Source organism: Cupriavidus phytohabitans, assembly GCF_017815025.1.
In the GTDB taxonomy this organism is placed as follows: Bacteria; Pseudomonadota; Gammaproteobacteria; order Burkholderiales; family Burkholderiaceae; genus Cupriavidus.
The window spans coordinates 57,354-115,024 of the sequence record NZ_JAGIQB010000008.1 but is presented as its reverse complement, the minus strand read 5'-3'; the positions used below and the strand labels follow the sequence as shown (position 1 = coordinate 115,024).

Annotated in this window: 44 protein-coding genes and 1 tRNA gene (2 of these 45 cut by a window edge); 21 read left to right on the top strand and 24 right to left on the bottom strand. The window is 67.9% G+C overall.

Features of this window, described 5'->3' with window-relative positions:
* Positions 1–91 carry the beginning of an aldo/keto reductase gene (locus J8I34_RS07750; RefSeq protein WP_209805761.1) on the bottom strand. 926 nt of this gene lie to the left of the window's left edge, so only the first 91 of its 1,017 coding nucleotides appear in the window; the start codon lies at positions 89–91; its stop codon lies beyond the left edge, outside the window.
* A 94-nt stretch (positions 92–185) separates the two neighbouring features.
* On the opposite strand from J8I34_RS07750, the gene J8I34_RS07745 reads away from it, so the two are divergent.
* Positions 186–1,124, top strand: a complete 939-nt coding sequence (locus J8I34_RS07745; RefSeq protein ID WP_209805760.1) for a LysR family transcriptional regulator — start codon at positions 186–188, stop codon at positions 1,122–1,124.
* Here J8I34_RS07745 and pbpC read toward each other — a convergent pair.
* The 4 genes from pbpC to J8I34_RS07725 all read right to left on the bottom strand — a co-directional run bounded on the left by pbpC (position 1,101) and on the right by J8I34_RS07725 (position 10,784).
* Positions 1,101–3,374: a penicillin-binding protein 1C gene (gene pbpC / locus J8I34_RS07740; protein ID WP_209805777.1), complete on the bottom strand. Its 2,274-nt coding sequence runs from the start codon at positions 3,372–3,374 to the stop codon at positions 1,101–1,103. The genes J8I34_RS07745 and pbpC overlap by 24 nt on opposite strands.
* 5 nt (positions 3,375–3,379) lie before the next feature.
* On the bottom strand, positions 3,380–4,084 hold the full coding sequence (locus tag J8I34_RS07735) for a lysoplasmalogenase (protein WP_209773792.1): 705 nt from the start codon (positions 4,082–4,084) through the stop codon (positions 3,380–3,382).
* Positions 4,081–10,167: an alpha-2-macroglobulin family protein gene (locus J8I34_RS07730; RefSeq protein WP_209805759.1), complete on the bottom strand. Its 6,087-nt coding sequence runs from the start codon at positions 10,165–10,167 to the stop codon at positions 4,081–4,083. The genes J8I34_RS07735 and J8I34_RS07730 overlap by 4 nt, the downstream gene beginning before the upstream one ends.
* Positions 10,168–10,298: 131 nt before the next feature.
* Positions 10,299–10,784 (bottom strand): Lrp/AsnC family transcriptional regulator, encoded by a 486-nt coding sequence (locus tag J8I34_RS07725; protein WP_209805758.1) that lies wholly within the window; start codon positions 10,782–10,784, stop codon positions 10,299–10,301.
* 169 nt (positions 10,785–10,953) lie between these two features.
* Between J8I34_RS07725 and phhA the strand changes: the two genes are divergently transcribed.
* The 4 genes from phhA (at position 10,954) to J8I34_RS07705 (ending at position 14,967) form a co-directional block, all read left to right on the top strand.
* On the top strand, positions 10,954–11,889 hold the full coding sequence (gene phhA / locus J8I34_RS07720) for a phenylalanine 4-monooxygenase (RefSeq protein WP_029046490.1): 936 nt from the start codon (positions 10,954–10,956) through the stop codon (positions 11,887–11,889).
* Between the two features lie 143 nt (positions 11,890–12,032).
* Positions 12,033–12,338, top strand: a complete 306-nt coding sequence (locus tag J8I34_RS07715; RefSeq protein ID WP_063240039.1) for a 4a-hydroxytetrahydrobiopterin dehydratase — start codon at positions 12,033–12,035, stop codon at positions 12,336–12,338.
* Positions 12,339–12,499: 161 nt separating this feature from the next.
* Positions 12,500–13,204, top strand: coding sequence for a response regulator transcription factor (locus J8I34_RS07710; protein WP_209773799.1), 705 nt, complete (start codon positions 12,500–12,502; stop codon positions 13,202–13,204).
* An 83-nt stretch (positions 13,205–13,287) separates the two neighbouring features.
* Positions 13,288–14,967 carry a sensor histidine kinase gene (locus J8I34_RS07705; protein WP_209805757.1) on the top strand — a complete coding sequence of 560 codons (1,680 nt, stop codon included), beginning with the start codon at positions 13,288–13,290 and terminating at the stop codon, positions 14,965–14,967.
* A gap of 13 nt (positions 14,968–14,980) precedes the next feature.
* Here J8I34_RS07705 and J8I34_RS07700 read toward each other — a convergent pair whose 3' ends face one another.
* Complete coding sequence (locus J8I34_RS07700) at positions 14,981–15,484, bottom strand: SET domain-containing protein (RefSeq protein ID WP_209805756.1); 504 nt, start codon at positions 15,482–15,484, stop codon at positions 14,981–14,983.
* A 1,038-nt stretch (positions 15,485–16,522) separates the two neighbouring features.
* Between J8I34_RS07700 and J8I34_RS07695 the strand changes: the two genes are divergently transcribed.
* Positions 16,523–16,801 carry an HU family DNA-binding protein gene (locus J8I34_RS07695; RefSeq protein WP_012354324.1) on the top strand — a complete coding sequence of 93 codons (279 nt, stop codon included), beginning with the start codon at positions 16,523–16,525 and terminating at the stop codon, positions 16,799–16,801.
* 251 nt (positions 16,802–17,052) lie between these two features.
* Positions 17,053–18,048, top strand: a complete 996-nt coding sequence (locus tag J8I34_RS07690) for a DUF2272 domain-containing protein (protein ID WP_209805755.1) — start codon at positions 17,053–17,055, stop codon at positions 18,046–18,048.
* A gap of 63 nt (positions 18,049–18,111) precedes the next feature.
* Here J8I34_RS07690 and dinB read toward each other — a convergent pair whose 3' ends face one another.
* The 3 genes from dinB to J8I34_RS07675 all read right to left on the bottom strand — a co-directional run bounded on the left by dinB (position 18,112) and on the right by J8I34_RS07675 (position 21,409).
* Positions 18,112–19,206: a DNA polymerase IV gene (gene dinB / locus J8I34_RS07685; protein WP_029046484.1), complete on the bottom strand. Its 1,095-nt coding sequence runs from the start codon at positions 19,204–19,206 to the stop codon at positions 18,112–18,114.
* Positions 19,207–19,253: 47 nt separating this feature from the next.
* Positions 19,254–20,153, bottom strand: a complete 900-nt coding sequence (rarD, locus tag J8I34_RS07680; RefSeq protein WP_209805754.1) for an EamA family transporter RarD — start codon at positions 20,151–20,153, stop codon at positions 19,254–19,256.
* Between the two features lie 119 nt (positions 20,154–20,272).
* Positions 20,273–21,409: a TRAP transporter substrate-binding protein gene (locus tag J8I34_RS07675; RefSeq protein WP_209805753.1), complete on the bottom strand. Its 1,137-nt coding sequence runs from the start codon at positions 21,407–21,409 to the stop codon at positions 20,273–20,275.
* Between the two features lie 353 nt (positions 21,410–21,762).
* On the opposite strand from J8I34_RS07675, the gene J8I34_RS07670 reads away from it, so the two are divergent.
* On the top strand, positions 21,763–23,568 hold the full coding sequence (locus J8I34_RS07670; RefSeq protein ID WP_209773808.1) for a carbohydrate porin: 1,806 nt from the start codon (positions 21,763–21,765) through the stop codon (positions 23,566–23,568).
* On the opposite strand, the gene J8I34_RS07665 is transcribed toward J8I34_RS07670, so the two are convergent.
* The 10 genes from J8I34_RS07665 to def form a co-directional block, all read right to left on the bottom strand.
* Complete coding sequence (locus tag J8I34_RS07665) at positions 23,552–24,322, bottom strand: aquaporin (protein WP_209773810.1); 771 nt, start codon at positions 24,320–24,322, stop codon at positions 23,552–23,554. The two genes, J8I34_RS07670 and J8I34_RS07665, sit on opposite strands and share 17 nt — an antisense overlap.
* 349 nt (positions 24,323–24,671) lie before the next feature.
* Positions 24,672–25,136 carry a hypothetical protein gene (locus J8I34_RS07660; protein WP_029046479.1) on the bottom strand — a complete coding sequence of 155 codons (465 nt, stop codon included), beginning with the start codon at positions 25,134–25,136 and terminating at the stop codon, positions 24,672–24,674.
* A gap of 270 nt (positions 25,137–25,406) precedes the next feature.
* Positions 25,407–25,482: transfer RNA gene (locus tag J8I34_RS07655), tRNA-Phe, on the bottom strand.
* A gap of 60 nt (positions 25,483–25,542) precedes the next feature.
* Positions 25,543–26,253, bottom strand: a complete 711-nt coding sequence (locus J8I34_RS07650) for a response regulator (RefSeq protein ID WP_029046478.1) — start codon at positions 26,251–26,253, stop codon at positions 25,543–25,545.
* A 54-nt stretch (positions 26,254–26,307) separates the two neighbouring features.
* A complete protein-coding gene (locus tag J8I34_RS07645) occupies positions 26,308–28,743 on the bottom strand; it encodes a sensor histidine kinase (RefSeq protein WP_209773812.1) in 2,436 nt (811 codons plus the stop codon).
* Entirely contained in the window at positions 28,740–29,612 is an 873-nt protein-coding gene (locus J8I34_RS07640) for a DUF4390 domain-containing protein (RefSeq protein ID WP_209805752.1), read from the bottom strand. Before J8I34_RS07640 ends, J8I34_RS07645 begins: the two co-directional genes overlap by 4 nt.
* Positions 29,613–29,621: 9 nt before the next feature.
* On the bottom strand, positions 29,622–31,034 hold the full coding sequence (rsmB, locus tag J8I34_RS07635; RefSeq protein WP_209805751.1) for a 16S rRNA (cytosine(967)-C(5))-methyltransferase RsmB: 1,413 nt from the start codon (positions 31,032–31,034) through the stop codon (positions 29,622–29,624).
* A 180-nt stretch (positions 31,035–31,214) separates the two neighbouring features.
* Positions 31,215–32,075, bottom strand: a complete 861-nt coding sequence (gene htpX, locus J8I34_RS07630; protein ID WP_029046474.1) for a zinc metalloprotease HtpX — start codon at positions 32,073–32,075, stop codon at positions 31,215–31,217.
* 192 nt (positions 32,076–32,267) lie between these two features.
* The gene (gene fmt, locus J8I34_RS07625; RefSeq protein ID WP_209805750.1) at positions 32,268–33,281 is read right to left on the bottom strand and encodes a methionyl-tRNA formyltransferase; all 1,014 of its coding nucleotides are present in this window, start codon (positions 33,279–33,281) and stop codon (positions 32,268–32,270) included.
* A 177-nt stretch (positions 33,282–33,458) separates the two neighbouring features.
* Positions 33,459–33,965 carry a peptide deformylase gene (gene def, locus J8I34_RS07620; RefSeq protein ID WP_029046472.1) on the bottom strand — a complete coding sequence of 169 codons (507 nt, stop codon included), beginning with the start codon at positions 33,963–33,965 and terminating at the stop codon, positions 33,459–33,461.
* A 161-nt stretch (positions 33,966–34,126) separates the two neighbouring features.
* Between def and J8I34_RS07615 the strand changes: the two genes are divergently transcribed.
* The 4 genes from J8I34_RS07615 to J8I34_RS07600 all read left to right on the top strand — a co-directional run bounded on the left by J8I34_RS07615 (position 34,127) and on the right by J8I34_RS07600 (position 39,824).
* Positions 34,127–35,296: a LysM peptidoglycan-binding domain-containing protein gene (locus J8I34_RS07615; RefSeq protein WP_209773819.1), complete on the top strand. Its 1,170-nt coding sequence runs from the start codon at positions 34,127–34,129 to the stop codon at positions 35,294–35,296.
* Positions 35,297–35,314: 18 nt separating this feature from the next.
* Positions 35,315–36,469 carry a DNA-processing protein DprA gene (dprA, locus tag J8I34_RS07610; protein WP_051320416.1) on the top strand — a complete coding sequence of 385 codons (1,155 nt, stop codon included), beginning with the start codon at positions 35,315–35,317 and terminating at the stop codon, positions 36,467–36,469.
* Positions 36,470–36,563: 94 nt separating this feature from the next.
* Positions 36,564–36,968, top strand: a complete 405-nt coding sequence (locus tag J8I34_RS07605) for a thioredoxin family protein (RefSeq protein WP_209805749.1) — start codon at positions 36,564–36,566, stop codon at positions 36,966–36,968.
* A 147-nt stretch (positions 36,969–37,115) separates the two neighbouring features.
* On the top strand, positions 37,116–39,824 hold the full coding sequence (locus J8I34_RS07600) for a DNA topoisomerase III (RefSeq protein ID WP_209773824.1): 2,709 nt from the start codon (positions 37,116–37,118) through the stop codon (positions 39,822–39,824).
* Positions 39,825–39,923: 99 nt separating this feature from the next.
* On the opposite strand, the gene J8I34_RS07595 is transcribed toward J8I34_RS07600, so the two are convergent.
* Positions 39,924–40,865, bottom strand: a complete 942-nt coding sequence (locus J8I34_RS07595) for a LysR family transcriptional regulator (protein ID WP_209805748.1) — start codon at positions 40,863–40,865, stop codon at positions 39,924–39,926.
* Positions 40,866–41,066: 201 nt separating this feature from the next.
* On the opposite strand from J8I34_RS07595, the gene J8I34_RS07590 reads away from it, so the two are divergent.
* Entirely contained in the window at positions 41,067–41,318 is a 252-nt protein-coding gene (locus J8I34_RS07590; protein ID WP_245175829.1) for a hypothetical protein, read from the top strand.
* A 288-nt stretch (positions 41,319–41,606) separates the two neighbouring features.
* Here the strand turns inward: J8I34_RS07590 and J8I34_RS07585 are convergent, their stop codons facing one another.
* From J8I34_RS07585 to J8I34_RS07575, 3 genes are all read right to left on the bottom strand, one after another.
* Entirely contained in the window at positions 41,607–42,056 is a 450-nt protein-coding gene (locus J8I34_RS07585) for a hypothetical protein (RefSeq protein WP_029046465.1), read from the bottom strand.
* Between the two features lie 228 nt (positions 42,057–42,284).
* Positions 42,285–42,479 carry a YbdD/YjiX family protein gene (locus J8I34_RS07580; protein WP_029046464.1) on the bottom strand — a complete coding sequence of 65 codons (195 nt, stop codon included), beginning with the start codon at positions 42,477–42,479 and terminating at the stop codon, positions 42,285–42,287.
* A gap of 26 nt (positions 42,480–42,505) precedes the next feature.
* Positions 42,506–44,578, bottom strand: coding sequence for a carbon starvation CstA family protein (locus J8I34_RS07575; RefSeq protein WP_029046463.1), 2,073 nt, complete (start codon positions 44,576–44,578; stop codon positions 42,506–42,508).
* Positions 44,579–44,970: 392 nt separating this feature from the next.
* Here J8I34_RS07575 and J8I34_RS07570 point away from each other — a divergent pair, with 392 nt between their 5' ends.
* Both J8I34_RS07570 and J8I34_RS07565 read left to right on the top strand, forming a co-directional pair.
* Entirely contained in the window at positions 44,971–46,389 is a 1,419-nt protein-coding gene (locus J8I34_RS07570; RefSeq protein WP_209773832.1) for a cache domain-containing protein, read from the top strand.
* The gene (locus J8I34_RS07565) at positions 46,386–47,060 is read left to right on the top strand and encodes a response regulator (protein WP_156914341.1); all 675 of its coding nucleotides are present in this window, start codon (positions 46,386–46,388) and stop codon (positions 47,058–47,060) included. Before J8I34_RS07570 ends, J8I34_RS07565 begins: the two co-directional genes overlap by 4 nt.
* Before the next feature lie 123 nt (positions 47,061–47,183).
* On the opposite strand, the gene J8I34_RS07560 is transcribed toward J8I34_RS07565, so the two are convergent.
* Positions 47,184–49,040 (bottom strand): phosphoenolpyruvate carboxykinase (GTP), encoded by a 1,857-nt coding sequence (locus J8I34_RS07560; protein WP_209805747.1) that lies wholly within the window; start codon positions 49,038–49,040, stop codon positions 47,184–47,186.
* A 522-nt stretch (positions 49,041–49,562) separates the two neighbouring features.
* On the opposite strand from J8I34_RS07560, the gene J8I34_RS07555 reads away from it, so the two are divergent.
* From J8I34_RS07555 to J8I34_RS07530, 6 genes are all read left to right on the top strand, one after another.
* On the top strand, positions 49,563–50,588 hold the full coding sequence (locus tag J8I34_RS07555; protein WP_029046459.1) for a D-2-hydroxyacid dehydrogenase family protein: 1,026 nt from the start codon (positions 49,563–49,565) through the stop codon (positions 50,586–50,588).
* A gap of 208 nt (positions 50,589–50,796) precedes the next feature.
* Positions 50,797–51,981 carry an MFS transporter gene (locus tag J8I34_RS07550; RefSeq protein ID WP_209805746.1) on the top strand — a complete coding sequence of 395 codons (1,185 nt, stop codon included), beginning with the start codon at positions 50,797–50,799 and terminating at the stop codon, positions 51,979–51,981.
* A gap of 159 nt (positions 51,982–52,140) precedes the next feature.
* Positions 52,141–52,779 (top strand): MOSC domain-containing protein, encoded by a 639-nt coding sequence (locus J8I34_RS07545; RefSeq protein ID WP_209805745.1) that lies wholly within the window; start codon positions 52,141–52,143, stop codon positions 52,777–52,779.
* A 262-nt stretch (positions 52,780–53,041) separates the two neighbouring features.
* Entirely contained in the window at positions 53,042–54,292 is a 1,251-nt protein-coding gene (locus J8I34_RS07540) for an efflux RND transporter periplasmic adaptor subunit (RefSeq protein ID WP_209805744.1), read from the top strand.
* A 3-nt stretch (positions 54,293–54,295) separates the two neighbouring features.
* Entirely contained in the window at positions 54,296–57,493 is a 3,198-nt protein-coding gene (locus J8I34_RS07535) for an efflux RND transporter permease subunit (protein ID WP_209773846.1), read from the top strand.
* Positions 57,494–57,547: 54 nt separating this feature from the next.
* A protein-coding gene (locus J8I34_RS07530; RefSeq protein ID WP_209805743.1) for a ChaN family lipoprotein crosses the window boundary here: on the top strand, positions 57,548–57,671 show its beginning. Its footprint extends 713 nt past the window's final position; only the first 124 of its 837 coding nucleotides appear in the window; its start codon is at positions 57,548–57,550; its stop codon lies off the right edge, out of view.

Here is a 57,671-nt window from a genome sequence, read left to right as displayed (position 1 = left end):
TCATGCCCATGCAGCCGAGCCCAATGGCGGAGACCCTGGGGCCGTGATTGCCAAGCTGGCGGGTGGGAATCGGGGTGGTGCTTCCGGTCATGCTGACTCCTGTCTGATGGCGTCGCGCGGCGACGAACGCTGGCAAGTATGGACAGTCGACGACCTCGGAACCAGCATGCTACGCTGCATGCATCATGAAGCGTGACTTCACAATCGATGCTGATTCCCTGCCCGCGCTGGCAGCGTTCGTGCGGGTGGCCCGCCATGGCAGCTTTACGGCGGCCGCCACCGCACTGGCCGTCAGTCCATCGGCGATATCGCAGACCATTCGCCAGCTGGAAGCCCGGCTTGGCGTGCGCCTCCTGCAACGCACCACGCGCAGTGTCGGCCTGACCGAAGCCGGCGCGGCACTGCTGGCACGCATCGAGCCAGCGCTGCAGGAAATCGGCGCGGCCACCGACGACATCCGGCAACAGCGCGACACCCCGGTCGGCACCCTGCGCCTGACCACGCCCAACACCGCCGGCGCCATCGTGCTGCGGCCCCTGCTGGCGGCCTTCGTGCGCGCGTATCCGGGCATCTGCGTCGACGTGGTGACCGACGACCGCTTTGCCGACCTCGTCGCCGAAGGCTTCGACGCCGGGCTGCGCCTGGGCGAAGCCCTGCAGCGCGACATGGTGGCGATCCCGGTCACCGGCCCGCTGCGCATGGTGGTCGCCGCCGCGCCCGCCTATCTCGCGCAGCACGGCACGCCGCAGACACCGTCAGACCTGCACGCGCATGCCTGCCTGAAATACCGCTTTGGCCCGCACGGCAGCGTGTACCGCTGGGAATTCGTGGAGGACGGCCGCACTTTCACCGTGGACACGCCCGCAGCGCTGATCGCCAACGACAAGACGCTGCTGCACCAGGCAGCGCTTGACGGCGCGGGGCTGATCCATGAGTTCCCGCAACACATCCAGGCCGCGCTCGACGACGGACGGCTCGTTACCGTACTGGACAACTGGCTGGCGCCGTTCGACGGCTTCTACCTGTACTACCCGGGCCGCGCGCTGATGCCGCCCAAGCTGCGCGCGTTCGTCGATTTCCTCAAGGCGCATGGGCCTGTGTCAGCGGGATCGGCGTCCCGCTGAGGCATCTGGCGCGCGCGCACTTGCGCCGCGCACTTCGATGCCGATGCGGTCCACCACCTTGCCGGCGGCGTCCAGCAATTCCACCTGGTGGCGCCCCGGCCACGGCAGCCATGCCACCTCGGCGCCGCGGCCGAGCGGCTTGCCATCCATGCGCCAGCTCACCATACGCGCGGATTGCCCGGCGACGCCTTCGGCCTGGAACCACACGCGCTGCGACGCGGGCGGCATGTCGGGATCAAGCGCGAACACGGTGCCGTTGGCCGGATTGGCGATCGCCGGTGCGGCGCTGGCCGACGCAGCGGGCTTGCCAACGCTGACGCGCGCGATGGCCGTCCCGGCGAGAAACACCTCCTCCCGCGCGGGCTCGAGGCCATCATCGAAATTCAGGGCCACGCGCTGCACGCCCGCGGGCATCTCCGGCGCGCGGCTGCCTTGCGCGCGGTGCAGCGCTTCCATGACTTCATGCCACACCGGCGCCGCGCCGGAAACCCCGGAAACGTCGCGCATGGCCGCGCCGCTGGCGTTGCCGACCCACACACCCACGGTATAGCGCTGCGACCAGCCGATGCACCAGTTGTCGCGCATGTCCTTGCTGGTGCCGGTCTTGACCGCTGTCCAGAAGCGCGTTGTCAGCGGACTGTCCAGGCCGAAGGTGCGGGCGCGGGCGTGACGGTCGGCGAGGATATCGCCGATCACGTAGCTCGCAGCCGGCTGCATGACCGCAACGGGCGCAGCAACAGGCGCGCCTTCGCGCAGTTGCGGCGGCGCATAGCGTCCGCCGTTGGCGAGCGCACGGTAGGCATTGGTCAACGCCAGCAGCGACACGTCGGCGCTGCCCAGCGCCAGGCTGTAGCCGTAGTAGTCGCCCGCCTCGGTCAGCGGCAGGCCCAGCGCCACCAGCCGCTTGTGGAAGCGGTGCGGAGTCACCATCACCAGCGTGCGCACCGCCGGCACGTTCAGCGATGCCGCCAGCGCCGCCCGCGTGCTGACCCAGCCAGCGTAGCGGTGGTCGTAGTTCTGCGGCACATAAAGTCCGCCGCCCACCGGCAGGTTCACCGGCCGGTCGTCGAGCAGCGACGCCGCGGTCAGGCGCCGTTCCTCCAGCGCCTGCGCGTACAGGAAGGGCTTGAGCGTCGAGCCGGCCTGCCGCAGCGCGGCGGCGTGGTCGACCTGCGCGGCCGACGACAGCGCGCCGGACGATCCTACATAGGCCAGCACGTCGCCGCTGGCGTTGTCGATCACCACCACCGCGCCATCCTCGACATGGCGCCCGGCCAGCTCGCGCAGGTGCCGGTCGAGGCTTGCCACCGCCACGCGCTGCAGGCGTGCGTCGAGCGTGGATGCCATGCGCGCTGGCATGGGAGCACCCGGCGCCAGCCGCGCGCGCGCCTCACTGACCAGCCGGCGCGCGAGGTGCGGAGCTGGAAGCGAGGCAAGCGGCTGCGCCGTCGCGGGCGCCAGCGCCGTGGCGTTACGCTGCGCCACCGGCCCGGTGCGCAGCAGCGCCAGTTGCGCGTAGCCCTCCAGCCCTTCGCATTGGCGCGGCAGCCGCATTTCGCGCAGGATGCCGCAGGCCCGGCGCGCCACCTGCACGGCCGGCGCATTGGGCGCCCGCACCAGCGCCACCGCCAGCGCCGATTCGCGCGCATCGAGCCCTTCGGGGTACTTGCCGAACAGCACCTGCGACATCGCCGACAGCCCGACCAGTTCGCCGCGGAACGGCACCAGGTTCAGATACGCCTCGAGGATCTGATCCTTGCTCCAGCTGCGCTCCAGCATCGCCGCGCCCGCGGCCTGGCCGACCTTCTGCGTGAAGCTGCGCCCCTGCGCCGCCGCGCCGGGCCGGCGCAGGTCGTCATCCAGCAGTCCGGCCAGCTGCATGGTCAGCGTCGAGGCACCGCGCGTGCGCGTATTCCACAGGTTGGCCCACGCCGCCGCGGCCACACCCTGCCAGTCGACGCCGCTATGCGCATAGAAGCGCCTGTCTTCCGACAGCACGATGGCCGTGCGCAATGCCGGCGAAGTCTGCGCCAGCGTGACCCAGTCGCCGCGGCGCGCGCGGAAGTCGTCGCGTACCCGACCGACCACATCGCCGTGGCGGTCCAGCACGACCACGTCGGCGCTGCGCCAGTCGTCGCGCACCTGCGCGAAGGCCGGCAACGCGGCGGCGTGGCCGCTCCACAGCAGCGGCAGCAGCGGCAACAGCGGCAACAGCGCCAGCCGGGCCAGTCGAGCGCCGCCCCGCTTCATGAGTATCATGACCCAGACCGTCCCGACACGATGCCCGCCACCAGCAGCACCTGCGCCGCGGCATAGGTCCACCAGATGCCCAGCGCGAAGGTCTCGAACGGCACCAGGAAACGCGCGATGCCGATCATCATGTCCGATGCGGCAAAGCACAGCGCGCCCAGCGCCGCCAGCGGCGTCGGCAGCCGCGCCACCAGCGCGCTGCACGCCATCGCCGCAAGCACGCCCACGTACAGCGACACCGGCACCGCCAGCGTGCCGAGATTGGGCCAGAAGCGGCCCAGCATGGTCCCGGCCACGCCGAGCATGGCGCCGCATGCGATCAGCCGGTGCGGCCGCAGGTCGCCGGCCAGCGGCACCAGCAGCCGCAGGTACGCAAGGTGCGCGAGCAGGAAGGCACCCAGCCCGCCCACGAACGAATACGACAGCGCTGGCACCGCCAGCAGAAAGTCGCCGATGGCCGAACATACCAGCGCGGTCACCAGCCAGCGCCGTTCCGGCAGCGGCCGGTGGAACCACGCGGCACGCGCCAGCAGCAGCGCCATCGCCGTCTTCCACAACGGCTGCATGGCGATCTGCCCGGTCAATGGCGTGCCTTCGGGCAACTCCATCGCCACCTGCACCAGCAACGCGCCATAGATCACGCCCGCCAGCGCGCCCGCGAGCCACCACTCGCGCACCCGCGCCGGCATGCTCAGCGCGATCCAGCTCATGGGCGCGCCCCGACCACCAGCCGCGCGTTCGGCGCCACGCCGAACACGTCGGGTGCGTACATCGCCTCGACGCGCGACGGCGGCAGCGAGAACTCGCCGGCGTTGTTCAGGCGCACCGTGTACTCGACCGACACCGTGCCCTTGGGCAGGTAGCCGAAGTACTCGCGATACGCCTGCGGCGTGCGTTCGGTGTAGGCCGGCCAGGCCACGCCCTTGCGCCGCTCGCCGCGCGTGGCGATCTGCGAATCGCGGCCCAGGCCGCTGCCGAGGATGGTGGCACCGGCGGGCACCGGGTCGCTGACCACCACCCAGGTCATGTCGGCCTGCGCATCGATCTCGAGCTTGACGCGGTACACGTCGCCGCGCGACCACTTGCCGGGCACCGCCTGCTCCTGCGGCGTCACGGTGCGCTTGATGCGGTAGCCCGCGGCCAGCGGCGCCGTGACCGGCACTGCGGCGAGCGCCTGTACCGTCGCCCACGGATGGCCCGCGCCTGTGTGCTCGACCTGCAGCGAGCCGCCGTCCGCGCCTGCCGGCCACGGCAGGTCGACACTGCCCTGCGCCACGCCGTCGGTGCGCTGCGCGCGCGCCCAGTCGAAGCTGCGCGTGGCATCGGCGGCGTTGCTCACGGAGACGCGCGTGCTGCCCGCCACCGGCGTCTTCTCGAACACCTGCGCAAAGCGCGTCACCGCCAGCATGCCCCACGCGTTGGCGGTGGTCGTGCCCCAGGCGCCACGGACCTGCCGGCCGATCAGGCCGGTGGCCAGCTGCGGCGCGTCTTCTTTCCAGCCTGGCAGTTCAGCGGCCAGCGTCAGCAGCCGCGCGGCGTTGGCATCGCCGCCGGCCATCATCCACCACCAGTTGTCGTTGCGCTCGGTGGAGAATGCCAGCCGCGTGCCCTGCACCGTCAGGCGCGAGCGCAGCAGTTGCTGCGCCTCGGCCAGTCGCTGCTCGCGCTGCGGGATATCGGCCATGCGCGTCAGCAGCAGCGTCCAGTCGAGCAGCGCCGAGGTCGGCCATTGCGCCGGCAGGATCTGGATCGCATCCAGCATGCGCGCCTGCGCGTGGCCGGTGCGCGACAGCGCTTCGAGCGCGGCCAGCTTGCGCACCTCCAGGTACTGCGTGCCGCCCGCGGGCGACCAGCTGTCGCGGCGGATGCGGCCTTCGACGAAGTCGGTCAGTCCGCGCTCCATCTGCGCGCGCTGCGCGTCGGGAATGCGCAGCGCCAACCCGGCGCGCGCGGCCTCGTCGGTCACGGCCAGCAGGTAGGCGGTCAGCACCTCGCTGCCGTAGTCGCTATCCGAAGCCAGAGGGAAATACGCAACCAGCCCGTTGGCATCGAGGTACGACGGCAACTGCGTCATCAGCGCCTCCCACGCGGCCGTGTCATTCAGGCCGATCGCCTTCGACGCACGCTGCTCCAGGCAGGTGAACGGATAGTTGCGGAACCATTCGCGCACCCCCGGCATGCCGCCCGCCAGCGACGACTGGAAGTTCACCTGCAGCCCGCCGCGCACCTTGCCGGCAGGATCCGCCAGCGCGCCCGGCGGCGCCTTGACCGGCACCGACAGCGACGGCGCCACCTGCGCCAGCGTGGCCTGCTGCACCGTCACTGGCACCGCGGGAACGATCTGCTGCGAGACCTTGATGCGGTCGCCGGCATTGCCGCCGCCCTGCTCGCTCGCCTGCACTTCCCACATCACGGTGCCGCTGCGCGCATACGCCAGCAGCGTGGGCGCGGTCACGTCCCAGCCGATCTCGCGCGCCTCACCCGCCGGAATCTGCACGGTCTGCGCCGGCAGCGTGCCATCGTTACCGAGCAGCGTGGCGCGCGCGCTCGCCTGCACCGTCATGGCGCGCTTCGTGGTATTGCGCAGCGTGAACATGGCGCGGTAGCGGTCGTCCTCGCGCACCAGCAGCGGCAGGCCCGAGATCACCTGCAGGTCCTGCGTAGCGGCAATGGTGGCGCTGCCGGTACCGAAGCGGCCCACGCCCAGGTCTGCCACGGCGACGATGCGGAAGCTGGTCAGCGAATCGTTGAGCGGCACTTCCAGGCTGGCGCGCCCTTCGGCATCGAGCTGCACGCGCGGGTTCCACAGCAGCAGCGTGTCGAACAGCTCGCGCGTCGGGCTCTTGCCGCCGCCACCGCCGGCGGGCACCGCCTTGCGCCCGTAGTGCCGGCGGCCAATGATCTCCATCTGCGCGGTCGACGTTTCCACGCCATAGCCGCGCCGCTGCAGCATGGCGTCAAGCAGGTCCCAGCTGGTGTTGGGCATCAGCTCCAGCAGTGCCTGGTCGACCGCGGCCAGCGCGACTTCGCCATTGGCGGCCGGCTTGCCGTCGGGCAGCCTGACCTGGATCGCCACGCGCGCCTTGCCGCGCACGGGATAGGTGGTCTTGTCGGGGGTCACCGTCACATCGAGCCGATGTCCGGCATTGCCCACCCTGATCTCGGCCAGCCCCAGCCGGAACGCCGGCTTGGACAGGTCAACCAGTGCCGTGGGCGCGGCGTAATCGCGGCCTTCGCTGCGGAAGGCGCGCCACCACTCGCCGGGCTGGCGCCAGCCCCAGGTAAAGAACGAATACCACGGCACTTCATGCAATCGCCCGCGCAGTGCCAGCACCGAGACGTAGACATTGGGCCCCCACTCCGGCCTGACCTGCACGCGCACCGTGGGATCGCTGCCATGCAGCCCGACCACCTGGGTCTGGTAGATACCCTCGCGCTCCACCGCCACCAGCGCGGTGGCGTGGCGGAACGGCATGCGCACCTGGAACACCGCGGTGTCTCCCGGCGCGTAGGACTTCTTCTCCGGCAACAGGTCGATGCGGTCATGGTTTTCGCCGCCGAACCACAGTTCGCCCTGGCGCGTGACCCACACCGTCGAAGCGGCCTGCGCGGTGCGTCCCTCCTTGTCGCGCGCGCTTGCCACCAGTTCGACCTGGCCGGCATGCTCCAGCGCTACCTCGCAGCGCGCGCGGCCGTGCGCATCGGTCCGGGTCTCGCACACGGTGCCGAGCTCGCGCGTCTCGGTACGGTTGTCATAGCGGTAGAAGCCGCCGACCACGCGCTTGCGCGCCGAGGTGGTGATGCGCGCGCGCGCATTGAGCTGGACCGGGGCATCGGCGACCGGCTTGCCACCCAAGTCCAGCACCACGCCGTGCACCGCCAGCTTCTGCTTCACCGAAACCCAGCCTTCGGAACGGATGCCGACCACCACGCCGGCCGGCCACAGCGGCACGGTCTGGCGCAGCGTCTGGATCTCGCCATTGGGGTCGGCAAAGCCGGCTTCGAGCACCAGGTCGCGCGGCACATCGGTCTTGGGCAGCTTGCGCAGCGTGACGGTGCCGTTGCCGTTCTTGTCGAGTGTCAGCGGCAGCTTGTCGGCCACCAGCTTCTGGCCGTCATCAGGCTGCTCCGAGTCGTCCATCTCCTCATCGCCGCTGGCACTTTCCCGCTGCGGGCGCGGGGGATCGAACGAGAACTCGTCATAGCCGGGGAAGCTGACGCTCTTGTCGCGCAGCAGCGCCGATACGCGCACCGGCAGGCCGGCCGCGCCGCCGCCCGACAGGTAGTGGATTTCCACGCCGACCGGCAGCTCGGCCGGCGCGATCGCGGCGCCGGCCTTGCCGGCCAGCTGCAGCGTGCCGGCAAGCACCGGCAGCCGGAACGCTTCGACGCGGAAGCTGCCGCTGGGATAGGTACGCGAGCCTTCGTTGCGGCCATTCGCGCCCTCACCCTGCTGCGTCTGCTGCGATGGTTGTGTTTCCAGCTCGACGGTATAGACGCCAAGCTTGGCCGCGGGCGGCACCTGGAACGTGCTTTCCGCGCTGCGTCCGCCCGTGGCGGTCTGGCGCCACTGCAGCGGCAGCTCGTAGGTCTGGCCGCTGCCGTCGTGTCGGATCACCACGCGCGTCGGCAGCGGGCGGCTGGCCGGCGGCAAGGCAAAGCCCTGCGCGGTCTCGGCGCGGATCAGGTGCTTCATCGACACGGTCTCGCCGGCGCGCAGCAAGGTACGGTCGAAGATGGTATGCGCGCGCACCGTCGGCGCGGTGCTGGTGTCGGTGGGCACATTGAAGCGCCAGGCCTCGATGCCGCGGTTCCAGTCCGACATCACGAAGGCCATGTCGGCCTTGCCGCGCGCCTGCGGGTGTCCCGCGGCGATGCGCGCCGATACGAAGTAGCCGGACAGGCCGTTCTGGTCGCAATTCGATTCCGGCACGGCGTCCAGTCTGGCGAAGCGCACCACGCCGCTGGCGTCGGTGCGGCCCTCGCCCAGCAGGCGCCCGCCGCAGTCGCGCACCGCGACGGCAGCGTCGGCCACCGGCTTGCCGTCGTCGAGCGCCGTGACCCACGCCAGGCCGCTGCGGCTGCCGTCGTCCTCGTTGCCCAGGCTGCGGCCCAGCTTGAAATGCACGCCCAGGTTGGTCACCAGCGCAGCGGTGCGCACGTACATCGGCGCGCGCTTGCCGAGCAGCGCCTCGCCCAGCATCGGCGAAGCGATCTCGACCACGTGGAAGCCCGGCTCGGACAGCGGGATGCCGACCACCTCGAACGGCCGCGGGCCGTCGCCCGATGGTTTGGGTACGGCCAGCTTCTGCACGCCGGGCGCGCGCTCGAGCAACGACACCGAGCGCGTTTCGATCGACACCGCATTGCGCGGGTTGTTGACGCGGTAAGGCGAGCGGCCCGCCAGCACCGCGTCGAGCTCGCCGCGGGTATAGCTGGACTCATGCATGCGGCGCACCAGGCCCAGCCATTGCATCACCGCGGCATCGTCGTCCACGCGCAGTTTCATCACCGTGCCCGCACGCGCCTGGATGCCGCGCACGGCGAGATCGGCCTCGACGTTGCGCAGCGTCACCGGCAACAGCGGCGGATAGTCGGCCGGCGACTTGCCGCGCGGCAGTTCGCCGAAACGCTCCACCACGCCGAACGGCGCGGCGGCGAACTTGGCCAGCGGCGGCATGGACGCGGTAGCGACCTTCAGCGGGAACAGGTCCGCATTGGACAGCGTGCGGCCGCTGTCGTCCTTCAGGTCCTTTGGTACCTCGATGATGAAACTTGCCTTCTCGGCGAACGGCGCGGCAAAGGTCAGCGCGCTGACGCTGGCATCCGGCGCCATATCGGGATCGAACTGCGGCGCGCGCCGGCCGGACGGCGTCTTCAGCAGCACCTGCTCGGCCTGCTTGCGCGGCACCGGGGCCGAGAACGTGACCGACATCGGCCGCAGCGGCGTGCACGGCGATTGCGCGTGCTCGCGCTCGCAGCTGAAGCTGGCGGTAAAGGGTTCGCGCACGGTGTAGTCGAAGCGGCGCTCGTCGCGCGTGGCCATCCCCGACGGCGTGGCGATGCCCGCGCCCAGCACCAGCTGCACCCGCGCCGCGGCCGGCAGCCGCTGCTGGCAGGCAAGCAGATGCACGGCGTCTGGCACCGGCTTGGCGAGTTTGGTCCAGTGGATCGCTTCGAGCAGTTCGTCGCGTTCCTTGCCGGCGAGCAGCCGCACCGGGATACGCTCGCCCAGCCCCTGCGCCTGGCACCAGGCGTGCTCGCGCACCGATGCTGGCGTGGCCGGGCCGTTGAAGCGCAGCGCGAAGACCTGGTCTTCCCCGATCTCGCCGCCGGACGGCCGGCTGGCGATCACGGTCGGGCCGCCGGTCTCGAAGCGGTATTCCGGCTTGCCGGCATAGGCGGTGCCGGCGACGCTTTTCAGCCCGGCGCGCATGCGCACGCTGCAGCGCACACCGGGCGGCAGGTCATTGGTGAAGTCGTAGACCCAGTTTTTGGCATCCACCCAGCGAGCCTGGCCGCTGGTGCTGGCGCCGGTGCAGGACACGGCGGCGGGCGCGGCGGCCTGCACATCGCCCATCGGCACCATGGCCTCGTCGAAGCGGATCGCCACCTGCCTGACCTGCCCCACCGTGCCTTCCGGCGAAAAGCGGGTGACCTGGGCGGCCCCGGCAGGCTGGACGCCGGCGAGCAGCGCGAGCGCGGCGCCCAGCGCCAATGCCGCGGCGCATGACGCGCGCGCCGGCTGCTTCCTGCCAAGGTCCCGATCGGCTCCGGCGACGATTCCCTTCATCCTGCCATCCTCCCTTTTCCGCCACTTTGTGGCACCCGGCGAGGGTGACACGCACGCCACAGGAGTGCAAGACCGGCGCGCAATCCTGCAAGGCGCCCCGGGAAAACATGCAACGCGGATTCAGCGCCGGCTCAGCGCAGGTGCGACAGCGGCAGCGCCCCCTCGCACTTGATCGCGGTCAGCACGATATTGGAGCGCACGCTCTCCACGCCGGGCACCCGCATCAGCCGCTTCATGGTGAATTCCGCCAGCCTGGGCAGGTCCGGCACGACCACGCGGATCAGGTAATCGGCCTCGCCCGCCACCGAATAGCACTCCTGCACCTCTTCCAGCAGCAGGATTTCCTCGCGGAAGCGCTCGACGATGGTGTCGCCGTGGTGCGCCAGCTTGACGCTGATAAAGACCAGCACGCCAAGCCCCAAGGCCTGGGTCGACAGGCTGACGCGATAGCCGGTGATGACACCGTCGGCTTCCAGCCGCGCCAGGCGGCGCCCGACCTGGCTGGGCGACAGGTGCACGCGTTCCGCCAGCTGCTGATGGGTGGAGCGGCCATCCGCCTGCAGCGCTGCCAGCAGGGCCAGGTCGAAAGGATCGAGAGAGACGCTTTGGGCAGTCATACACAAATTCCGCATTGAGTCATCGCATGACGCACGTTACATGCACGATCAATCCAGGACAAGCCGATTTTGCGGCGTATATGCGGCATGCCCTCACTAAACTACGCAGTAAATCCGCATCCCGAGCTGCCGCGCCGCAGCGACCACGCATAACAGGAGACACAAACCCATGTCCGCACCCGCCATGGCCGCCACTGAAGCCCCCGCCGCCTTCCAGGGCACCCTCACCGACAAGCTGCGGGAACAGTTCGACGCAGGCCTGCTGTCCGGCCAGTCGCTGCGCCCCGACTTCACCATCGAGCAGCCGGTGCACCGCTACACCAGCACCGACCACGCCATCTGGCGCAAGCTGTACGAGCGCCAGGCGTCGATGTTGCAGGGGCGGGTCAGCGACGAATTCCTGCAAGGGCTGGCCACGCTGGGCATGGAAAAGGACCGCGTGCCGGATTTCGGCCAGCTCAACGAGACCCTGATGCGCGCCACCGGCTGGCAGGTGGTCGCCGTGCCCGGCCTGGTGCCGGACGAGGTGTTCTTCGAGCACCTGGCCAACCGCCGTTTCCCGGCCAGCTGGTGGATGCGCAAGCCCGAGCAGCTGGACTACCTGCAGGAGCCGGACTGCTTCCACGATGTGTTCGGCCACGTGCCGCTGCTGATCAACCCGGTGTTCGCCGACTACATGGAGGCCTACGGCAAGGGCGGCCTGAAGGCGGCCGGCATGGGCGCGCTCGACATGCTGTCACGCCTGTACTGGTACACGGTGGAGTTCGGCCTGATCCGCACCGAGCAAGGGCTGCGCATCTACGGCGCGGGCATCGTGTCGAGCCAGGGCGAATCGGTCTACAGCCTGGATTCGGCCAGCCCCAACCGGATCGGCTTCGACGTGCGCCGCATCATGCGCACGCGCTACCGCATCGACACCTTCCAGAAGACCTACTTCGTGATCGACAGCTTCGAGCAGCTGTTCGACGCGACCCGCCCGGACTTCGCCCCGCTGTACCAGGAACTGCGCGCGCAGCCCACGCTGGGCGCGGGCGACGTGGCACCGGGCGACCAGGTGATCAACGTCGGCACCCGCGAAGGCTGGGCCGACACGGACGACATCTGAGTCCGAGGGCACCTGCCCCGCTGCCCGCTTTGTGAAACAATGCCGGCATGCCCGCCGCCACGGCGCGGGCGGGCCGGCTGTCCGCTTTGGCGGCGTTCCCGGACGCTGCCTGCCGATTTCCCAAGACCCAGATCGAGCCCACCATGACCCCTCTGTCCCCGCAAGCCCGAGCTACGCTGCTCGCCGAACTCCCCGGCTGGACCACCGTCCAGGACCGCGACGCGATCTTCAAGCGCTTTACCTTCCACGACTTCAACGCCGCCTTCGGCTTCATGACGCGCGTGGCGATCCAGGCCGACAAGGCCGACCACCATCCCGAGTGGTTCAACGTCTACAACCGCGTCGACATCACGCTGTCGACCCACGACGCCAACGGCCTCACGCAGCGCGACATCGACCTGGCCCACTTCATCGAGCGCGCCGCGGCGGCGCTGGTGGTGCCGGGCTGAGGCCAGACAGAGAAGCGGCGCGGCAGCAGATATCCGGGCGGATGTAGGCAAACCGAAAGGAAGCAGCCGCCCGCGCCTAGTACAATCTGCGGCAGGCCCGCACCTGCGTGTGCTGCATGGGCCCTCCTTCCAGCCATGCCCAACCTCCTGCCCGAGCCGCCATGCGTATCCTGCTGATCGAGGACGACCGCCAGATTGCCAGCGGCGTCGAAGCCGGCTTGTCCCGAGTCGGCCACCAGGTACGCGTCGTTCACGACGGCGTCTATGCCACCGAACACCTGCTGCGCGAGCAGCACGACCTGGTCATCCTCGACCTGGGCCTGCCCGGGATCGACGGCATGACCCTGCTGGCGCGCTACCGCGCCCGCAACCGCGCCACCCCGGTGATCATCCTGACCGCGCGCGACGAGCTGGAAGACAAGCTCTCGGGCCTGAACGCCGGTGCCGACGACTATCTGATCAAACCCTTCGCGCTGCCCGAGCTGGAAGCGCGCGTGCGCGTGCTGCTGCGCCGCAGCCAGCATGGCGAGGCCGCGCCCGAGCGCGACGTGCGCCTGGGGCGCCTGCGCCTGTCCGGCAACGACCGCCGCATGTTCATCGACGCCCGGCCGCTGGAGCTGTCGCCGCGCGAGTTCGCGGTGCTGGAGCTGCTGCTGCAGCGCCAGGGCCGCGTGGTCAGCAAGGCGCAGCTGCAGGACCACCTGGCCACCTTTGCCCACCCCGCCGGCGAAGGCGGCGATACCGTGGGCGACACCGCCATCGAGGTCTACGTGCACCGCGTGCGCAAGAAGCTCGAGGACTGCGATGTCGAGATCGTGACCGTGCGCGGCTTTGGCTACCTGCTGCAGATCCGCGCCGGCCAATGAAAGCGTTCCTGCCGCTTGCGCCGTCCGCGAACGGCCTTGATCCCCGGCCCTGATCCTCGGCCCTGTTTCTGCCCCAGCCGGCAATGTGGCCCCGCTCCCGCACCTCTTCCCGCACCTCCTCCCGCGTTTCCTGGCGCACCGCCTCGCGTATCGCCACGCGGAACGTGCCTCCAGCTTCCGCCGCGGCTGACGCGCCCGGCGGCGCGCCCGCATCGACACGCCAGTCCAACCGCCCTGGCTCGAGCCTCAGCCTGCGCGTACACCTGCTGCGCGCGCTGGCGACGCCGCTGTTCGCGCTGGTGCTGACCAGCGGCTCGCTGTCCTACTGGCTGGCGGCGCACTACACCACGCAGGTGTTCGACCGCGCGCTGTACGGCGTGGCCAACAATATCGCCCAGCAGATCCGCATCGCCGGCCCGCGGCTGGAGCAGGACATCCCGATGATCGCGCAGACGCTGGTCGAGGCCGAGGGCACCGACCGCATCTACTGGCGCATCCACGGACCCGATGGCCTGATCGGCGGCATGGACACCTGGCTAGGCTACGGCACCGGCCAGACCACGCTGCACGATGCCCGGCTGTTCTACGCCTGGTTCAGCGGGCGCCAGGTGCGCGCGGTACGGCTGCCGGTGATGCTGCCCAGCGCCGCGGTGGACGAGCTCGGCACCAGCGAGGCCGGCAAGCCGGCGCGGGGGCCCATCGTGGTCGAGGTGGCCGAGCTGCTGGACCGGCGCGAGACCGCCGCCAACGAGATCCTGCTGTCGGTATCGGTGCCGCTGATCCTGCTGTTGCTGGTCGGCAGCCTGATCCTGTCGCACGTGCTAAAGGAAGAGCTGGTGCCGCTGCAGATCCTGGCCGACAAGCTCAACCGGCAGACCGCGCGCTCGCTGGCGGCGCTGGACGAGACCCAGGTGCCGGCCGAGGTGGCGCCGCTGATCCGCGGCCTGAACGCGCTGCTTGCGCGGCTGCGCGACGCCCTCGATGCGCAGCGCAAGTTCATCGCCGATGCCGCGCACCAGCTGCGCACGCCGCTGACCGCGGTCAAGCTGCATGCCGACCGCGCCATGGACGCCGATTCGCCGGAGGTCGCCCGGCATGCCCTGCGCGAAGTCCAGACCGCCGCCGACCGCGCGGTGCGGCTGTCGAACCAGCTGCTGTCGCTGGCGCGCGCGGAGCCTGGGCTGTCGCTGGAGCGGCTGGGGCCGGTGGAGCACTTCGACCTGGCCGAGCTTGCCTTCGAGACCGGCGCCGAATGGGTGCCGCAGGCGCTCGCGCGCCGCATCGACCTGGGCTTCGAGGTGCTGCCCGGCCCTACCTTCACCGGCGGCGCACCCGCAATCGTGCGCGGCAACCGCCTGCTGATGCGCGAGGCGCTGTCCAACCTGATCGACAATGCGGTGAAATACGTGCCGGCCGGCGGGCGCATCACGGTGCGCGCCGGCGGCGAGGCCATGGGCCACCGCGGCATGGCGGTGGTGATGATCGAAGACAACGGGCCCGGCATCCCGCCGCAGCGGCGCGAAGAGGTGTTCAAGCGCTTCTTCCGCGGCGACCGCGCGGCCCAGAGCGGCGGTGCTGGCCTCGGGCTGGCCATCGTGCATGAGATCGTTACCCTGCACCAGGGCAGCATCCATATCGAGGATGTGCCGCAGCAGCCGGCCAGCCCCCAAGTCGCGGACGGCACGCCGGAGCGCCGGCCAACCATGCGCTTCGTGATCCGGATCCCGTGCGAGCCGGCCGGGTCGGCCGCCGGAGCCGCCTGAGCCGCCTCCGGCCTTACTTCTTCTTTTTCTTGTCCTTCGGCGCCAGCATGGTGCCGCGGCATTGCGGACTGCCACAGCGGCACTCGAATTCCTTCTTCAGCTTGGCCGTATAGCGCGCTTCGATCACCAGCCCGTAGTCATAGAACAGCTCCTCGCCCTGGGCGATATCGCGCAGCGCGTGGATATAGACGCGGCCCTTCTTCTCGCGCGCCTCGCAGTTGGGCTCGCAGGCGTGGTTGATCCAGCGCGCGCGGTTGCCGCCGAACTTGGCGTCGATGACGCTGCCGTCGTCCAGGCTGAAATAGAAGGTGTGGTTGGGATCGCTGGGATCGTGCGGGTGGCGCTCCAGCGCCTTCTTCCACGAGATGTGCTCGCCCTTGTACTCGATCACGCGCTCGCCTTCGGCGATGGGGGCGATCGCGTATACGCCCTTTCCGTGCACGCCCGACTGGCGCACCTCGATCCGGGCGATCGCTGTCTTCTTGCCCGCTGCCTTGTGCTTTGCCTTGTCCGCCATTTGCCTTTCCGTGCGTGTCGCTTGCCTGTGCCGGCCGTTCCGGCGCGATCGGCATGATACCGGCGCGGCTGCGGCACGTATACGCAGCCTTGCGCAGCCTTGCGCGACCTTGGGTTAACCGCTCGCCCCCACGCCCTGGCGAGTATACGGCTCGTCCGCATAAGCCTGCCGCATGTGGATAACCCAGCCTCCTTCTGTGGAAAAGCACGCGGATTCGATGTGGGCTGCCTGGGGCTCGCATGGGGATGCCTCGGGCATAAGTCGGAGGGGTTTACCGCTAGCCTCATCCGCAAGGCTGACTCATCCACTGCGGCCAACACTGGATACGACCACTTCTCGTTTACGTAAACCGTTGACGGTAAAGACGTTTACGTGGTTTTCCACAGGCAGGGGCGCTGTTTACCTACTACCACTATTTGTATACATGAAAGAAAGATGTAAACCGAAAGACAGACCCAGGGCAGCGGCAAGTATCTGGCGTATACCGGTGTCCCGGGGCGGTGCCGGTATACGCGCGTCTGGGGCCACCCGGATCCAGGCATGCATGGGCCGAATACCGTGCCTCCGGACACGGCACTCCATGCCTCGCCGGCATGCAACATAGTGCAGATTGAGTGTGGGGCTCCTGAGCACGTGCAGGCGCGTTTACGTTGGGGGAAGCTGCCTTGCCCTCTGTCACGGTCACAGATGGCCTGTAAACGCCTCTAAAGCGCCTCCTGGCCTTATTCCGACCACCAGGCCTACCCTGACGTGCCAGCCTGGCTGCAGCCCGTGCAGCCCCATGTGGCACTCCCGGCGCTCGGTGCGGGGCGTTTGCGCCGCAGCGGTAGTGTTCGGAACCTGCCTCGCCGATGCGCCGATTTGCCGCCAGCCACGGCCTGATGCGGCCTCGCGGAACACTGCGGGTAACAATCTGTTCCCGGTGCGCCTTGTCCGACACGGTATCATGTGGCCCGCGGCGTCTTTGCCGGGGCGGCGCCAGCCTGGCTGCCGCCGACCGGGACGCCTGTGTTTTATCAACTCGATACGGAGTGAAGCATGACGAAAACCGAACTGATCGACGCTATCGCAGCCGGTGTGGACGGTCTCACCAAGGCCAAGGCAGAACAGGCACTGAACGTGACCCTGTCGGCCATCATGGACGCCGTGGCCAAGGGCGATACGCTGAGCCTCATCGGCTTTGGCACGTTCAGCAAGGGCGAGCGTGGCGAGCGCATGGCGCGCAACCCGCGCACCGGCGAAGAAATCAAGGTGGAAGCCGCCAAGACCGTGAAGTTCAAGGCCGGCCAGAAGTTCAAGGACGCTGTCAACCAGTGAGCCTGACGGGCTGCACTGCACGGCCCGTGTTTGTTTGACCCCGCCATGCCGCCGCCGGCCGCAAGCTTCGACCAGGGCGCAGGTGAGCGCCAGGCGGGGGACGTTATCCACAACAGGAATCGACGTTCTCTGCAGTATTCCGCCGCATCGCTGAAGCCATTGCCGAAGCGGTTGCGCGCCAGGTCTACCAACCGGCGTCCAGCCAAGGCCGATGCAAGGCCAGCCGGGGCGCCGAGCCATGTGGGGCTTCCATGTTCGCCCGTCCATTGCGCCGCAGATCTCCACAGCGTTATGCACAGCGCTTTCCACAGCGGATTCCACAGGTTTCTCCACAAGCAATTTGCGCCGCCGTGGCGCTGGCGCTGCTGAGCGCCTGCACCACCGTCAGCGAGCCCGCGCGGCCGCAGGCACGCCCGCTGGCCGACAATGAGCGGCCGGTCACAACGCCCGGCGCCACACCGCGCGAACGCATCGTCGAGATCGCCACGCAGGAGTGGGCACGCTGGGGCGGCCAGGTGGTGCGCCTCGGCCGCGACGACAGCGCCTGCGTCACCTCCAGCCCGGTGCCCGCGCCCGAACTGCCCCCGGCCCTGCCCGAACCCCCGGAGGTGCAACCCGGCGACCAAGCCGATACCGGAGCGCCAGCCACCGGCACCAGTGCCGACACCGACAATAACGGCGTCAAGTGGCCGCGCGCCGATTGCATGACCTTTCCGGACGGCACCGGCATGGAGGCCACGCCGGTGGGCTGCATGCTGGCCCGGCGCTACTGGGGCATTGTTGGCGAAACCCCCAGCTGCCGGCAGGTCACCCAAGGCGCGTGGGCCTGGTCGGCGGTGTTTATCTCCTGGGTGTTGCGCAAGGCCGGGCTGGACGAGCAGCAGTTCCTGACCGGCCAGTCACATTCGATGTACGTAGTCGATGCGCGCGACGGCGTCCTTGCCCATCCCGCCTTCCGCATCGAGCCCGTTCCGGCTTTGCCCCGCCCGGGCGATATCGTCTGTTCCGGACGCGGACGCGACCGCTACCTCGACAATGTTGCCGAGATCGGCTTCGGCACCACGCCGATGCATTGCGACATCGTGGTGGCCGTCGATCCGGTGGCGCGGGTGGTGCGTGCCATCGGCGGCAATGTCCAGCAATCGGTATCGATGGAAGAAATCGAACTGGGCGATTCGGGGCGGATCGATGGCGTGACCAATTCGCACATGCCCTGGGTGCTGGTGATGCGGAACAACCTGCAATAGTCGTCAGGTTTATTAGTGCGAATAATTATCAGATGGTGAGGGCTGGGTATGTGATTATTCGCGCTAATAATTTTGGCGCCACTCGAACAGCTCGAGCTGCGCCCGATCCCGGTCGCTGGTCGCCACCCCTACCCCCAGCAACCGCACCGGTAGCCCGCGCCGGGCGTGGCCCTCTGACAGCAGACGCGCATAGACAGCGCGGTCGGGCGCCTGGCCGCGGCATTCCACCGTGGTCTGGCGGAAGTCCGAAAAGCGCAGCTTGACCGTCAGCTTGTCGATGGTGCCGTGCGCCTGCGCGCGGGCAATGCGCGCCTCGAGCATGGCGATCAGCGGCTCCAGTTCGGCCAGGCACGCCTGCAGGTCGGGCAGGTCGTCGGCATAGGTCTCTTCCACGCTGATCGACTTGCGCTCGCGCTCGGGCGTGACCTCGCGCTCGTCCACGCCGCGGCACAGCTTGTAGAGCCGCGCCCCGAACGCGCCGAATTCGCGGTGCAGCCGGTCCGCCGACCACGGCCGCAGGTCGCCGCAGGTCTGCGCGCCCAGCCGCCGCAGCTTGGCCGCGGTGACCGTGCCGACCCCGTGGATGCGATCGACCGGCAGCGCCGCGACGAAGGCATCGACCGCCGCCGGGCGGACCACGAACAGCCCGTCGGGCTTGTTCCAGTCGCTGGCGATCTTGGCGACGAATTTGCTCGGCCCCACACCGGCGGAAACGGTCACGCCGACCTGGTCGCGCACGCGCTGGCGGATTTCCTCGGCAATGCGGGTGGCGCTGCCGGCGTGTTGCGTGCAGAGGCTGACGTCGAGGTAGGCCTCGTCCAGCGACAGCGGTTCGACCAGCTCGGTGTATTCGCGGTAGATCGCAAAGATCTGGCGCGACACCTCGCGATATTTGTCCATGGCCGGGCGCAGGATCAGCAGGTCCGGGCAGCGCTTGACCGCCTGCGCCGACGCCATGGCCGAGCGCACGCCGAATGCACGTGCTTCGTAATTGCAGGTGGCGATCACCCCGCGCCGGTCGGGCGAGCCGCCCACGGCCATCGGCCGGCCGCGCAGCGACGGGTCGTCGCGCATCTCGACCGAGGCGTAGAAGCAATCGCAGTCGCAATGGATGATCTTGCGCTGGACGGGGGGCGTGGCATCAGACGGTGCGGACATTGCCGGGCACCAATTTTATCTATGTGAAGAATGAATGCTTTGTTATTTTATAGCGATTCATTAGTCGTCTGGATGGTGGCGGCCTTTTGCCGGCTGCTCATCCACAACCCTTCCGCCGCATACAGCGCCAGCGAAATCCAGATCAGCGCGTAGCCAGCCTGCTTCTGCGCGGGAAACGGCTCATGCCACAGCCACACGGCAAGCAGCAGCTGCAGCGTCGGCCCGGTGTATTGCAGCAGGCCCAGCAGCGACAGCGGGATGCGCCGCGCGCCGGCGGCGAAGAACAGCAGTGGCACCGCCGTCACCGGCCCGGCCATCAGCAGCAGTTGCGTACCAGGCGCTGCATGGGTGAAGCCATCCTGCCCCGTGGCGAACAGGTAGGCCAGCATCGCCGCGGCAAATGGAAACAGCAGCAGCGTCTCCAGCGACAGGCCTTCGAGCGCGCCCAGCGCCCCCGTCTTGCGCAACAGCCCATAGCCGCCGAAGCTGGCCGCCAGCCCCAGTGCGATCCAGGGCAACTGGCCCGCCGCTACCGTCAGCCATGCCACGCCGGCCGCGGCCACCGCGATCGACAGCCATTGCACCGGGCGCAGCCGCTCGTGCAGGAAGACCACCCCCAGCAGCACGCTGAACAGCGGATTGATGAAGTAGCCCAGGCTGGCGTCGACCACACGGTTGGCCGACACCGCCCAGATATAGAGGAACCAGTTGGCGCACAGCAGCGCCGCGCTGGCGCCGAACGACAGCAGCAGGCGCCGGTCCCTCAACTGCCCGAGCCAGGACCACTGCCGCCGCCAGGCCAGGACCAGCCCCAGGAACACCAGCGACCACACCATCCGGTGCAGCAGGATCTCCGTCGGCGCAATGCCGGGCAGCGACTTGATATAGAGCGGGAGCAGCCCCCAGATGGCATAAGCCAGAAGCGCGTAAAGGATGCCGATTTGCATAAGGAATTCCGGTCGATGCCGGCGATTCTACCGGCGCTGCGTTAACCGCGCCGGGCAACAAAAAACCCCATGCCTGTCGTCAGGCATGGGGTTTGTGCCCGGCACCTGCCGGAACGTGCTTAGAGCTTGCGCGCGAAGCTGAACTGCGAGAAAGCCTGCTCGGCCACGTTGAACCAGGCGGCCTCGTTGTTGCGGAACACGCGCCAGTCGTCGTAGATCTTCTTGAACGACGGGTTCTTGGCGGTCTCGTCGGCGTAGGCTTCCTGGGTCGCCTTGAAGCAGGCTTCCATGATTTCCTTGGAGAACGGACGCAGCTTGACGCCGTTTTCCAGCAGGCGCGCCAGCGCCTGCGGGTTGACCGTATCGTACTTGGCCATCATGGTGGTATGGGCCTCGATGGTCGCCGTTTCCAGCGCGCGCTTGTACAGCGCAGGCAGCTTCTCGAACTCGCTGGCCGAGGCGTAGAACGACAGCTGCGCGCTGCCTTCCCACCAGCCCGGGTAGTAGTAATAAGGCGCCACCTTGTAGAAGCCCAGCTTCTCGTCATCGTAGGGGCCGACCCACTCGGCCGCGTCGATGGTGCCCTTTTCCAGCGCCGGGTAGATGTCGCCGCCGGCGATCTGCTGCGGCACCACGCCCAGGCGCGACAGCACCACGCCGGCGAAACCGGCGATACGGTACTTCAGGCCCTGCAGGTCGGCCGCGGTCTTGATTTCCTTGCGGAACCAGCCGCCCATCTGCGCGTTGGTGTTGCCGCCCAGGAAGTTGATGACGTTGTATTCCTTGAAGAACTCGCGCATCAGCTTCATGCCGTTGCCCTGCAGCATCCAGGCGTTCTGCTGGCGCGCGGTCAGGCCGAACGGCACGGTGGTGTCGAAGCACAGTGTCGGGTTCTTGCCGAAGTAGTAGTAGCCGGCGGTGTGGCCGATCTGCACGGTGTTGTTCTGCACCGAGTCCAGCACCTGCAGGCCCGGCACGATCTCGCCCGCCGCGAAGACCTTGATGTTGAACTTGCCGTCGGTCAGTTCCTTTACGCGCGCCGACAGCAGCTCGGCGGCGCCGAAAATGGTGTCGAGCGACTTGGGGAAGCTCGAGGCCAGGCGCCATTCCACGGCCGGGTTGCTGCCGACCACGGCCGGGGCTGCCGGACCGCTGGCGGCGGCAGGCGCCGCCTTCTCTTCACCCTTGCCGCACGCGGCCAATGCCCCGGTAGCGGCCACGGCCGACGCCTTCAACAGAAAGGAACGACGTTCCATCTCTACTTCTCCTCTTATAGATTTTGGTTCGGTGCAAGCGCGCGGCTCGCTTGATGCCGGGCGCCGGACCGGGACGCACATGCCGCCGGCGATCGTGTCGATAGGCGGCCTGCGCACGCTGTGCCTGTTGCGAACGGGCACGGCGGCGTGCCCTGCATGGCCGGGACTTGCGTCGCACGGCGAGGGCTGTCTTACCCGAAAGACAAGCCAGCCGATTATAGCGGTGGCTCTTTCGGCACGGAGCATCGCGCCAATGCGGGTTTTCGCTAGTCAATTGCGACTGGGAGCGTGTGATTTTCGCATTGTGAGACGGGCAACACTGTGATGGATTTTGTAACCCGCCTTGCGGTCAAATGGACCGACTGATAAAAAACAGTCCCCGCCATCGGCGGGTTTTGTTCGTTCCGGTCGAGGGGTTTGCCCGCTGGAATCTCGTTGCCTTGTTGTCCGCCTTGCCGTTCGTCTTGCTGCCCACCTCCCGCCGGCTTATCGCCGTCCTGCCTTGCCCGAGCGCCGCCGCCGGGCCGGGGGGCTTGCCCGTGCGCCGCTTCGGCTTTACCGTGCTGGCCGCCTGGGGGCTGGCCGCGTGTGCGCAGACCGGCGGGCCGATGGCGGTATCAGCAGGCGACGGCACGCAGCCGCCGCGCATTGCGCAGCGTCCAGCAGTGCCGCCGGTGGTACTGGCCGCGAATGCGGCGGCGGCCCCGGCGCAGTCGACCGCGTCTGGTGCTGCGGCCACTGCGGGCCAGGATGACCCGCTGGCGGCGCTGATTGCCGGCAATGGGGCCCCGGCGGCCAGCGTGCCCGATCCCGGTTTCGTGGGACCGCCGGAGCCGCCCGCGCCCCCGCAACCGCCGCTGGTGCTGTTCCCGCCCCGGCTGGGCGAATTCCAGCCCGAAGCGCCGGCACAGCCGGCAGCAGCCGGGACGGATGCCCCGGCGGACGGGCCGGCCGCCACCACGGCCCAGGCACCTGCCGAATCGCCTTCCGAAGCTCCGCCTGTGCTGCGTTCGCAACTTCCAGCTGACGACCCTGCGGGCGACTCGGTGTGGCGCCTGGGTTACAGCGGCCGCGCCGCGGTCGAAGACCGCCCCGCCACCATGCGGGCCTGCCCGGGCGGCGCGCTGTCGACCGGCATCGGCAGCGGCCTGTCCTGCCGCAGTGCCGGCGAAGTGAAATTCCGCGAGTCGGTGCTCGACCTCGATGGCGGTGCGCAGGTGATGCTGATTGCCCAGGCGCGTGGCACCGACGCCACCACCGTCAACGGCCGCCCCGCCGCGATCGATCCCTATGCGCTGGTGCCACAGTTCTATACCGCCGTCAGCGGCCTGGCGGTGCTGGACGGCGCCACCATGTGGGCCGGCCGGCGCGACAACGCGCCATTCCTGATGTCGTCCGGCCTGCTGCCGCCCAATTCAACGGCGATGCGCTTTGGCGTCGACAACGCCAGGGTGATCGGCGACATCGGGCTGAACTACCAGTACACCGCGCGCGCCGATCAGAACGGGCAAAACCTGCCGAGCTACCACTCGCTGCGCACCGCGCCGATCCCGACCAACGACAGGGGCTCGGTGCAGCTGGGCTTCACCCGTGTCGAAGCCCAGCCGATGCTGCAAGACACCGGCGGCGCATGGTGGGCGTCGGCGCTGCACGAGCAGAAAGGCGTGCTCTACGGGACCAATCGCCTGGGCATGCAGTTCGGCTCGGGCTCGCGCAATGCCATGACCGGCTATTCCGGCATGGGGCCGTCACTGTCGCGCATGCGCGTGGCGGAATCGATCGAATGGAAGGGCCGCTCGGGGCTGGGCGGCGCGGTGGAACAGAGCCTGCAGTTCGATCGTTCGCCGGTCGGCACGCTGCAGTGGACCACCACGCGCGTACGCCCCGCCTATGTGGCGAGCGACCAGTTCCGCCTGAACTTCGAGGTGTCGCACGACCAGATTTCGTCGGGCTTCGGCGTCAGCGGCCAGCGCACTGCCCTGACGGTGGCGCCCACGCTGACGCTGGGCAAGTCGGCCGGCAACGCCAACCTGCGCGCCTTCTATACCTACAGCCGCGCCAGCGATGTGGACGGCATCGGCTATACCGCGCCAGCGGACGCGTGGGCGTCGCAGGCCAGCGGCTCGATCTTCGGCGTGCAGCTCAATCGGCGCTGGTAGCGCCAGCCTGCCAGCTGCGCCGAGAGGAAGCGGCGGTCGTTGCGCTGTCGGCCTTGGCCGGGTTTGACGCATGCGCCGCGCTATCTTCACCGGCCGGCTTGCGGCACAGCCAGTGGAACACCAGCGTCGCCGCCAGGCCGCCCCCAAGCTGCGCCAGCACGAAGCCCGGCACATCAACCGGCCGGATCCCGGTGAAGCTATCGGTCAGCGCGCAGGCAATGGTCAGCGCCGGATTGGCGAACGACGTCGACGACGTGAACCAGTAGCCCGCCGTGATATAGCCCGCCACCACGAACGGCACCAGCTGCGGCCGGCTGCGCAGCGTGCCGATGCCCACGCCGACCAGCCCGAAGGTCGCCACGCATTCGCTCCACCACATCGACGCACCGGTACGCGCCTGGCCCGACCACGCCAGCGCCGGCTCGCCGAACATCGCATGCGCGGCCAGCACGCCGCACACGGCGCCCGCCAGCTGTACCGCCACATAGCGCAACGCATCGCGTGGCGACAGCGTACCCTGCACCAGCGCGGACAGGCTCACCACCGGGTTGAAGTGCCCACCGGACACCGGCCCCAGCGAGACCAGCAGCGCCACCAGCCCGGCGCCGGTGGCCAGCGAATTGGCCAGCAGCGCCAGCGCGGTATCGCCGCCGGCAAGGCGCTCGGCGCGGATGCCCGAGCCGATCACGATCGCCACCAGCAGCGCAGTGCCCAGTCCTTCGGCCACCATGCGCCGGCGCGCGTGCGTACTCATTGCTGCGCTCCGGTGGCAGGCAAGCGCGAGGTGGCGGCAATGGGTGTGGCAATGGGTGCGGGACCGGCGGGGAAAGTTTGCAGCGGCAAGATCGACAACGTCGCCTGAGACGACGCCTCATACGGTGGCATTCAGCGGGGGATGTCCGCGCGAAACCGGAGCGCGATGCCAGGCCCGGCGCAGACGCGACAGTGTTCCGCCGGCGCCCCGGAGCGTCAATGCGCAGCCGCTTTGTTGTGTGCTGACGCCGGGTATCGAATCGACACCGCGGGGTGGCTCTGGTGGCCGCAGGCGTCTGCCAAAGCCGTCCGCTGATGCAGCGATTCGACGTGGCCGAGCTGAATTCGCCTCAGCGCAACAGGAACGCGATATCGTCCACGCCGATCTTCGACACCGGGATGCCCTTGCGGCGCTGGAACAGGATGTGCTGCTGCACGCGGCTGCGCTGCTCGGCAAAGACCGCCGGATCGATCGGCGTACCGATGCGCATGTAGTGCTGCACCAGCAGCTTGTAGGCGCGATGGCGCACCTGCATGGCCTCGGCCTCGGCGCGCAGCCGCCGGATTTCGGCCGGGCTGCGGTCCACCGCCTGGTGCAGTTCGTCGACGGTACGGGCGTGGAGTTCGCGATAGACATCGCGTTCCGCCTCGGCATGGTGCAAGGCGTCGCGCAACTCGCGGATCTTGCGCTGCAGTTTCAGCGTCTGCGTCACCGCCTGCTGCATCTTGCCGGCCGCGCCCAGCGCCTGGCTCGCCGCGGCCATGGTGCTCTTCCACAGGCCGCGCTCGCCGGCCGTTCCGATCAACGTATCCATCTGACCCCCGGTAGAAAGGACTTCCCTGGGCCGGGTACCGCATTGTTCTGCTGCCGAGTGCGGTTTCGCCGGCGTGCGACGCACTGCCGGGTGGCAGGACGTCAGGCAATCCTAGAGATACCTATAACGGGTGCCAAGTAGAAGATATTTACTTCTGGATTGGGATGTTGCGTGGCAGGCAACGACATTTGGCTATGTTGCCGACGAATTGATCGACACGGCTTCCCAAAGCAAAAAGCCCGGCTGCAAGAGCCGGGCTTTTTTAATTTCTGGTGGCCTGGGACGGAATCGAACCGCCGACACAAGGATTTTCAATCCTCTGCTCTACCGACTGAGCTACCGGGCCAAAGAAGGAAAACTATAAACGTAATTTTTGATGCCGTCAAGCACCATCTGCATCACTGTCTCACTGCTCGGCCGGTTCGGGCTTGTTGCGGCCCAGTTCGACACCGAGCTGCTTGAGCTTGCGGTACAGGTGAGTGCGCTCCAGCCCGGTCTTCTCGGCCACTCGGGTCATGCTGCCGTGTTCGCGCACGAGGTGGTACTCGAAGTAGGCGCGCTCGAACAGGTCGCGCGCTTCGCGCAGTGGCATGTCGAACGAGAACTGCATCTCGGCCTCGGGCACGCGCGCGGGGCTGCCGTTGGCCGCGGTCTCGGCCACGGCTTCCGGCGCAGCGGTGGCGCCGGCGGATTCGGCCGAGGGCGCACTTGCCGGCGCGGCGGCCATGGCGGGAGCACTACGCGGACGTTCGATGCCGCGTGCCAGGCCCTGCTCCACCGCGGACAGCAGCTTCTGCAGCGCGATCGGTTTCTCCAGGAAATTCAGCGCGCCGATCTTGGTGGCCTCGACCGCGGTGTCGATGGTGGCATGGCCCGACATCATGATGACGGGCATGGTCAGCTGGCCCTGCGCGGACCATTCCTTGAGCAGGCTGACGCCATCGGTATCGGGCATCCAGATATCGAGCAGCACGAGATCGGGCGTGCCGGCCGCGCGGTATTCGCGCGCCTGCTGCGCGTTTTCCGCGAGTTCGACCACGTGGCCTTCGTCGCTGAGGATCTCCGAGAGCAGCTCCCGGATTCCCATTTCGTCATCGACTACGAGGATGGTTGCCATACTTCCCCTCTTAACCCCACCGCAGCGTTCCGGGTCCGGATCGCCAAAAGTTGACTATGCCAGTTTAACGAACAGGATCGAGATCTGTGCACCGACGACCTCCGCACCTTCCATGCGATTGCGCAGCTCGATGCGCGCGCCGTGTTCGTCAATGATCTTCTTTACCATCGCAAGCCCGAGACCCGTGCCCTTGGCTTTGGTGGTCACGTAGGGCTCGAACGCACGGCTCAGGATCCGTGGTGCAAAGCCGGGACCATTGTCTGCAATGGTGAGCTTGACGGCCTGCCGGTTTTCGCCGGCAGAATCTTTGTATTCTACAGTCTCGGTGTTCAGAGTGATATGGGGCGCCGCCCTACCTGCCGCGACGTTCTCGGCGGCCGCATCCTGCGCGTTCTGGAGCAGGTTGTGGATGACCTGCCGCAGTTGCGTAGGATCGCCCTTGATCTCGGGCAGCGCAGTGCCCAGCGCCGGATGGATCACCGGATGCTCGTGCAACGCGGGATCGTCGATGCCGTACAGATGCAGCACATCTGACACCAGGCTGTTGAGCTGCAGCGGGTGCAGCACCGCGGGCGGCGTGCGCGCATAGTCGCGGAAATCGTCGACCATGCGCTTCATCGCCGCCACCTGGCTGACGATGGTGGCAGCGCCGCGCTTGAGCACGTCGACATCGGTGCCTTCGAGCTTGGGCGAGAGCTTCATCTGCAGCCGCTCGGCCGACAGCTGGATCGGCGTCAGCGGGTTCTTTATCTCGTGTGCGAGGCGCCGGGCCACTTCGCCCCAGGCTACCGAGCGTTGAGCGGAAATCACATCGGAAATATCGTCGAAGACGATGACGTAGCCGGGTTCGTCACGCTCGCCGCCGGGCAGCCGCGCGCCGCGCACCAGCAGCGTCAGCGGCTGTTCGTCCATGCCGCCGTGGCCCTGCGGCAGCTCGATCTGCTTCTGCCAATGCTCGGCGCCGCCCAGCACCTCGCTGGTGTTCTGGTCTGAGAACGCCTGGCGCACGATCTCGCCGAACGGCCCCATCCCCGGGATCTGTTCTACCGGCAGTCCCAGCACGGCGCCGAACGGCTGGCGGAAGATGCGCTCGGCGCCGGGATTGGCGGTGATCAGCACGAAGCGCCTGTCGAATACCAGCACGCCCGCAGTCAGGTTCTGCAGCACGCTTTCGAGGTAGGCCTTTGACTGCTCCAGCGCCGCGCGGTTTTCTTCCACGGCCAGGCGCGCCTCGGCCAGCTGCCGCGTCATCTGGTTGAACTGCTGCGTCAGCATGCCAAGCTCATCGCGGCTCTTCAGTTCGCGCTTGGGCGACAGGTCGCCCTCGGCCACTTCCTTGGTCCCCTGCAGCAGCATCAGCAGCGGCCGCGCCAGCTGGCCGCCGAGCAGCAGGGCCAGCATCACCGCGATAAAGACCGCGAGGAACAGCGTCAGCGTCAGCGTGCCGATATACATCTTGCGCAGCCCGGTGCGGCCCAGCGCCTTCTCCTGGTACTCCTGGTAGGCGCGCTGGACTTCATCGGCATTGCGCGCGAGCACGGCCGGCACCGGGTGCAGCACCTGCAGGTAGCGCTCCTCGCGCACGGTTTCGCCGACCAGGCCGAAGCCGCTCGACGGCGATTCCTCGGGACGGCGTTCCACCGACAGGCCTGACCCGGCCCAGCGCGGGCGCGGTGCCGCGCGCGGCACGCTCGCGGCCATCTGTTCCTGCGCGGTGGTCGGCGCCGGGCCCAGCGGGATGATCACGCGCAGCCGGTACAGATGGCTGCTGTCGACGCGCTCGGCGCTCTGGCCGTCCGGCGTCGGATCGGTGCCGCCTTCGACCGCGGCGTAGCCGCCCGCCAGCCGCGCCTGCTCCGCTAGCACGCCCGAGGGCAGGTCTGGCACCAGCGCAGCGTAGTTGCTCGATGCGGTTGCCAGCACGCGGCCGCTGCCGGTGAAGATCGCCGCCTCCTGCACGCCGTACTGCTCGCGCAGCCGGCTCAGCTGCAGCGAGGTGGACACGCCCGACGAACCGGCCAGCTGCTCCGCCATCAGCCGCGCCTTGCCCTGCAGGTCGGCCAGCGCGCTGTCGATGGTGGAGCGGCCCAGGTTGAGGCCGGCTTCGAGCGCCGTCTCCACGCGCACGTCGAACCACGACTCGATGCTGCGCGAGACGAACTGCAGCGACACCAGGTAGATCAGCACGCCCGGCAGCACGCCCACCACGCCGAAGAACACCGCAAGCTTGGTCATCAGCCGCGTGCCGAACTTGCCGCGGCGGTAGCGCAGCCACAGCGTCACCGCGAGTGCGCCGATGATCAGCACCAGCAGCGCGCCGATCACCAGGTTCACCTTGAACAGCAGCGTGAAATAGCGATCGAAGAATTCGGTATTGGCCGACGCCCCGGCGAGCAGGCCGACCAGCACCAGTGCCAGGAAAACGATGATGCCCGCCACGACGCGATACAGCACGCGCCGGAAGCGGCTGTCCCACAGCGAAGTGTTCATGGCTGGCTTGAGGCGGACAGCGCCGGCTGCGCCAGCAGTGCGGGCGACAGCGCGGTCGACGCCGCCTGCACGAACACGGTGTTGCGCGGGTCCATTGCGGCGGCAGGTGCGCCCGGCGCGGACGCAGGCACTGCCGGCACCGCAGGTGGAGCGGGCAGCGGCGGCGAGGCCGGCGGCGGCGGCGCCGGAACCGCGGGCACCGGCACCGGCGTTGGCACCGCGTTCAAGTCAGTCGGCACGGTGTAGACAAAGCGCCGCCAGTCCGAAGCCAGGTTCCAGTCGCGTGTATTGACCGCATTGATCTGGAACGGCTTGGGCAGTTGCGACAGGTCCAGTCGCATGCGCACTTGCGCGTGATAGCTCTCGCCGGGCTTGATCGCGTTGCGCTCGAACACGCGCCAGCCGCGTACCCGCTGGATAAACTGCAGCGCGCTCTTCAGCCGCGAGAACGGCAGCTGCAGGCCGCCGGTGGAAATACGGTATTGCCGGGTCAGCGGCTGGTAGGACAAACGCACGCTGCGGCTGGTGTTGACGGGCTTGTCATCGAACCAGTACCAGCGCGGCCGCGTCAGCTCGAAGTCGACCGCGAAATAGAGCGAGATGCCCTTGTGCAGGGCGTCTTCCAGCGCAGGCGGCAGGTCGAACTCGAAGCTCGCGGCCAGTTCGAAGCCGCCATCCTGGTATTCGATGCGGGCCTCGGTAGCCTCGATCACCTGTGCATTGGCGGCAGGCGGCAGCCACAGCAGCAGCGCCAGCGCGAGCATCAGCACCACGCGCATGCAAGCCAGCAGTTGCGTCCGCAGTTGCGTCATTCCCGTGGCGAAATCCACGGTAACGCGGCAGTCTGACGGGCGCGGCGTGCTCAGCATCGGATCAGATCAGGCGCGTTTCTGGAAGCGGGCGTAGAAGAAGCCATCGTGATCCGATGGCAGGCTGGCGTGGCCGGGGTCCTTTTCACCTTGTTCGCCGGCCGGAGGCGTTGTCGTACGGGTGCCGGGCAGCAGTTGCCCCGGCGCCTGCAATCGTATCGCATCTGCCAGTTGTGCACCAAACCAGCGCGCCTGCTCCTCGCCTTCCGTTGGGAAAATAGAACACGTGACGTAGACCAGGATGCCGCCCGGCTTGAGCAGCGGCCACAGCTGCGACACGATGCGGCGCTGCTCGGTGACCAGCTTGGCGATATCGGTTTCACGGCGCAGCCAGCGGATATCGGGATGGCGCCGCACGATGCCCGAGGCCGAGCACGGCACGTCGGCCAGGATGCGGTCGAAGGGCTGGCCGTCCCACCAGTCGGCGGGCCGGCTGGCATCGCCCACCACGATGCGGGCCTGCTTGCCGAGGCGCGCGAGGTTCTCATTGATGCGCGTGGCGCGCTGCGGATCGCTTTCCACCGCGGTCACGTCGATGTCGGCAAGCTCCAGCAGGTGGCCGGTCTTGCCGCCGGGCGCGGCGCAGGCATCGAGCACGCGCATGCCGTCGGCCACCTCGAGCAGCGGCGCGGCCAGTTGCGCGCCGGCGTCCTGCACCGACACCAGGCCTTCGGTGAAGCCCGGCAATTGCGTCACCGGCACCGCGCGCACCAGGCGCACGGCCTGCGGGCCGACCACGGTGCCGGCCAGGCCGGCATTGGCCAGGTCGGTCTGGTATTGCTTCACGCTGACACGCGCGGTATTGACGCGCAGCGTCATCGGCGGGCGCACGTTGACGCTCGCGGCGAGATCGGTCCACTGCTCCGGGTACGCCTCGCGCAGCATGCGCAGCCACCACGGCGGCAGGTTCCAGCGCGCCTGTTCGTCGCGGCTGACCTCGGCCAGCAGCGCCTTGCGCTCGCGCAGGAAACGGCGCAGCACCGCGTTGACGAGGCCGCGCGCATGCGCGGTCTTGGGTTCCGAGGCGGCCGCGCTGACCGCCTGGTCGACCACGGTGAAGGTGCTGTAGCCGGTGCGGGGCGCGCCCGATGCCGCGTCCTGGCTGTCCTTGTCCTGCCGCTGGCCCGGCGCCTGCTCGACCAGCAGCGCCAGCGCCACCGCCAGCAGCGAGTCCACCTGCGCGCCGGGCGGGCGCGTGACCAGCCTGGTCACCAGCGCGCGCGCGGTGCCGAACTGGCGCATGGTGCGGTAAGCGATGTCCTGCAGCGCGCCACGCGTGGCGGCATCGCGCACGCGGTCCAGGCGCAGCTGCGCGGCGGCGTCCTCGATCGCCTGTGGCAAGGCTGTGCCTTCGCTGACGGCGCGTACCGCGGCGGCGGCGCCAAGCATCTGGAAGGCAAGCGAATCGGGAGGCAGGCGCATATCGGTCAGGCAGCGGGTGAGGCGGCAAATAAGTCGTGAATCGGTGGGCAGCCGGGCGAGGGCAAGAAAAATGCCCGCTGGTCCATGCTTAAACCAGCGGGCAGTTTACCTTGTGTGGGGGCAGCGCTCCGGAATTGCCGCCGCAACGGCTCCCCGGACGCGCCGCCAACTTTCGCCCGGTCAGGCGGGATAGGTCCCCGTCTGCGCCATCTGCATCAGGCGCGAGATGCGTTCCTCGGTGGCCGGGTGGGTCGAGAACAGGTTGGCGATGCCGCCGCCAGAGAGCGGGTTCATGATCATCATCTGCGCGGTGGCCGGGTGTTCCTCGGCCGCCTGGAACGGGATGCCCTGCGCATAGCGGTGGATCTTGTCCAGTGCGCTGGCCAGCGCCTGCGGGTCGCCGCTGATCTCGGCGCCGCCGCGGTCGGCCTCAAACTCGCGCGCGCGCGAGATCGCCATCTGGATCAGCGAGGCCGCCAGCGGCGCCAGGATCGCCACCGCAATGCTGGCGATGGGATTGCTGCGGTTGCCGTTCTCGTCGCGGCCGCCGAAGAACATCGCCATGTTGGCCAGCGCGGAAATGGCACCGGCCATGGTCGCGGCGATGGTCGAGGTCAGGATGTCGCGATGGCGCACGTGCGCCAGCTCATGCGCCATCACGCCGCGCAGCTCGCGCTCGGACAGCACGCGCAGGATGCCGGTGGTCGCCGCCACCGCGGCGTGATCCGGGTTGCGGCCGGTAGCGAAGGCGTTCGGCGCGTCTTCATTGATCAGGTAGACGCGCGGCATCGGCAGGTTGGCGCGCTGCGCCAGCTCCTGCACCATGCCATAGAACTGCGGCGCGGTACTGGCGTCGACTTCCTGCGCGTTGTACATGCGCAGGACCATCTTGTCCGAGAACCAGTAGGAAAAGAAGTTCATGCCGAGCGCGAGCAGCAGCGCCATCATCATGCCGCTGCGTCCGCCGATCATGCCGCCGATGACGATGAACAGCGCCGTGATGGCCGCCATCAGCATGAAGGTCTTGACCCAGTTGAACATTGCGGTGATCTCCATGTAGTGGACCGCGCCGGCCGCTGCAAGACTTTGCAAAACATGCCGTCGCGATGACCGTTAGATAGGGGCCAACACCAGAAAATTCAACTGCTTGCGGAGGATGCTACCCAGTCACCGCACCATGGCGCATGACGCACACGAAGTGTTTGCCGTGCTGGTTTGAGCTGGTTTGAACGATTATGCCTGCGCCGCCCCATTACCGGGGACCGCGCAGCGCGTGCCCGGCGGCAGCGGCATGGCCTGCAGGAACTGCTGCGCGGGCTGGCGGCGGCCGCCGGGCTTCTGCAGCTCGGTAACCTGCAGGGCGCTGCCGTCGCCGCAGGCGATGATGATGCCGCCGGCATCGGCCGCCAGCACCGTGCCGGGCGGGTGCGGCAGGCTGCTGGCCGCGGCCAGCGGCAGTGCCTGCCAGCACTTGATGACGGTATCGCCGACCTGCACGGTGGCGCCGGGGAACGGGTTGAAGGCGCGCACCTGGCTGGCCAGCGCCGTGGCCGGACGGCGCAGGTCCAGCGGTGCCTCGTCCTTGGCGATCTTCTCGGCGTAGGTGACGCCGGCCTCGGGCTGCTTCGTCGCCGGCAGCGCGCGGCCCGCGGCCAGTTCCTGCAGCGCGGCGACGGTCATGCGCGCGCCCAGCGCGGCCAGCTTGTCGTGCAGCGTGCCGGTGGTGTCGTCGGCGCCGATCGGCACGGCCTCGCGCGTGAGCATGTCGCCGGTGTCCAGGCCTTCGTCCATCTGCATCAGCGTGATGCCGGTCTCGGCATCGCCGGCCTCGATGGCGCGGTGGATCGGCGCCGCGCCGCGCCAGCGCGGCAGCAGCGAGCCGTGGATGTTGAGGCAGCCCAGGCGCGGCAGCTCCAGCACCTCGGCCGGCAGGATCAGGCCGTAGGCGGCCACCACCATTACGTCGGGGGCGAGTTCTGCCAGCGTGTCCACGGCCGCCGCGGCCTCTTCCGGATACTTGCCTTGCCGGCGCAGCGAACGCGGCTGCAGCACCGGGCCGAGCCCGTTGGCCACGGCGTACTGCTTGACCGGACTCGCCTGCAGCTGCATGCCGCGGCCCGCGGGCCGGTCCGGCTGCGTCAGCACGGCCACCACGGGAAAGCCCGCGGCGTGGATGGCTTCAAGCGCGACGCGCGCGAACTCGGGCGTGCCGGCAAAGGCGACACGCAGGGGCTTGGCTTGGGACATGGCAGGTTCCGAGGTGAATACTGGCTGAAAGCGCGGGCTGAAAGCGCAACCGGCCGCTATCGCGGCCGGTACGTTTGTTCTTCGGAAGTCATAAAGATAACAGACCCCGCGCGCGCGTCGAGCGCGGGCGGCGGATTCTGCCGTGCTGTTACATCTTCGCGCGGACGCCGCGCCGGCTTACATGCGCGTGCGTTCGCGCTTCTGCAGCTTGCTCTTGATGCGGTTCAGCTTGAGCGGCGACAGGTACTCGACGAAGACCTTGCCGCGCAGGTGGTCGATCTCGTGCTGGATACATACGGCCAGCAGGTCGTCGGCGTCCAGCTCGAAGGTTTCGCCCTTCTCGTTGAGCGCGCGCACGCGCACGCGGTCGGGGCGCTCGACGCGGTCATAGATCTCGGGCACCGACAGGCAGCCCTCTTCCCATACCTTGCGCTTGTCGCTGGCCCAGACGATTTCCGGATTGATAAAGACCTGGAGCTGGTCGCGCGTTTCGGAAATGTCGATCACCACCACCTGCTCATGGACGTTCACCTGCGTCGCGGCCAGGCCAATGCCCGGTGCTTCGTACATGGTCTCGGCCATGTCCTTCACCAGCTGGCGGATGCGGTCGTCCACGGCCGCGACGGGTTTCGCGACAGTGTGCAGGCGGGGATCGGGGTAGGTCAGGATGTCGAGTTTTGCCATGATGCTAGGGCGCAACGCCCGCTCGAGCGAGCGGCCCGGCCGCGTTGCGGCGTCGGGACTTTACATGCAGAATCGGGGCGCCAGTACAAAAAATCAAGGCGCGCCGAAGCAGGCACGCTCTCCAGGGTCAATCCGGCCGAACCACCGGCCGGTTCAGGAAAATGCGCGATCTTACCAAAGAACACCAGGCGGCGTCGGGCCGCAGGCTGCACGCGTTCACCCTTGCATTGCTGAGTGCCGCCGGCATCACTGCCGCGGCAAGCCTGTCCGTCCGGGCCGCTGACCTGACGGTCACGGCGGCGCAGCAGGCCGAGGCCCAGCGCACTGCTCGCCAGGGTATCCCGATTGCCGATCTCGCCCCCAATGCGCCCTCGCAGTACACCGTGCGCAACGGCGATACGCTATGGGGCATTTCGGGCCGATACCTGCGCCAGCCATGGCGCTGGCCAGAGCTGTGGGGCATGAACCAGCAGCAGATCCGCAACCCGCACCTGATTTACCCCGGCCAGATCCTGTACCTGATCCAGCGCGACGGCCGCGCCTGGCTGTCTACCACCCCCGCCGGGAACGGCACCGTGCAGCTGTCGCCTCGCATGCGCGGTGGCGACGCGGACGGCGCCGCCATCCTCAGCATTTCCGCCAGCGATATCGAGCCGTTCCTGATCCGCCCGCTGGTGGTCGATGAAGGCACGCTCGCAACGTCGGCACGGATCGTCGCCGTGCCCGAATCGCGGGTTTACCTGGGCCGCGACGACAGCGCCTACGCGCGCGGCATTGCCGCCGATGCGCCGGCCGGCAGCGACTGGCAGGCCTATCGGCCCGTCACGCCGGTGCACGATCCGGTCACCAACGCCGTGCTGGGCTATGAGGCCGAATACGAAGGCAACGCCCGCCTGGCGCGCGGCGCGCAGGGTCCCGACGCGGTTTCCACGCTGCAGGTCACGCAGGCCCAGCAAGAGATGGGCGTGGGCACGCTGCTGATGCCGCAGCCGGCGCGCGAAGCGGTGCGCTACGTGCCGCGCGCGCCCGATACCGAGGTCGACGGCCGCGTTGCCAAGGTCTATGGCGGCGTCGAATTCGGCGGCGCCAAGCAGGTGATTGTGCTCAACGTCGGCAGCAAGGCCGGGCTCGAGCCCGGGCAAGTGCTGGCGCTGTCGCGCGCCGGAGAGACCGTGCACGACCGGACCGATCACAACCGCAGCATCCGCCTGCCGGACGAGCGCTACGGGCTCGCCTTTGTCTTCCGCGTGTTCCCCGGCGTGTCGTACGCGCTAGTGACGGATGCCTCCAACGTGATCGCGGTCGGCGACCGCGCCACCTCACCGCGCTGAACCGGCCTTGGGGATGGCGTGAAGGCATTGCCCCTGGCCGGCGTGATCCGGCAGGACACCACGCGAGAGCCCGTAGACGTGCTCGCCTGGCTGCGGCTGGCCAACGCACCCGGCGTCGGCCCGGTGGCCGCGCGGCGCCTGTTGGCGGCGTTCGGGCTGCCACAGCAGGTGCTCGCGCAGAGCGTGGCGGCGCTGTCGTCGGTGGTGCCGGCCAGGCTGGCGCGCGCCGTGCTGGCTGCCCCCGGCGCCGCGGTGTCGGCGTTGGCCGAAAGAACGCTGCGATGGCTCGACACGCCAGGCAACCATCTCGTCACGCTCGCTGATGACGCTTATCCCCGGCGCCTGTTCGACCTGGCCGATCCGCCACCGCTGCTATATATCCAGGGTGACCCCGCCATGCTGGCCCGCCCCGCAGTGGCCATCGTCGGCGCGCGCTCGGCCACGGCCCAGGGCACGCGCGACGCGCTCACGTTTGGTCGTGCCTTGTCCGAGTCGGGACTGACGGTGGTGTCGGGCCTGGCGCTGGGTATCGACGCGGCGGCCCACGCGGGCGGCCTGCGCGGCCGCGGCGGCACCGTGGCGGTGACCGGCACCGGGGCAGACCGCGTCTATCCCGCGGAGAACCTGTCATTGGCACGTGAAGTGGCGCAGCGTGGCGCCATCGTCACCGAGTTTCCCCTCGGCATGCGCGGGCTGGCGGCCAATTTCCCGCGCCGCAACCGCATCATCGCAGCGCTTGCGCGCGGCGTGCTGGTGGTCGAGGCGGCAGCGCGCTCGGGTTCGCTGATCACGGCGCGGCTGGCGGCGGAGCTCGGACGCGAGGTGTTCGCGATCCCGGGCTCGATCCATGCACCGCTGTCGCGGGGCTGCCACCTGCTGATCGGCCAGGGGGCGAAGCTGGTGGAATCGGTAGAGGACGTGCTCGACGAACTTGGCGTTCCCGCCCCGTCCCAGGCCGCCGCGGCCCCGGACCACGATGTCGCCGGCAAGGTCCGGCTTTCAGAACCGGCTGATACCCTGTTGCCGGCACTCGGCTACGATCCGGTTACGCTGGACGCGCTGTGCGAGCGCAGCGGCCAGCCTCCGGAGACAGTCGCGGCGCGCCTGCTCGAGCTGGAACTGGCCGGCGTGGCCGAACGTCTACCGGGAAACCTGTTCCGGCGCCTGGACTGAACCAGGCGTGTTGCCGCAGCAAGGGGGCATGGCCCCCGATACCGATACAATCGCCGGCGTCCGCATGCCGCGGGCGCCTCATGATTCCGATGCCATGACCGTTTATTTTCCCGAGCGTGACGCCGCAGCCATTGCCGAGTGCCTGGCCGCGCGGCCACAGGGCCGCCTGGTGGCATGCCTGTGCGCGCAGTGGTGTGGCACCTGCCGGGACTACCTGAAGGCGCTGACGGCGCTGGCGGGACGCCATCCGCAGGACTGTTTCGTCTGGATCGATATCGAGACCCATGCCGACGCGCTCGGCGATATCGACATCGAGAACTTCCCGACGCTGCTGGTACAGCCGGCGTCGGGCGGCGCGCCGCAGTTTTATGGCACGCTGCTGCCACATGTCGAGGTGCTGGAACGCATACTGACGCGCGGTGGCGCGATGCCGGCAAGCGCCGAAGATGTGCCGCAGGTGCTGGACTGGTTACTTGCCGGGGGTCGAGACGCCGCCTAGGCGGCGCTGGCGATGACGACGGGGCTTGCTTGCACCGCCGTTGAAACCGCGCTTATTATTGGCGCCTCAAAGCCTCCCGGCGTTCTGATTACTACGTTTGCAGTGCAATAGCGGGTTGCCGGAAGCGGCTCGCAAGGACCCTTTCCCATGTCAAAAGCCCTCATCATCGCGGAAAAGCCGTCGGTCGCGGCGGATATCGCCCGTGCCCTCGGGGGGTTTACCAAGCACGACGAGTATTTCGAGAGCGACGACTACGTGCTGTCTTCGGCAGTCGGCCACCTGGTCGAGATTGCCGCCCCGGACGAATACGAGGTCAAGCGCGGCAAATGGAGTTTTGCCAACCTGCCGGTGATCCCGCCGCATTTTGACCTGCGGCCGATCGCCAAGACCGAGTCGCGCCTGAAGGTGCTGAACCGCCTGATCAAGCGCAAGGACGTGACCGGGCTGATCAACGCCTGCGACGCGGGGCGCGAGGGGGAACTGATCTTCCGCCTGATCGCGCAGCAGGCCAAGGCCAAGCAGCCGATCCGCCGCCTGTGGCTGCAGTCGATGACGCCGCAGGCAATCCGCGACGGCTTTGCCAGCCTGCGCGAGGACGAGGACATGCTGCCGCTGGCCGACGCCGCGCGCTGCCGCTCCGAGGCCGACTGGCTGGTCGGCATCAACGGCACGCGCGCGATGACCGCCTTCAACAGCAAGGGCGGCGGCTTTTTCCTGACCACCGTGGGCCGCGTGCAGACGCCGACGCTGTCGATCGTGGTCGAGCGCGAAGAGAAGATCAAGCACTTCGTCCCGCGCGACTACTGGGAAGTGCGCGCCGAGTTCATCGCTGCCGCGGGCCTGTACGAAGGCCGCTGGTTCGATCCCAAGTTCAAGAAGAGCGAATTCGATCCCGAGGCGCGCGAGTCGCGCCTGTGGAGCGAGGCCGAGGCCAAGAGCATTGTTGCCGCCTGCCGCGACAAGCCGGGCACCGTCACCGAGGAATCCAAGCCGTCGACGCAGCAATCGCCGGCACTGTTCGACCTGACCACGCTGCAGCGCGAGGCCAACTCGCGCTTCGGCTTTTCGGCCAAGAACACGCTGGGCCTGGCGCAGGCGCTGTATGAGAAGCACAAGGTCCTGACCTACCCGCGTACCGATGCGCGCGCGCTGCCCGAGGACTACATGGAAACGGTCAAGCAGACCATGACCATGCTCTCCGACAGCTCGCCCAACTACCTGCCGCACGCGAAGAAGATCCTGTCGCAGGGCTGGGTCAAGCCGAACAAGAAGATCTTCGACAACAGCAAGATCAGCGACCACTTCGCTATCATCCCGACGCTGCAGGCGCCCAAGAACCTGTCGGAGCCGGAGCAGAAGCTGTATGACCTGGTGGTGCGCCGCTTCCTGGCGGTGTTCTTCCCGGCAGCCGAGTTCCAGGTCACAACCCGCATCACGGAAGTTGCCGGCCACCACTTCAAGACCGAGGGCAAGGTGCTGGTCAACCCGGGCTGGCTGGTGATCTATGGCCGCGAGGCGCAAGGCGACAAGGACGCCGCCAACCTGGTGCCGGTGGCCAAGGACGAGAAGGTCAAGACCGACAAGGTCGAGAGCGTCGGCCTGACCACCAAGCCGCCCGCGCGCTACAACGAAGCCACGCTGCTGTCCGCCATGGAAGGCGCCGGCAAGCTGGTGGACGACGACGCGCTGCGCGAAGCCATGGCCGGCAAGGGCCTGGGTACCCCGGCCACGCGCGCGGCCATCATCGAAGGCCTGCTGACCGAGAAATACCTGGTGCGCGAAGGCCGCGAACTGATCCCGACCGCCAAGGCGTTCCAGTTGATGACGCTGTTGCGCGGCCTGGGCGTGCAGGAACTGACGCAGGCCGAACTGACCGGCGAGTGGGAGCACAAGCTCTCGCAGATCGAGCGCGGGCGCCTGAAACGCGACGAGTTCATGCTCGAGATCGCGCAGATGACGCAGCAGATCGTCAAGCGCGCCAAGGAATACGACAGCGACACCATCCCGGGCGACTACGCCACGCTGGACACGCCCTGCCCACAGTGCGGCGGGCAGGTCAAGGAAAACTACCGCCGCTTTGCCTGTACCGCGTGCGAGTTCTCGATCAGCAAGATCCCGGGCGGGCGCCAGTTCGAGATCGAAGAGGTCGAGGAGCTGCTGCTGAAGAAGGAAATCGGTCCGCTGCAGGGCTTCCGCAGCAAGATGGGCCGCCCGTTCGCCGCCATCCTCAAGCTGGGCAAGGACGACGAAGGCCATTTCAAGATGGAATTCGACTTCGGCCAGAACGACGACGAGGGCGACGGCGAGCCGGTCGACTTCAGCGGCCAGGAGCCGGTCGGCACCTGCCCCAAGTGCGGCGGCGCGGTGTTCGAGCACGGCATGAAGTACGTCTGCGAGAACAGCGTGGCCAGCCCCAGGAGCTGCGACTTCACCACCGGCAAGATCATCCTGCAGCAGGAGATCAGCCGCGAGCAGGTCGGCAAGCTGCTGAACGAGGGCCGCACCGACCTGCTGACCGGCTTCAAGTCGTCGCGCACGGGCCGCAACTTCAAGGCTTTCCTGGTGAGGCAGGCGGACGGCAAGATCGGCTTCGAGTTCGAGGCCCGCGAGCCCAAGGCTGGCGCCAAGACCGCGGCCAAGACGGCTTCGCGCGACGTGGCCAAGGCCGACGATGTGGAAGCGGCGCCGGCTCCGGCCAAGAAGGCGGCGGCCAAAGCCCCGGCGGCCAAGACCACGGCCACCAAGACGACTGCAAAGAAGGCTGCTGCCGCCAAGACCACCGCCACCAAGACCGCGGCCAAGAAGGCGCCTGCCAAGAGCGCCGCGCGGAAGACCGCGGTCGAAGCCGGCGAGTAAGTCGGTCGAAAAGCTGGCGGGCACCGCCCGCAACGACAAAGGGGGCCTGCAATGGGCCCCCTTCTGACTGGTGCTCGGTCCTGCGAGCCCGGGAGGTCGCTACTGGCTTACGCTTTGCGCGGCATGCCGCGGCCCGACGCCTTCCGCCTTGCCCTTGACCTGCCCTTCCTCGAGCAGGAAATCGATAAAGGCGCGCACCTTGGTGGGCAGGAATTTCCGGCTCGGGTAGACCACGCTGACGTCGCGCCGCGGCAACTGGTATTGCGGCAGCACGTGGACCAGCTTGCCGGATTCGATATTTGGCCGCGCGAGGTAGGAAGACAGCATGGCGACGCCCATATTGGCCAGCGCCGCCTGGTGCGCCAGTTCGGCGTTGCTGCACAGCAGCCCCGGGCGGATCGGCACTGTCACCTCCCCCTCCGGGCCCAGCAGGGTCCACTCGTGTTCGGCGTTGGGCAGCCGCATGGCGATGCAGCGGTGATGGCTGAGCTCGTGCGCATGGCGCAGCGGTGCATGCGCGGCCACATAACCGGGCGAGGCGCACAGGATCACCTCGGCCGATATCAGCGGGCGCGCCACCAGATGCGAACCCAGGCCCAGGTCTGACAGCATCACGGCCACGTCGCGCCCTTCTTCGACGATATCGACATTGCGGTCCGACAGCAGCACGTCGAACACCACTTCGGGATACTGCTGCTGGAAGCGCGCCAGCAGGGCCGGCAGCAGGTGCAGGCCGAACATCACCGGCGTCACCAGCCGCAGCGTGCCCGACAGCGACTGGCTGCGCGCGGCGACCACGCTTTCGGCCTCTTCCACGTCTTCGAGGATCTGCTGGCAGCGCTGCAGGTAGGTTTCGCCGGCGTCGGTCAGCGACAGGCTGCGGGTAGTGCGGTTCAGCAGCCGGGTGCCCAGGTGGCTTTCCAGGTCGGCAACATAGCGGGTGACCACGGCGTTGGACATTTCCAGCTGTTGCGCTGCACGCGCGAAGCTTCCCAGTTCCACCACCTTGGAAAACACACGCATCGATTGCAGGCGGTCCATGACATAGTCTCCCGTTTCTGCGCTGAATCCTTACGCGTTCAGGCTGCTTTATTGTTGGAATCAGAACTAATCATTGTGGATCCTGATATTTATTGATATGAGGGAAATGCCTAATATCTAGCCATCGGATGCCGCATTGCAGCAATCCTCTTTCGCCGAAGTGCTGGCGGAGGCATCCAAGCTATACAGAAAGCCTGAATCATGAAAAACCGCTCCGCCCTGATCGCTGTCGCCACTATCGCCGCCGCCCTGTTCGCCGCGCCGGCCTTTGCCAAGAACGGCAAATTCGACGTGTTCACCGATGGCGCCAAGGTGGCCAAGTTCGACGTCTACACGAACGGCGCCAGGAACGGCAAGTTCGACGCCTTCACCGACGGCGCCCGCGTCGGCAAGTTCGACGCCTTTGCCGACGGCGCCCGGTACGAAACCGGTACCGATCGCGCGCCGCTGTAAGCGACCCGTCCCTCCGGGGCCGCTACCGCAACAAGGCTCCTGCAAGCGCGATCCGGGGCCGCTCCTCCCAGAGCGGCCCCTTCTGTTTTGCCTGGTCTCCAACCAGCTTGGGGAGAGCGTCAAACGCCCTCTCCCACTTTATTGGAGAAGAAGCCCGCAACCGGCACGTCCGGCTGCGGGCTTCTTTGTTTCGGCGAGCGGCAGGTGGAGTGCCGTACCGAAATCGATTATGCCAGCCGGCGCAAAAAAAACGGGCCTTGCGGCCCGCTTTTGCTTCACCACGGATGATCAGTCGTCGTAGTGATGGTGATGCCTGTGCTTCTTGCGCTTGTAGTGGCTCTTGTAATGACGATGGTCATCGGCATACGAGTTGCTGCGCGAGATGTTGCCGCCCAGCGCTGCGCCGGCACCACCGCCCAGGCCCGCGCCGATCAGGCCGCCGGTACGGCCGCCCATGGCGTTGCCCGCCGCGGTACCTGCGCCACCGCCCAGCGCGCCGCCGATGATGGCGCCCGTGCGCTCGCGGCGGTTGGACGTCACGGCGCCACCTGCGCCGCCACCCACCGCACCACCGATCACTGCGCCGGTGCTGCCGCCGAGCGCGCCGCCCACTGCGGCACCGGCGACGCCGCCGAGCGCGCCGCCCAGGGCGTTGTTCATGTCGCCCGCGAAGGCCGGCAGCGCACTGGCCGCCAGGGCGAGGGCAATGGTCAGATTGCGAACGGAATGGCGAGTCATATGTCTTGTCCTTTGAATTGCCATGATGTGTCGCAAGTGTAGAGAAGGAGCCCCACCCTTGCTGTAACGACCTGTAAAGCCTGTAAGCCCCTGCAGAAACGGCGTAACCGGGGCAATAAAAGCGCGGGGAAAATACAACACCTAACAAAAAGACAGGCGATCATGTGATCGCCTGTCTGCTTTGTCTGCACACCCGGGACGGGTGTCCGGGTGTCCCTTACTGCGTCCCTAACAGCATTTGCCTTGCCCGCCACCGTACCGCGCTTCCTGACGCTCGCGGAAGAACTCTTCGTAGCTCATCGGCGCGCGGTCCGGGTGGACCGTTTCCATATGGGCCACATAGTTCTGGTAGTCGGGCAATCCGACCATCAGCCGCAGCGACTGCCCGAGGTAACGCCCCATCGTACCCAGTTGTTCCAGCATGGCGGGCTCCTTGTCAGGTAAGGGGATCAGGACTGGGCCGACGCCGCGCCCGGCAGCGGCTCGAACGGCGTTTCCTTGTCGGTCGGTCGGGTCGCGGCGCGGGCCTGCAGTGCGGTCTTGAAGCCGTAGAACACGATCGACAGCACCACCACCATGAACAGGGCGCACAGGCCGGCGTCCAGGTAATCGTTAAAGACGATACGGTGCATCTGCTCCATCGACTTGGCCGGGGCCAGCACCTTGCCTTCGGCAATGGCGGCGCTGAACTTGGCGGCATGGGTCAGGAAGCTGACCTTCGGGTCGGCGTGGAACAGCTTCTGCCAGCCGGCGGTCAGCGTGCAGATCAGCAGCCAGATGGTCGGCAGCAGGGTGACCCAGGCGTACTGGCCGCGCTTCATCTTGACCAGCACGCAGGTGCCCAGTACCAGCGCCACCGCGGCCAGCATCTGGTTGGAGATGCCGAACAACGGCCACAGCGTGTTGATGCCGCCGAGCGGATCGACCACGCCCTGGTACAGGAAGTAGCCCCAGGCCGCCACGCACAACCCGGTGGCGATCAGGTTGGCCGGCAGCGAGTCGGTCTTGCGCATCGACGGGATGAAGCTGCCCAGCAGGTCCTGCAGCATGAAGCGGCCGGCACGGGTGCCCGCGTCGACGGCGGTCAGGATGAACAGTGCCTCGAACAGGATGGCGAAGTGGTACCAGAACGCCATCATGGCCTGGCCGCCAACCACCTGGTGCAGGATGTGCGCGATGCCCACGGCCAGCGTCGGCGCGCCGCCGGCGCGCGAGATAATGGTGTTCTCGCCGACGTCCTTGGCGGTCTGCACCAGCACGTCAGGGGTGATCACGAAGCCCCAGGTCGAGACCGCCTGCGCCACCGCTTCCGGCGTGGTGCCGATCACGGCAGCCGGGCTGTTCATGGCGAAGTACACGCCCGGCTCGATCACCGCGGCGGCCACCAGCGCCATGATGGCGACGAAGGACTCGGCCAGCATCGCGCCGTAGCCGATAAAGCGCGCATGGGTCTCGTTCTCCAGCAGCTTGGGCGTCGTGCCCGACGAGATCAGCGCATGGAAGCCCGACACCGCGCCGCAGGCGATGGTGATGAACAGGAACGGGAACAGGTTGCCCGACCACACCGGACCGCCGCCTTCGGCGAACTGCGTGAAGGCCGGCATCTTCAGTTCCGGCGCCACGATCACGATGCCCACCGCCAGCGCGATGATGGTGCCGATCTTCAGGAAGGTCGACAGGTAGTCGCGCGGGGCCAGCAGCAGCCACACCGGCAGCACGGCGGCGATGAAGCCGTAGATGATCAGCATCCACGTCAGCGCCTTGCCGTCGTAGGTGAACAGCGGCGCCAGCGTCGCGCTTTCATGCACGTACTGGCCGCCCATGATCGCCATCATCAGCAGCACGAAGCCGATCACCGACACTTCGCCGATGCGGCCCGGGCGGATGTAGCGCGTATAGATGCCCATGAAAATGGCGATGGGAATGGTCACCGCCACGGTAAAGGTGCCCCACGGCGAGTCGGCCAGCGCCTTCACCACGATCAGCGCCAGCACCGCCAGGATGATGATCATGATCATGAAGCAGCCGAACAGCGCGATCAGGCCCGGCACCGTGCCCATTTCGGACTTGACGAGGTCGCCCAGCGAGCGGCCGTCGCGGCGCGTGGAGATGAACAGCACCATGAAGTCCTGCACCGCGCCGGCGAACACCACGCCGGCCAGCAGCCACAGCATGCCCGGCATGTAACCCATCTGCGCGGCCAGCACGGGGCCCACCAGCGGGCCGGCGCCGGCGATCGCGGCAAAATGGTGGCCGAACAGCACCGCCTTGTTGGTCGGCACGTAGTCCAGGCCGTCGTTGTGGCGCCAGGCCGGCGTCATGCGTTTCGGGTCAAGCTGCATCACCTTGTCGGCGATAAAGCGGCTGTAGTAGCGATAGGCGATCAGGTAGATGCAGAGCGCGGCAACCACGATCCACAGCGCGCTGACGGCTTCGCCGCGCGCCAGCGCGACGGTGCCGAAGGCGAACGCGCCGAGCACGGCGACGGCCAGCCACACCAGGTGTTCTCCGATGCGATTCATAGTGAAGGTCTCCTCAGACCGGTATTTGGAAAGCCTGCGGCGGCGAAGGACTGGCAACTGGCAACGGGCCGGGTCGGCGGCGGGCGCGCCGGGGCGGGCAGCTGGGGCAATCCGGCGGTGAGGGTGTCTCCTGGGATCTGGCTGCTGCTCGCCCGGTTCGTGTCGTTTCCGGATCTCGCATTGCAGGCAGGCGGTGCACCATCCGGGTAGGCCGGTGCACCAGCTGCGTGGACGCGCGCGCCTTGTTGGGGCGGCTTGCGCATCCGGCGTGTAGTATTGACACCCGCCAAACCCCGCACAAGCGCGTAACTACGCAGCACTTCTGCGTAGTACTACGCAAATCGACGGTGGCATGCCGCCTGCGCGGCATCGGTGTTTACCCCCGGTCCTGTATGAAACTCCGCCAGAAGATCCTGTTGCTCGCGGTGGCGCCCCTGGCGGTGGCCATGCTGGGCATCGCGCTTGCCGTGCGCAACCAGGCGACCCAGCTCGCGCAGCATGAGCGCGCGCTGGTCGAAGCCGCCTACCTGCAAAGCAAAGAGACAGAGCTGCGCCACTACGTAGAGCTGGCGCAGAGCGCGATCGCGCCGATGGTGCGGTCCGGCCGCGCCGACCTGGCCACGCGGCAGGCGGCGATGGAGGCACTGGCCCGCCTCGACTACGGGCCCGACGGCTACTTCTTCCTTTACGACATGCAGGGCCGCAACCTGATGCACCCGCGCCAGCCCGAACTGGTCGGCAAGGACCTGTGGGCCCTGCGCGATACGCAGGGCACGCTGCCGATCCAGAAACTGATCACCGCAGCAAAGAACGGCGGCGGCGCGGTGCGCTACCAGTGGCAGAAGCCATCGTCGCAGCAGCTTGCCCCCAAGCTTGGCTACGTGGTGGCGGTGCCGGAGTGGGGCTGGATGCTCGGCACCGGCATCTACCTGGATGACGTCGAGCGCACGCTGCGCCAGCTCGATGCGCGCGCCGAGACCGACATCCGCGAGACCATGGCGTGGATCGGCGTGATCGCGGCGGTCAGCATCCTGCTGGTCGCCGCCAGCGGCCTGGCGCTCAATATCAGCGAGCACCGCGAGGCCGATGCCAAGCTGCGCCAGCTGGCGCAGCGCGTGGTGCAGTCGCAGGAAGAGGAGCGCGCGCGGCTGTCGCGTGAATTGCACGATGGCATCAGCCAGCTGCTGGTGTCGGCCAAGCTGGTGCTGGAGACCGCCACCAACCGGCTGCGGCTGGCCCCGACCGAAGGCGCCGCGGTGGCGCCGGTGCTGGGCATGGCGCTGAACCGGCTTGACACCGTCTTCAATGAGGTGCGGCGCGTGGCGCGCAACCTGCGCCCGGCGCTGCTGGATGACCTGGGTCTCTTTGCCGCGCTCCAGCACCTGGCGCGCGAGATGCAAGGCGGCAGCCGGTTCCAGATTTCCGTGATGCAATCAGGCACCCCGCGCGAGTTGCCCGACGAACAGGCCACAGCGCTGTTCCGAATCGCCCAGGAGGCGCTGACCAACGTGGAACGCCATGCGAACGCCCGGAACGTCAGCGTGTCCCTTGCGTTCGATGCCGATGCCACGCGGCTGACCGTGCGCGACGACGGCAGCGGCTTCGATGTGGCCCGCATGCAGGTCGATCCGCAGCGCGGGATCGGGCTGCGCAATCTGGGCGAGCGTATTGCTGCGCTGTGTGGGCAGTTCAGCATTGTTTCCGGCATCGGCGGTACGGAGCTGGTGGCGTCCTTGCCGCTGGCCAAGGCAGCGCCTCGCGTTGCCGCCGTTCCACATGATCCTGTTTCCGCCGGACCTTCCCAGTCATGAATATTTCGTTTGAACCCAACCATGCCAAGGCGCCGGCGCGCGTTTTGCTGATCGACGACCATGCCCTGGTGCGCGACGGGATGCGGATGCATCTGGCGTTGCAGCCGGGGCTGCGGGTCGTGGGGGAAGCCGACGATGGCGAGGCCGCGCTTGCCTGGCTCGGGCGTGCCGGTGAGGTTGATATGCCTGATCTGGTGATCACCGATATCGGCATGCGCGGCATGGGAGGGATTGCGCTGGCGGCGGCGCTGCATGACCGGTATCCGGAACTGGCGGTGTTGATCGTGTCGATGCACGACAACCTGGAATATGTGCGGCAGGCGGTTCGAGCTGGGGCGCGGGGTTATGTGCTGAAGGACGCGCCGGCAGATGAGCTGATGGCGGCGATCCAGTCGGTGCTGGCCGGGCGCGTGTTCTACAGCGCCCGCATCGCGCGCGGCATGGCAGAGCAGAGCCCGGGGCCGCTGGATGCGCTGACCCGGCGTGAACGCGACATCCTGGGATGCATCGGGCGCGGGATGGCCAACAAAGAGATTGCCGTGCAGCTGGGGGTATCGGTGCGCACGGTGGAGACGCACCGGCTCAACCTGAAGCGCAAGCTGGGGATCGAGGGGCGCGCGGGGTTGGTGAAGTATGCGGTGGAGACGCTGGGGAATAGCGAGGCCGGGTGACGGGGCCCCCCCAAGACACCGAAAAGGAGAGTGGTTCTGGGGTGCTCCCTAGCCCCCGAGTTCGCCCTGGCAAGGTGTTTGCCCCCTCCCCTCCTGGGGAGAGGGGAGCAAACCAGCAGTGGCTTAGCCCTCCAGCCGCTTGCCCAGCGCCATGCGCGTTTCCGCCAGCGCCTGCGGCAGACGGTGATTCAGCTGTGTGAACAGCGCATCGTGCAGCGCCAGTTCCGCCTGCCAGGCATCGCGGTCGATCGAGGTCACCTGTTCGAACTGCGCGGGCGAAAACTCCACGCCGTTCCAGTTCAGATCTTCATACCGCGGCGTCGTGCCGAACACGTGCTCGCCGCCCTGCCCCTTGCCTTCGACGCGGTCAATCATCCACGACAGCACCCGCATGTTCTCGCCAAAGCCCGGCCACACGAAGTTGCCATCGGCATCCTTGCGGAACCAGTTCACGCAGTAGATCTTCGGCAGCCTGGCACCCGAGGCCTCCAGCTTCTTGCCCAGCTCCAGCCAGTGGCCAAAGTAATCGCTCATGTTGTAGCCACAGAATGGCAGCATCGCAAACGGGTCACGACGCACCACACCCTGCTGGCCCGCGGCCGCGGCAGTGGTTTCCGAACCCATGGTGGCAGCCATGTACACGCCTTCGGTCCAGTTGCGCGCCTCGGTCACCAGCGGCACCGTGGTCGAACGGCGGCCGCCAAAGATGAACGCATCAATGGGTACGCCCGCCGGGTTGTCCCAGTTCTCGTCGATCGACGGGCACTGAGAGGCCGGTGCCGTGAAGCGGGCGTTCGGGTGCGCGGCCTTGGCGCCGGTGGCCTTGGCGATCTCAGGGGTCCAGTCCTTGCCCTGCCAGTCGACCAGGTGCGCCGGCGCTTCCTTGGTCATGCCTTCCCACCACACGTCGCCGTCGTCGGTCAGCGCCACGTTGGTGAAGATGACGTTTTCCTTCAGCGTCGCCATCGCGTTGTAATTGGTCTTTTCGCTGGTGCCCGGGGCCACGCCGAAGTAGCCGGCTTCCGGGTTGATCGCGTACAGGCGGCCATCCTTGCCCGGCTTGATCCAGGCGATGTCGTCGCCGATCGTGGTGACCTTCCAGCCCTCAAAGGTCTTGGGCGGGATCAGCATCGCGAAGTTGGTCTTGCCGCAGGCCGACGGGAACGCGGCGGCCACGTGGTACTGCTTGCCTTCGGGCGAGGTCACGCCCAGGATCAGCATGTGCTCGGCCAGCCAGCCTTCGTCGCGGCCCATGGTCGACGCGATACGCAGCGCGAAGCACTTCTTGCCCAGCAGCGCGTTGCCGCCGTAGCCGGAGCCGAACGACCAGATCTCGCGCGTTTCCGGGAAATGGACGATGTACTTGGTCGGGTTGCACGGCCACGGCACGTCCTTCTCGCCGGCGGCGAGCGGCTTGCCGACGGTGTGCACGCACGGCACGAACTCGCCGTCGTTGCCCAGCACGTCATACACGGCACGGCCCATGCGCGTCATGATGCGCATGTTGACCGCCACGTACGGCGAATCCGACAGTTCCACGCCGATATGCGCGATCGGCGAGCCCAGCGGGCCCATCGAGAACGGCACCACGTAGAGCGTGCGGCCGCGCATGCAGCCGTCGAACAGGCCGTTCAGCGTCTGGCGCATCTCGGCCGGGGCGGTCCAGTTGTTGGTGGGGCCGGCATCTTCCTGCTTGCCGGAGCAGATAAAGGTGCGGTCCTCGACGCGGGCCACGTCCGACGGGTCCGACAGCGCCAGGAAGGAGTTCTTGCGCTTGGCCGGGTTCAGCCGCTTCATCGTGCCGGCGGCGACCATCTGCTCGCACAGGCGGTCATATTCTTCCTGCGAACCGTCGCACCAGTAGATATTGTCGGGCTTGGTCAACGCGGCGATTTCGGCGACCCAGGCAACCAGCTTGGGGTGCTTGACCCAGGCCGGAGCATTCACTGGCGCCATGCCTTGCATCGTGGGGTGGTTCATACTGCAACTCCAGGTTTGTAAAGGGAAGGAAGGGAAGGAAACCTTGCAAAGCCTGGCCGGCGGGGGCGGTTTTTCCGCTGCTCGCGCGGTGGACGGAATCGCGGATCGCGGCATGGGGGTCGTCATGTCCCGATCGTCACATCCCGTTACAACTCCGCGGCGGCCCGTGTTGTGCAAAAGGTCGCGGCGGTCCCTGCGGCTGCGCTAAAGTTGCGCTTCGCCCGCGCAGGGGTAGCTGCGCGCGCCGGGCGGGCTTTGTCCGGCGGCGTCCGCGTGTCGGGAGAAAGGCTCGACCGACAATCCGCGGCGGCACCGGAGCGGGCAAGGATACCACTGGCGCACCCCCCTGTTTTTTGCTGCGCAACAATTGACACCATTGTTTCGCAAGAGATGTTTCACCTCGCGGCGGCCCGGCATGCTGGCGCCGACGCCGGGTTATCCACAATACTGTTGGCCGGCGCGCGGCTCGGTTGCCGCGCGCACCAACCGGCACAAGCGCCGGAAGACAAACCAGAGTTGCCGATGAAGATTGCCGTACTCGACGATTACCAGGACTCCGTGCGCAAGCTGCCGTGCTTCAGCCTGCTGGAGGGGCACGACGTCAAGGTGTTCAACAACACCGTCAAGGGCGTGGGCCAGCTGGCCGCGCGCCTGTCGGACGTGGAAGCCGTGGTGCTGATCCGCGAACGTACCCGTATCACCCGGCAATTGCTGGAAAAACTGCCCAAACTGAAGCTGATCAGCCAGACCGGCAAGGTCGGCGCCGGTCCGGGCGGCCATATCGACCTGGATGCCGCCACCGACCGCGGCGTGGCGGTGCTGGAAGGCGTCGGCTCGCCGGTGGCCCCGGCTGAGCTGACCTGGGCGCTGATCATGGCCGCGCAGCGGCGCATTCCGCAGTACGTGGCCAGCCTCAAGCACGGCGCGTGGCAGCAATCGGGCCTGAAATCGACCACCATGCCGCCCAACTTCGGGCTGGGCCAGGTGCTGCGCGGCCAGACGCTGGGTATCTGGGGCTACGGCAAGATCGGCCGGCTGCTGGCCGGCTATGGCAAGGCCTTCGGCATGCGGGTGATGGTGTGGGGCCGCGAGGCCTCGCTGGAGGCGGCGCGCGCCGACGGGCTGGACGTGGCCTCTTCCAAGGACCAGTTCTTTGCCGACAGCGACGTCTTGTCGCTGCACCTGCGGCTGAACGACGACACCCGCGGCATCGTCAAGCTGACCGACCTGACGCGGATGAAGCCCACCGCGCTGTTCGTCAATACCAGCCGCGCCGAGCTGCTGGAAGAGAACGCGCTGGTCACCGCGCTCAACCGCGGCCGGCCGGGCATGGCGGCGGTCGACGTGTTCGAATCCGAGCCGATCCTGCAGGGGCACGCGCTGCTGCGCATGGAAAACTGCATCTGCACGCCGCACCTGGGCTACGTCGAGCGCGACAGCTATGAACTGTACTTCCGCACGGCGTTCCAGAACATCCTGGACGTGCTGGGCGGCAACCACGACTGCATCGTCAATCCCAAGGCGTTGACGCCGGCGCTGTCGCGCTGAGGCGCACGGTCGGCTCCCCTCTCCCGCCCGACGGAAAGGGGAGCCTGGTTCCCATGACGCGGGCTGCGGCCACGGCTGCTTGCCTCGTCAACGCGAATCTCCCAATCCCGCTACACTCGGGACTTCCCTAACCGCCGGCCGCAATGGCCCTGGCGGCAGCCCCGACAACAACAGGCGCCCGCGCGCACCCCCACTTCCCAAGGCCGGCATGGATCCCAGGCTCGTGACGCTCTGCGTCGGCAATTTCGTCATCGGCACCGGCGCCATGATCGTGACCGGCATGTTGAACGACATTGCCGGGGACTTCGGACTGGGCGCGGCCAGTGCCGGGCAGCTGATTTCGGTGTTCGCGCTGGCCACCTGCGTCGGCGCGCCGCTGTTCGCCACGCTGGGCTCGCGCATCGACCGCCGGCTGCTGCTGGCGGGGTCGCTGCTGGTCTACGCGGTGATGCACCTCGCGGCCGCCTTTGCCCCCAGCTTCGCGGCGCTGATGGTCATCCGCTTCCTGACCGCGATCGGCGCCGCCATTTACACGCCGCAGACCGCGGCGACGTTGCCGCTGCTGGTCAATGCACAGACGCGCGGCCGTGCCATCAGCTTTGTCTTCCTGGGCTGGAGCGTCGCCAGCGTGGTGGGCGTGCCGCTGGGCACGTGGATCTCGACCACGCTGGGCTGGCGCGTCAGCATGGGGCTGGTGGGCGGTCTGGCGCTGCTGGTGTCGGCCGCGGTGTGGCGGGCGCTGCCGCGCGGGCTGTACGTGGCGCCGGTGGGACGCGAGGCCTGGGCCGCGGTGCTGCGCCACAAGCCGGTCATGCTGGTGGTGCTGACCACCATGGTGTCGTCGGCCGGCATGTTCACCATGTTTACCTATGTCGCGCCGCTGATGCGCGATGTCTACGGCATCAGCGGCGGCGCGCTCAGCCTGATGTTCCTGGCCTATGGCGCCTGCGGCGTGCTCGGCAATGCGCTGGCCGCGTCGCGCATGGACCGCGTCACGCCCAGCCGGATCGTGCAGGTGGCCCTGCTGGCCTCGGTCACCGCCATGGTGCTGTGGCCGCTGGCTGGCCTGGGCGGCGTGGCGCTGGTGCTGCTGTTCATGCTGTGGGGGCTGGGCGGGTTTGCCACCAACAGCGCGCAGCAGGCGCGGCTGGTGCTGCTGGCGCCGGAGCGGGCCTCTGCCTCCATCTCGCTGAATTCTTCGTCGATCTACCTCGGGCAGGCGGCCGGCGCGATGGCCGGCGCCGGCATCTATACCCTGGCCGGGGTTGATTCGCTGCACTGGGGCGCCGCGGTGCTGATGCTGGCGGCGCTGGCGGTGTCGCAGCGCGCCCGCTCGCTGGGATGCCAGTGGCAGCGCCCGCAGGCCCCGCAGCAGGCTCCCAACGCGGGCTGAAGCCACGCCCCGGGGCATCATGCCCACGGGGCACGCGCCTGCGGCGTCTTGTGAGGCACCGCACCAAGCACTTGTCCACAGCCTTATCCGCCCCCTTATCCTCAGGGATATCCGCAGCTTATCCACATCCCTTTCCACAATCACCAAGCGGGGGCGCACGTGAGCGATTCCAGACGCTGGCAAGGCGATGCACGCGTGCTGGCCGTGAGCCTTGGCAAGGCGATCCCGCTGGTCGTGGCCGGCGCCGGCACCAAGGCGGTGGTGCTGTCCGGCATCCGCAAGCATGCCGTCAGCACCCTGCTGCACCCGCTCCCGGTGCAGGTGCGCCCGCAGGGCCTGGCCGGCGACGAGCAGGCCGACCTGGCCGTCCACGGCGGCCGCGACAAGGCGGTCTATGCCTATCCGTCCGAGCACTACCCCTGGTGGAATGCTCGCCGGCGCGCCTGCGGGCAGCCCGAAGCGGGCCAGCCGCTGCCGTTCGGCGCGTTGGGCGAGAACCTGAGCATGGAAGGCCTGCTGGAGTCCGACCTGTGGATCGGCGACCTGGTGCGCGCCGGGACGGCGCTGCTGCGGGTGGAGGCGCCGCGCCGGCCCTGCTACAAATTCAATGCCGCACTCGGCTACCGCCATGCGGTGCGCGACATGGTGCAGAGCGGGTATTCGGGTGTCTACCTGAGCGTGGTGGTGACCGGCCAAGTCCGCGCAGGTGATGCGATCATTGTGCAGCCGGGGCCACGTGAACTGTCGGTCGACAGCGTCAACCAGTGGCGCCGTGACAGCAGGCGGCAGCTTTTCTGATAATGTTTGTCTAACAATACAAGCGCCCCGCCTAATTCACATCCGGCTTTTTCCGTGGCCCGGTGCGCGCGTGCCAGCGCCTGCCGTCACGAGCCCCTTACACCCCTGTAATGGACTGTAATACGCGACGCTGGCTCCGGCGGGCGAAGCGCGGTACTAGTAGAGTCTTTGCGCAACACGCGCCGGCGACATTCGATCACAACAAGCCGGCGCGGATCACGCGGAGTGGCGCAAGACGCGGTGCAGAGGGTCCACAGAGAACATGAAAACTGACAGGATCGACCAGCCCAAGGGCTTCGTCGACAGTAACTGGAGTGCGGCCGCCGGGACCGGGCGCGGCCGGGTATCGCCGTGGGTATGGATCACAGCAGTGCTGGTGCTGGCCGGGCTGGGCTGGTTTGCCTGGCGCACGTGGCTGGCGCCCAAGCCGGCGCCCAAGCCGCCCGCCGCGGTGGTGGTGACCACAGCGCCGGTGCAGCAGGGTGACGTGCCGCTGCAGGTCACGGCCAATGGCAACGTCACCGCGTTGTCCACGGTCGAGGTGCGGCCGCAGGTGTCGAGCACCGTGCGCACGGTCCATATCAAGGAAGGCCAGACGGTCAAGCCGGGCGACCTGCTGTTCTCGCTCGACACGCGCATGGACGAGGCCAACTTGGCCAAGGCTCAGGCGCAGCTGCTGAAAGACCGGGCCGACCTGGCGGACGCCCACCGCACGCTGGCGCGCAGCAAGGAACTGCTCGAGCGCAACTTCATTTCCAGGAGCGCGGTCGATACCGCGCAGGCCAAGGTCGATGGCGCCGAAGCCACCGTGCGCGCCGACCAGGCCGCCATCGAGGCCAGCCGCGTGGCGATCAGCTATGGCTCGATCCGCGCCACCATCAGCGGCCGCACCGGCGTGATCAACGCCTTCCCGGGCTCGCTGGTGCTGCCCAGCGGCGCCGTGCCGATGGTTACCATCGCGCAGGTGCAGCCGATCGCCGTGACCTTCAGCCTGCCCGAGCGGCAGCTGGCGGCGCTGCGCGAGGCGCTGCAGGCCGGTCCGGTACAGGTCACGGCCCAGCCCAATGACGGCAGCAAGACCCCGGTGACCGGCAAGATCACCTTCGTGGATAACACGGTCGACCCGCAGTACGGCACCATCCGCGTCAAGGCCCAGTTCGACAACGAAGAGCAGCGGCTCTGGCCGGGCACCTACGCCAACGTCAGCGCGGTGGTGCAGACGCTCAAGGGTGCGTTGTCGGTGCCGCCGCAGGCGGTGGTGACCGGCCCCGAAGGCCGCTTTGTCTATGTGGTGCAGCCCGACAGCAAGGTCGCGCGCGTGCCGGTGCAGGTGATCACCACCACTGCCGCCGCGGCCGTGGTGGAAGGCGTGCAGCCCGGCGCCCGCGTCGTCGTGGAAGGCACGCAGAACCTGCGCCCGGGCGCGCTGGTGCGCGAGGCGCCGGCCGGCGCCGCCTCCGGTGCGGCCGCCGCACGCCCCGCGAATACCGCCAACGCCGCCGCGGGGCACTGAGCCATGACGCTGTCCGAACTCTGCATCCGCCGTCCGGTGATGACGGTGCTGCTGTGCCTCGCGGTGATCGTCACCGGCATCGTGCTGTACCCGACCATCCCGATCGCCGCGCTGCCCAGCTTCAACTCGCCGGTGATCCAGGTCACCGCGACACTGCCGGGCGCGAGCCCGGAAACCATGGCGGCGTCGGTGGCGACGCAGCTGGAAAAGCAGTTCGCGACCATCCCCGGCGTGTCGGTGATCAGCTCGTCGAACACGCTCGGCAACTCCAGCATCACCATCGAGTTCAACAACGACCGCAACATCGACGACGCGGCCGTGGACGTGCAGGCGGCCCTGTTCCGCGCGCAGCGTTCGTTGCCAATCGAGATGACGACGCCGCCGTCATACCGCAAGGTCAACCCGGCCGACGCGCCGGTGCTGCTGCTGGCGATCAACTCGCCGGCAATGAGCCTGGCGGATCTGAATGCCTTCGGCGACAACCTGATCTCGCCCACGCTGGCCACGCTGCCGGGCGTGGCGCAGGTGCAGGTCTTCGGGCAGAAGCGCTTTGCCGTGCGCGTGCGTGCGCACCCCGCTGCGCTCGCCGCGCGCGGCCTGACGCTGGACGAGCTGGCCACGGCGCTGAACCGCGCCAACGCCAATACGCCCGTGGGCACGCTCGACAGCGCGCGCCAGACCCTGACCATCCAGGCCAACCGGCAGCTGACCAATGCGGATGCCTTCCGCAACATCATCGTCGCCAGCCAGCCCAATGGCGCACTGGTGCGGCTGTCCGACGTGGCCGAGGTCGAGGACAGCGTCGAGACCATCAAGACCGGCAGCTGGCTCAACAACGAGCGCTCGATCGTGCTGGCCGTGCTGCGCCAGCCCGACGCCAACACCGTGGCGGTGGTCGATGCGATCAAGGGCGCCCTGCCCCGCCTGATCGAGCAAATGCCGGGCTCGGTCAACGTGGCGGTGGTCAACGACCGCTCGCGCTCGATCCGCGAATCGATCCACGACGTGCAGTTCACGCTGGCGCTGACGGTGGCGCTGGTGGTGATGGTGATCTTCCTGTTCCTGCGCCGCGCCGCCGCTACGCTGATCCCGACGGTGTCGCTGCCGATCTCGCTGATCGGCACGGTGGCGCTGATGAAGGCGTTCGGCTACAGCCTGGACAACGTATCGCTGCTGGCCATCACGCTGGCCGTGGGCCTGGTGGTCGACGATGCCATCGTCATGCTCGAGAACATCGTGCGCCATATCGAGGAAGGCGTGCCGCCACTGAAGGCCGCGCTGGTGGGCTCGCGCGAGATGGGCTTCACCATCATGTCGATCTCGATCTCGCTGGTGGCCGTGTTTATCCCGATCTTCTTCATGCCGGGCGTGATCGGGCTGCTGTTCCATGAATTCGCCGCGGTGGTGTCGCTGGCGATCCTGGTGTCTGCAGCGGTGTCGCTGACGCTGATTCCGATGCTGTGCGCGCGCTTCCTGTCGGCCGAGAACGTGCCGGTCGACGAGTCGCACCACGCCTATGGCGACCACGCGATCGCGCAGCCTGCCGTGCCACAGAAGCAGACCCTGGGCATGCGCTCCACGCAGTGGTTCGAGAACCTGTTCGAGTTCACGCTGCACCGCTATGCGCGCGGGCTGGACTGGTGCCTGGCGCACCGGCGCACCGTGCTGGTGGCCGCTGGTCTGACCTTCGTGCTGACCGCGGTGCTGTTCATCACGATCCCCAAGGGTTTCTTCCCGGAGGAGGACATCGGCCAGATCCGCGTCAATGCCGAAGGCCCGCAGGACATTTCCTTCGACGCCATGTCCGAACGCCTGCGCGATGCGGCCGAGCGCATGCGCGCCAACCCCGCGGTCAAGAGCATCGTGGTGGCCATTGGCGGCGGACCGTCGCCGGCCATCAACACCGGCCGCATGTTCGTCGAGCTCAAGCCGCGCGGCGAGCGCGACGCCATGCCCAGGGTGATCGAGTCCCTGCGCCGCGACGTGGCCGGTGTGCCCGGCCTGGCGGTGTATTTCGCGCCCGTGCAGAACCTGCAGCTCGGCGGGCGCCAGAGCAAGAGCCGCTACCAGTACACGCTGCAGAGCGTGAAGGCCGGCCAGCTGCAGGACTACTCCGACAAGCTGATGGCCAAGATGCGCGCCGACAGCCTGTTCCGCGACGTCACCAGCGACTCGCAGCAGTCGGGCCTGGAGGCGCACCTGTCGATCGACCGCGACAAGGCCAACGCGCTCGGCGTGCAGATGCAGGACGTGCGCACCGCGCTGTATTCGGCGTTCGGCGAGCGGCAGGTGTCGACCATCTACACGCCGATCGACAACTACTACGTGATTCTGCAGGCGGCCGACATCGACCGCGTCGACGAGACCGCGTTCGCCAAGCTCTACGTGCGTAGCAAGACCGGCCAGATGGTGCCGCTGTCAGCCTTTGCCACCACCGAGCGCCGCGTCGGCCCGATCGCAGTGAACCACCAGGGGCAGCTGCCGTCGGTAACGGTGTCGTTCAACCTGGCACCGGGCGCGGCGCTGGGCGACGCGTCGGCGCGTATCGACCGCTACAAGCAGGAGATCGCGATGCCGACCTCCATCTTCACCAGCTGGGGCGGCGACGCGGCGGTGTTCCAGTCATCGCAGGCCACGCAGATCGTGCTGCTGGTGGCGGCCATCGCGGTGATCTACACGCTGCTGGGCGTGCTGTACGAAAGCTACATCCACCCGCTGACCATCCTGGCGGGCCTGCCTTCGGCGGCGGTCGGCGCGCTGCTGACGCTCTTTGTCTTCAATGTCGAGCTGTCGCTGATCGCGGTCATCGGCGTGCTGATGCTGATCGGCATCGTCAAGAAGAACGCGATCATGATGATCGACTTCGCGCTGGCGGCGCAGCGCGAGCAAGGGATGACGCCGGCCAGGGCAATCCGGCAGGCGTGCCTGCTGCGCTTCCGTCCGATCATGATGACCACCTTCGCCGCGGTGATGGGCGCGCTGCCGCTGGCGCTGGGCCTCGGCGCCGGCGCCGAGCTGCGCCAGCCGCTGGGCCTGGCGGTGGTCGGCGGGCTGCTGTTCTCGCAGGTGATCACGCTGTTCATCACGCCGGTGATCTACCTGGCGCTCGACAAGTTCTCGGGTACGGGGCCGCTGCAGATCGACTCGGAAGGGAACAAGCTGCCGGAGAAGGTGCCTGGGGAGACGGTGCGGCAGCACTGAGTGCGTTAGCCGGGTCCGTCCCGATGAGCGAAACAAGATAAAGGAAGCCGCGTGATGTCATTCCGCTTGCGCGTTCCGACCCTGCTGGCCGCAACGCTTGCCTTGCTGACCGCCGGCTGTGCTGCCTCGGGACCCTCGCCGGCTACCGTCAGCGACAGCTTTGCCGGCAAGCCCTACG

Excerpts from the sequence above, each read along its gene's own strand:
- J8I34_RS07605 (WP_209805749.1), top strand. The coding sequence starts at position 36,564 with ATGACCGTTTATTTTCCCGAGCGTGACGCCGCAGCCATTGCCGAGTGC.
- J8I34_RS07600 (WP_209773824.1), top strand. The coding sequence starts at position 37,116 with ATGTCAAAAGCCCTCATCATCGCGGAAAAGCCGTCGGTCGCGGCGGAT.
- J8I34_RS07665 (WP_209773810.1), bottom strand. The coding sequence starts at position 24,322 with ATGAGTACGCACGCGCGCCGGCGCATGGTGGCCGAAGGACTGGGCACT.
- J8I34_RS07730 (WP_209805759.1), bottom strand. The coding sequence starts at position 10,167 with ATGAAGGGAATCGTCGCCGGAGCCGATCGGGACCTTGGCAGGAAGCAG.
- J8I34_RS07580 (WP_029046464.1), bottom strand. The coding sequence starts at position 42,479 with ATGCTGGAACAACTGGGTACGATGGGGCGTTACCTCGGGCAGTCGCTG.
- J8I34_RS07700 (WP_209805756.1), bottom strand. The coding sequence starts at position 15,484 with ATGGCGGACAAGGCAAAGCACAAGGCAGCGGGCAAGAAGACAGCGATC.
- J8I34_RS07660 (WP_029046479.1), bottom strand. The coding sequence starts at position 25,136 with ATGGATACGTTGATCGGAACGGCCGGCGAGCGCGGCCTGTGGAAGAGC.
- htpX (WP_029046474.1), bottom strand. The coding sequence starts at position 32,075 with ATGTTCAACTGGGTCAAGACCTTCATGCTGATGGCGGCCATCACGGCG.
- J8I34_RS07570 (WP_209773832.1), top strand. The coding sequence starts at position 44,971 with ATGAAACTCCGCCAGAAGATCCTGTTGCTCGCGGTGGCGCCCCTGGCG.
- J8I34_RS07650 (WP_029046478.1), bottom strand. The coding sequence starts at position 26,253 with ATGGCAACCATCCTCGTAGTCGATGACGAAATGGGAATCCGGGAGCTG.
- J8I34_RS07560 (WP_209805747.1), bottom strand. The coding sequence starts at position 49,040 with ATGAACCACCCCACGATGCAAGGCATGGCGCCAGTGAATGCTCCGGCC.
- J8I34_RS07535 (WP_209773846.1), top strand. The coding sequence starts at position 54,296 with ATGACGCTGTCCGAACTCTGCATCCGCCGTCCGGTGATGACGGTGCTG.
- J8I34_RS07590 (WP_245175829.1), top strand. The coding sequence starts at position 41,067 with ATGAAAAACCGCTCCGCCCTGATCGCTGTCGCCACTATCGCCGCCGCC.
- J8I34_RS07615 (WP_209773819.1), top strand. The coding sequence starts at position 34,127 with ATGCGCGATCTTACCAAAGAACACCAGGCGGCGTCGGGCCGCAGGCTG.
- J8I34_RS07540 (WP_209805744.1), top strand. The coding sequence starts at position 53,042 with ATGAAAACTGACAGGATCGACCAGCCCAAGGGCTTCGTCGACAGTAAC.
- J8I34_RS07715 (WP_063240039.1), top strand. The coding sequence starts at position 12,033 with ATGACCCCTCTGTCCCCGCAAGCCCGAGCTACGCTGCTCGCCGAACTC.
- rsmB (WP_209805751.1), bottom strand. The coding sequence starts at position 31,034 with ATGCGCCTGCCTCCCGATTCGCTTGCCTTCCAGATGCTTGGCGCCGCC.
- J8I34_RS07645 (WP_209773812.1), bottom strand. The coding sequence starts at position 28,743 with ATGAACACTTCGCTGTGGGACAGCCGCTTCCGGCGCGTGCTGTATCGC.
- J8I34_RS07550 (WP_209805746.1), top strand. The coding sequence starts at position 50,797 with ATGGATCCCAGGCTCGTGACGCTCTGCGTCGGCAATTTCGTCATCGGC.
- J8I34_RS07675 (WP_209805753.1), bottom strand. The coding sequence starts at position 21,409 with ATGGAACGTCGTTCCTTTCTGTTGAAGGCGTCGGCCGTGGCCGCTACC.
- J8I34_RS07640 (WP_209805752.1), bottom strand. The coding sequence starts at position 29,612 with ATGCTGAGCACGCCGCGCCCGTCAGACTGCCGCGTTACCGTGGATTTC.
- rarD (WP_209805754.1), bottom strand. The coding sequence starts at position 20,153 with ATGCAAATCGGCATCCTTTACGCGCTTCTGGCTTATGCCATCTGGGGG.
- J8I34_RS07725 (WP_209805758.1), bottom strand. The coding sequence starts at position 10,784 with ATGACTGCCCAAAGCGTCTCTCTCGATCCTTTCGACCTGGCCCTGCTG.
- J8I34_RS07735 (WP_209773792.1), bottom strand. The coding sequence starts at position 4,084 with ATGAGCTGGATCGCGCTGAGCATGCCGGCGCGGGTGCGCGAGTGGTGG.
- J8I34_RS07690 (WP_209805755.1), top strand. The coding sequence starts at position 17,053 with ATGTTCGCCCGTCCATTGCGCCGCAGATCTCCACAGCGTTATGCACAG.
- J8I34_RS07585 (WP_029046465.1), bottom strand. The coding sequence starts at position 42,056 with ATGACTCGCCATTCCGTTCGCAATCTGACCATTGCCCTCGCCCTGGCG.
- J8I34_RS07575 (WP_029046463.1), bottom strand. The coding sequence starts at position 44,578 with ATGAATCGCATCGGAGAACACCTGGTGTGGCTGGCCGTCGCCGTGCTC.
- J8I34_RS07710 (WP_209773799.1), top strand. The coding sequence starts at position 12,500 with ATGCGTATCCTGCTGATCGAGGACGACCGCCAGATTGCCAGCGGCGTC.
- pbpC (WP_209805777.1), bottom strand. The coding sequence starts at position 3,374 with ATGAAGCGGGGCGGCGCTCGACTGGCCCGGCTGGCGCTGTTGCCGCTG.
- def (WP_029046472.1), bottom strand. The coding sequence starts at position 33,965 with ATGGCAAAACTCGACATCCTGACCTACCCCGATCCCCGCCTGCACACT.
- J8I34_RS07565 (WP_156914341.1), top strand. The coding sequence starts at position 46,386 with ATGAATATTTCGTTTGAACCCAACCATGCCAAGGCGCCGGCGCGCGTT.
- J8I34_RS07695 (WP_012354324.1), top strand. The coding sequence starts at position 16,523 with ATGACGAAAACCGAACTGATCGACGCTATCGCAGCCGGTGTGGACGGT.
- J8I34_RS07670 (WP_209773808.1), top strand. The coding sequence starts at position 21,763 with ATGGACCGACTGATAAAAAACAGTCCCCGCCATCGGCGGGTTTTGTTC.
- J8I34_RS07705 (WP_209805757.1), top strand. The coding sequence starts at position 13,288 with ATGTGGCCCCGCTCCCGCACCTCTTCCCGCACCTCCTCCCGCGTTTCC.
- fmt (WP_209805750.1), bottom strand. The coding sequence starts at position 33,281 with ATGTCCCAAGCCAAGCCCCTGCGTGTCGCCTTTGCCGGCACGCCCGAG.
- J8I34_RS07595 (WP_209805748.1), bottom strand. The coding sequence starts at position 40,865 with ATGGACCGCCTGCAATCGATGCGTGTGTTTTCCAAGGTGGTGGAACTG.
- J8I34_RS07745 (WP_209805760.1), top strand. The coding sequence starts at position 186 with ATGAAGCGTGACTTCACAATCGATGCTGATTCCCTGCCCGCGCTGGCA.
- J8I34_RS07555 (WP_029046459.1), top strand. The coding sequence starts at position 49,563 with ATGAAGATTGCCGTACTCGACGATTACCAGGACTCCGTGCGCAAGCTG.
- dinB (WP_029046484.1), bottom strand. The coding sequence starts at position 19,206 with ATGTCCGCACCGTCTGATGCCACGCCCCCCGTCCAGCGCAAGATCATC.
- phhA (WP_029046490.1), top strand. The coding sequence starts at position 10,954 with ATGTCCGCACCCGCCATGGCCGCCACTGAAGCCCCCGCCGCCTTCCAG.